55 protein-coding genes and 2 tRNA genes (2 of these 57 running past the window's edge) are annotated in these 56708 nt (G+C 70.9%); 46 read left to right on the top strand and 11 right to left on the bottom strand.

Annotated elements, in window-relative coordinates:
• Together K7C20_RS06490 and K7C20_RS06485 are read left to right on the top strand one after the other, a co-directional pair.
• Positions 1-183: the end of an aminotransferase class IV gene (locus tag K7C20_RS06490; protein WP_030082996.1), read on the top strand. It extends 642 nt beyond the left edge of the window; the window shows 183 of its 825 coding nt (coding positions 643-825); its start codon lies beyond the left edge, outside the window; it ends in the stop codon at positions 181-183.
• 35 nt (positions 184-218) lie between these two features.
• Complete coding sequence (locus tag K7C20_RS06485) at positions 219-1049, top strand: GNAT family N-acetyltransferase (protein WP_030082994.1); 831 nt, start codon at positions 219-221, stop codon at positions 1047-1049.
• A gap of 31 nt (positions 1050-1080) precedes the next feature.
• On the opposite strand, the gene K7C20_RS06480 is transcribed toward K7C20_RS06485, so the two are convergent.
• Positions 1081-1608, bottom strand: a complete 528-nt coding sequence (locus tag K7C20_RS06480; RefSeq protein WP_030082992.1) for a DsbA family protein — start codon at positions 1606-1608, stop codon at positions 1081-1083.
• Positions 1609-1803: 195 nt separating this feature from the next.
• Between K7C20_RS06480 and K7C20_RS06475 the strand changes: the two genes are divergently transcribed.
• Together K7C20_RS06475 and K7C20_RS06470 are read left to right on the top strand one after the other, a co-directional pair.
• A complete protein-coding gene (locus tag K7C20_RS06475; RefSeq protein ID WP_030082990.1) occupies positions 1804-2265 on the top strand; it encodes a hypothetical protein in 462 nt (153 codons plus the stop codon).
• A 68-nt stretch (positions 2266-2333) separates the two neighbouring features.
• Positions 2334-2489 carry a hypothetical protein gene (locus K7C20_RS06470; RefSeq protein WP_018087659.1) on the top strand — a complete coding sequence of 52 codons (156 nt, stop codon included), beginning with the start codon at positions 2334-2336 and terminating at the stop codon, positions 2487-2489.
• A 69-nt stretch (positions 2490-2558) separates the two neighbouring features.
• Here the strand turns inward: K7C20_RS06470 and K7C20_RS06465 are convergent, their stop codons facing one another.
• Positions 2559-3128 (bottom strand): CGNR zinc finger domain-containing protein, encoded by a 570-nt coding sequence (locus K7C20_RS06465; protein WP_030082988.1) that lies wholly within the window; start codon positions 3126-3128, stop codon positions 2559-2561.
• Between the two features lie 227 nt (positions 3129-3355).
• Positions 3356-3769: an SsgA family sporulation/cell division regulator gene (locus K7C20_RS06460; protein WP_003959770.1), complete on the bottom strand. Its 414-nt coding sequence runs from the start codon at positions 3767-3769 to the stop codon at positions 3356-3358.
• 189 nt (positions 3770-3958) lie between these two features.
• Here K7C20_RS06460 and K7C20_RS06455 point away from each other — a divergent pair, with 189 nt between their 5' ends.
• The 4 genes from K7C20_RS06455 (at position 3959) to K7C20_RS06440 (ending at position 5252) form a co-directional block, all read left to right on the top strand.
• Positions 3959-4390 carry a TIGR02611 family protein gene (locus K7C20_RS06455; RefSeq protein WP_030082986.1) on the top strand — a complete coding sequence of 144 codons (432 nt, stop codon included), beginning with the start codon at positions 3959-3961 and terminating at the stop codon, positions 4388-4390.
• Between the two features lie 54 nt (positions 4391-4444).
• Positions 4445-4516, top strand: a tRNA-Val gene (locus K7C20_RS06450).
• Positions 4517-4602: 86 nt separating this feature from the next.
• The gene (locus K7C20_RS06445) at positions 4603-5064 is read left to right on the top strand and encodes an SRPBCC family protein (RefSeq protein WP_030082984.1); all 462 of its coding nucleotides are present in this window, start codon (positions 4603-4605) and stop codon (positions 5062-5064) included.
• A gap of 116 nt (positions 5065-5180) precedes the next feature.
• Positions 5181-5252, top strand: a tRNA-Val gene (locus K7C20_RS06440).
• Between the two features lie 126 nt (positions 5253-5378).
• Here K7C20_RS06440 and K7C20_RS06435 read toward each other — a convergent pair.
• A complete protein-coding gene (locus K7C20_RS06435; RefSeq protein WP_030082982.1) occupies positions 5379-6104 on the bottom strand; it encodes an exonuclease domain-containing protein in 726 nt (241 codons plus the stop codon).
• Between the two features lie 199 nt (positions 6105-6303).
• Here K7C20_RS06435 and K7C20_RS06430 point away from each other — a divergent pair, with 199 nt between their 5' ends.
• The 3 genes from K7C20_RS06430 (at position 6304) to thrS (ending at position 10139) form a co-directional block, all read left to right on the top strand.
• On the top strand, positions 6304-6870 hold the full coding sequence (locus K7C20_RS06430) for a DUF4365 domain-containing protein (RefSeq protein WP_030082980.1): 567 nt from the start codon (positions 6304-6306) through the stop codon (positions 6868-6870).
• Positions 6870-8048 (top strand): hypothetical protein, encoded by a 1179-nt coding sequence (locus tag K7C20_RS06425; protein ID WP_053208446.1) that lies wholly within the window; start codon positions 6870-6872, stop codon positions 8046-8048. Before K7C20_RS06430 ends, K7C20_RS06425 begins: the two co-directional genes overlap by 1 nt.
• A 111-nt stretch (positions 8049-8159) precedes the next feature.
• Positions 8160-10139, top strand: coding sequence for a threonine--tRNA ligase (gene thrS, locus K7C20_RS06420; RefSeq protein WP_030082976.1), 1980 nt, complete (start codon positions 8160-8162; stop codon positions 10137-10139).
• Positions 10140-10191: 52 nt separating this feature from the next.
• Here thrS and K7C20_RS06415 read toward each other — a convergent pair whose 3' ends face one another.
• Positions 10192-10833 carry a potassium channel family protein gene (locus tag K7C20_RS06415; protein ID WP_030082974.1) on the bottom strand — a complete coding sequence of 214 codons (642 nt, stop codon included), beginning with the start codon at positions 10831-10833 and terminating at the stop codon, positions 10192-10194.
• A 67-nt stretch (positions 10834-10900) separates the two neighbouring features.
• Here K7C20_RS06415 and K7C20_RS06410 point away from each other — a divergent pair, with 67 nt between their 5' ends.
• From K7C20_RS06410 to K7C20_RS06400, 3 genes are all read left to right on the top strand, one after another.
• A complete protein-coding gene (locus K7C20_RS06410; RefSeq protein ID WP_030082972.1) occupies positions 10901-11458 on the top strand; it encodes an HIT family protein in 558 nt (185 codons plus the stop codon).
• Positions 11459-11585: 127 nt separating this feature from the next.
• Positions 11586-12362: a polysaccharide deacetylase family protein gene (locus tag K7C20_RS06405; protein ID WP_078952804.1), complete on the top strand. Its 777-nt coding sequence runs from the start codon at positions 11586-11588 to the stop codon at positions 12360-12362.
• Positions 12362-13561, top strand: a complete 1200-nt coding sequence (locus K7C20_RS06400) for a YVTN family beta-propeller repeat protein (protein ID WP_030082968.1) — start codon at positions 12362-12364, stop codon at positions 13559-13561. Before K7C20_RS06405 ends, K7C20_RS06400 begins: the two co-directional genes overlap by 1 nt.
• A 66-nt stretch (positions 13562-13627) precedes the next feature.
• On the opposite strand, the gene K7C20_RS06395 is transcribed toward K7C20_RS06400, so the two are convergent.
• The gene (locus K7C20_RS06395) at positions 13628-15283 is read right to left on the bottom strand and encodes a hypothetical protein (protein ID WP_053208444.1); all 1656 of its coding nucleotides are present in this window, start codon (positions 15281-15283) and stop codon (positions 13628-13630) included.
• A 208-nt stretch (positions 15284-15491) separates the two neighbouring features.
• On the bottom strand, positions 15492-17690 hold the full coding sequence (locus tag K7C20_RS06390) for an elongation factor G-like protein EF-G2 (RefSeq protein WP_053208443.1): 2199 nt from the start codon (positions 17688-17690) through the stop codon (positions 15492-15494).
• Between the two features lie 275 nt (positions 17691-17965).
• On the opposite strand from K7C20_RS06390, the gene pgsA reads away from it, so the two are divergent.
• The 15 genes from pgsA (at position 17966) to K7C20_RS06315 (ending at position 33927) form a co-directional block, all read left to right on the top strand.
• Complete coding sequence (gene pgsA, locus K7C20_RS06385) at positions 17966-18622, top strand: phosphatidylinositol phosphate synthase (RefSeq protein ID WP_030082961.1); 657 nt, start codon at positions 17966-17968, stop codon at positions 18620-18622.
• Positions 18619-19593: a phosphatidylinositol mannoside acyltransferase gene (locus tag K7C20_RS06380; protein ID WP_053208442.1), complete on the top strand. Its 975-nt coding sequence runs from the start codon at positions 18619-18621 to the stop codon at positions 19591-19593. Before pgsA ends, K7C20_RS06380 begins: the two co-directional genes overlap by 4 nt.
• Positions 19590-20750 (top strand): glycosyltransferase family 4 protein, encoded by a 1161-nt coding sequence (locus K7C20_RS06375; RefSeq protein WP_053208441.1) that lies wholly within the window; start codon positions 19590-19592, stop codon positions 20748-20750. The genes K7C20_RS06380 and K7C20_RS06375 overlap by 4 nt, the downstream gene beginning before the upstream one ends.
• Before the next feature lie 489 nt (positions 20751-21239).
• Positions 21240-21785 (top strand): LemA family protein, encoded by a 546-nt coding sequence (locus tag K7C20_RS06370; RefSeq protein WP_030076366.1) that lies wholly within the window; start codon positions 21240-21242, stop codon positions 21783-21785.
• 152 nt (positions 21786-21937) lie between these two features.
• A complete protein-coding gene (gene pdxS, locus K7C20_RS06365) occupies positions 21938-22849 on the top strand; it encodes a pyridoxal 5'-phosphate synthase lyase subunit PdxS (protein WP_030076368.1) in 912 nt (303 codons plus the stop codon).
• 8 nt (positions 22850-22857) lie between these two features.
• Positions 22858-23445, top strand: coding sequence for a pyridoxal 5'-phosphate synthase glutaminase subunit PdxT (gene pdxT, locus K7C20_RS06360; protein WP_030076369.1), 588 nt, complete (start codon positions 22858-22860; stop codon positions 23443-23445).
• Between the two features lie 111 nt (positions 23446-23556).
• Positions 23557-24309: a YebC/PmpR family DNA-binding transcriptional regulator gene (locus tag K7C20_RS06355; RefSeq protein WP_030076370.1), complete on the top strand. Its 753-nt coding sequence runs from the start codon at positions 23557-23559 to the stop codon at positions 24307-24309.
• A gap of 145 nt (positions 24310-24454) precedes the next feature.
• Positions 24455-25033, top strand: a complete 579-nt coding sequence (gene ruvC / locus K7C20_RS06350; protein WP_053208440.1) for a crossover junction endodeoxyribonuclease RuvC — start codon at positions 24455-24457, stop codon at positions 25031-25033.
• Positions 25030-25650 carry a Holliday junction branch migration protein RuvA gene (ruvA, locus tag K7C20_RS06345; protein WP_030076375.1) on the top strand — a complete coding sequence of 207 codons (621 nt, stop codon included), beginning with the start codon at positions 25030-25032 and terminating at the stop codon, positions 25648-25650. Before ruvC ends, ruvA begins: the two co-directional genes overlap by 4 nt.
• Before the next feature lie 82 nt (positions 25651-25732).
• On the top strand, positions 25733-26827 hold the full coding sequence (gene ruvB / locus K7C20_RS06340; RefSeq protein ID WP_030076377.1) for a Holliday junction branch migration DNA helicase RuvB: 1095 nt from the start codon (positions 25733-25735) through the stop codon (positions 26825-26827).
• 161 nt (positions 26828-26988) lie between these two features.
• On the top strand, positions 26989-27531 hold the full coding sequence (gene yajC, locus K7C20_RS06335) for a preprotein translocase subunit YajC (protein ID WP_030076379.1): 543 nt from the start codon (positions 26989-26991) through the stop codon (positions 27529-27531).
• 152 nt (positions 27532-27683) lie between these two features.
• The gene (gene secD / locus K7C20_RS06330) at positions 27684-29462 is read left to right on the top strand and encodes a protein translocase subunit SecD (protein WP_030076381.1); all 1779 of its coding nucleotides are present in this window, start codon (positions 27684-27686) and stop codon (positions 29460-29462) included.
• A 1-nt stretch (position 29463) separates the two neighbouring features.
• Positions 29464-30585: a protein translocase subunit SecF gene (secF, locus tag K7C20_RS06325; RefSeq protein WP_053208439.1), complete on the top strand. Its 1122-nt coding sequence runs from the start codon at positions 29464-29466 to the stop codon at positions 30583-30585.
• Positions 30582-31130, top strand: coding sequence for an adenine phosphoribosyltransferase (locus tag K7C20_RS06320; protein WP_030076382.1), 549 nt, complete (start codon positions 30582-30584; stop codon positions 31128-31130). The genes secF and K7C20_RS06320 overlap by 4 nt, the downstream gene beginning before the upstream one ends.
• A gap of 172 nt (positions 31131-31302) precedes the next feature.
• Positions 31303-33927, top strand: coding sequence for a RelA/SpoT family protein (locus K7C20_RS06315; RefSeq protein ID WP_053208474.1), 2625 nt, complete (start codon positions 31303-31305; stop codon positions 33925-33927).
• A 64-nt stretch (positions 33928-33991) separates the two neighbouring features.
• Here the strand turns inward: K7C20_RS06315 and K7C20_RS06310 are convergent, their stop codons facing one another.
• Entirely contained in the window at positions 33992-35221 is a 1230-nt protein-coding gene (locus K7C20_RS06310; protein WP_030076384.1) for a DUF349 domain-containing protein, read from the bottom strand.
• Positions 35222-35472: 251 nt separating this feature from the next.
• Positions 35473-36303, bottom strand: a complete 831-nt coding sequence (locus K7C20_RS06305) for a peptidylprolyl isomerase (protein ID WP_030076385.1) — start codon at positions 36301-36303, stop codon at positions 35473-35475.
• Positions 36304-36466: 163 nt separating this feature from the next.
• On the opposite strand from K7C20_RS06305, the gene K7C20_RS06300 reads away from it, so the two are divergent.
• The 4 genes from K7C20_RS06300 (at position 36467) to K7C20_RS06285 (ending at position 40888) form a co-directional block, all read left to right on the top strand.
• Entirely contained in the window at positions 36467-37180 is a 714-nt protein-coding gene (locus K7C20_RS06300) for an MBL fold metallo-hydrolase (RefSeq protein ID WP_030076387.1), read from the top strand.
• Between the two features lie 11 nt (positions 37181-37191).
• Entirely contained in the window at positions 37192-38454 is a 1263-nt protein-coding gene (hisS, locus tag K7C20_RS06295; RefSeq protein ID WP_030076390.1) for a histidine--tRNA ligase, read from the top strand.
• A 329-nt stretch (positions 38455-38783) separates the two neighbouring features.
• Positions 38784-39425: a vitamin K epoxide reductase family protein gene (locus tag K7C20_RS06290; RefSeq protein WP_030076391.1), complete on the top strand. Its 642-nt coding sequence runs from the start codon at positions 38784-38786 to the stop codon at positions 39423-39425.
• A gap of 92 nt (positions 39426-39517) precedes the next feature.
• Positions 39518-40888 carry a replication-associated recombination protein A gene (locus tag K7C20_RS06285; RefSeq protein WP_053208438.1) on the top strand — a complete coding sequence of 457 codons (1371 nt, stop codon included), beginning with the start codon at positions 39518-39520 and terminating at the stop codon, positions 40886-40888.
• 135 nt (positions 40889-41023) lie between these two features.
• Here K7C20_RS06285 and K7C20_RS06280 read toward each other — a convergent pair whose 3' ends face one another.
• Positions 41024-41776, bottom strand: a complete 753-nt coding sequence (locus K7C20_RS06280; RefSeq protein WP_053208473.1) for a DUF2470 domain-containing protein — start codon at positions 41774-41776, stop codon at positions 41024-41026.
• A 182-nt stretch (positions 41777-41958) separates the two neighbouring features.
• Between K7C20_RS06280 and rpsD the strand changes: the two genes are divergently transcribed.
• Positions 41959-42570, top strand: a complete 612-nt coding sequence (gene rpsD / locus K7C20_RS06275) for a 30S ribosomal protein S4 (protein WP_030076400.1) — start codon at positions 41959-41961, stop codon at positions 42568-42570.
• A 25-nt stretch (positions 42571-42595) separates the two neighbouring features.
• Here the strand turns inward: rpsD and K7C20_RS06270 are convergent, their stop codons facing one another.
• Positions 42596-44872 carry an ATP-binding protein gene (locus K7C20_RS06270; RefSeq protein ID WP_053208437.1) on the bottom strand — a complete coding sequence of 759 codons (2277 nt, stop codon included), beginning with the start codon at positions 44870-44872 and terminating at the stop codon, positions 42596-42598.
• A gap of 193 nt (positions 44873-45065) precedes the next feature.
• Between K7C20_RS06270 and K7C20_RS06265 the strand changes: the two genes are divergently transcribed.
• The 12 genes from K7C20_RS06265 to K7C20_RS06210 form a co-directional block, all read left to right on the top strand.
• A complete protein-coding gene (locus tag K7C20_RS06265) occupies positions 45066-45515 on the top strand; it encodes a DUF948 domain-containing protein (RefSeq protein ID WP_053208436.1) in 450 nt (149 codons plus the stop codon).
• An 8-nt stretch (positions 45516-45523) separates the two neighbouring features.
• Positions 45524-45868 (top strand): DUF6167 family protein, encoded by a 345-nt coding sequence (locus K7C20_RS06260; protein ID WP_030076408.1) that lies wholly within the window; start codon positions 45524-45526, stop codon positions 45866-45868.
• The gene (alaS, locus tag K7C20_RS06255; protein WP_030076410.1) at positions 45868-48537 is read left to right on the top strand and encodes an alanine--tRNA ligase; all 2670 of its coding nucleotides are present in this window, start codon (positions 45868-45870) and stop codon (positions 48535-48537) included. Before K7C20_RS06260 ends, alaS begins: the two co-directional genes overlap by 1 nt.
• A gap of 14 nt (positions 48538-48551) precedes the next feature.
• Positions 48552-49016: a Holliday junction resolvase RuvX gene (gene ruvX, locus K7C20_RS06250; RefSeq protein WP_030076412.1), complete on the top strand. Its 465-nt coding sequence runs from the start codon at positions 48552-48554 to the stop codon at positions 49014-49016.
• A 127-nt stretch (positions 49017-49143) separates the two neighbouring features.
• The gene (gene mltG, locus K7C20_RS06245; protein WP_053208435.1) at positions 49144-50823 is read left to right on the top strand and encodes an endolytic transglycosylase MltG; all 1680 of its coding nucleotides are present in this window, start codon (positions 49144-49146) and stop codon (positions 50821-50823) included.
• Entirely contained in the window at positions 50820-51647 is an 828-nt protein-coding gene (locus tag K7C20_RS06240) for a shikimate dehydrogenase (RefSeq protein WP_053208434.1), read from the top strand. The genes mltG and K7C20_RS06240 overlap by 4 nt, the downstream gene beginning before the upstream one ends.
• A 139-nt stretch (positions 51648-51786) precedes the next feature.
• A complete protein-coding gene (gene aroC, locus K7C20_RS06235) occupies positions 51787-52971 on the top strand; it encodes a chorismate synthase (protein WP_053208433.1) in 1185 nt (394 codons plus the stop codon).
• Complete coding sequence (locus K7C20_RS06230) at positions 52968-53525, top strand: shikimate kinase (protein ID WP_030076426.1); 558 nt, start codon at positions 52968-52970, stop codon at positions 53523-53525. The genes aroC and K7C20_RS06230 overlap by 4 nt, the downstream gene beginning before the upstream one ends.
• Positions 53522-54613 carry a 3-dehydroquinate synthase gene (gene aroB, locus K7C20_RS06225; RefSeq protein ID WP_030076428.1) on the top strand — a complete coding sequence of 364 codons (1092 nt, stop codon included), beginning with the start codon at positions 53522-53524 and terminating at the stop codon, positions 54611-54613. The genes K7C20_RS06230 and aroB overlap by 4 nt, the downstream gene beginning before the upstream one ends.
• Complete coding sequence (gene aroQ, locus K7C20_RS06220) at positions 54610-55050, top strand: type II 3-dehydroquinate dehydratase (RefSeq protein ID WP_053208432.1); 441 nt, start codon at positions 54610-54612, stop codon at positions 55048-55050. The genes aroB and aroQ overlap by 4 nt, the downstream gene beginning before the upstream one ends.
• A 269-nt stretch (positions 55051-55319) precedes the next feature.
• Positions 55320-56177 (top strand): Pro-rich N-terminal domain-containing protein, encoded by an 858-nt coding sequence (locus K7C20_RS06215; protein ID WP_053208431.1) that lies wholly within the window; start codon positions 55320-55322, stop codon positions 56175-56177.
• Positions 56178-56253: 76 nt separating this feature from the next.
• Positions 56254-56708: the start of an aminopeptidase P family protein gene (locus tag K7C20_RS06210; RefSeq protein WP_030076434.1), read on the top strand. 652 nt of this gene lie beyond the right edge of the window; 455 of the gene's 1107 nt are visible here — the first part of the coding sequence; it begins with the start codon at positions 56254-56256; the stop codon falls past the right edge of the window.

The following is a 56708-nucleotide window of genomic DNA, read 5'->3' as shown; positions in this document are numbered from 1 at the left end:
ACCGATCTGCCGCTGGACGCCCTGGAGCGGGCCGAGGAGATCTTCCTGACCTCCACCCTGCGCGACGTTCAGGCCGTGACCCGGATCGACCGCCGCCAACTCGCCGACGAGCCGGGCCCGGTGACCGCGGAAGCCCTGCGGATCTTCGAGGAGCAGTCCGCCGCCGACTTCGACCCGCGGTGATGACGGGCCCGCGCAGGGGCGAGTAGAAAGTCCTCGTGACCACAACGCTGCGCCCCGCGGGACCGGAAGAACGGCACGACGACGGGCGCCGGGCCCGTCCGTACGACATCTGTGTCAACAGCCGCCGGGTCGGCGGGATCCGGCTGACGACGGACGCCCGGTTCGGCCCGACGGCGGGCCGGATCGCGGAGCTGGTCATCGAGGCGCCGGACCGGCACCGCGGCCGCGCCACGGTCGCCGCCCTCGCCGCCGAGGAGGTGCTGCGCGGCTGGGGCTGCCGGCAGATCGAGGTGACCGTCCCGGCCGGTGCGGAGGCCGCCGGGCGGCTCGCGGCGGCGCTGGGCTACACCGAGCGCAGCCGCACGATGAGCAAAACCCTCGACGGTCCGCCGCCGCTGCCCGAGGACAGCGGCGACCGTGCGCTCAGCGAGGCGGAGTACCCGACCTGGCGGGAGGCCGCGCTCGCCGAGCACGTCCGTACGCAGCTGGGCCAGGGGATGTCCCGTGCACGCGCCGAGGAGACCTCGGCCGCGGGCCATCGCGCCCTGCTGCCGGACGGTGTGGACACGCCCGATCAGGCGCTGCGCGTCCTGACGCACCGTGGTGCGGACGTCGGCAGCATCTGGGTCGCCCTGCGGATGCCGGACGTGCCGGGCGGCTATGTCGTCGACATCCAGGTCGCGCCCGCACACCGCGGGCACGGCCACGGCCGCACCCTGATGCTGGTCGCCGAGCGCGAGAGCCTCGCCGCCGGCCACGCCACCCTGGGCCTGAACGTCTACGCGGACAACGCGCCGGCGCTAGGCCTCTACACCTCGCTGGGCTACCGGCCCACCGGGTACCTGCTGTGGAAGCCGATCCTGTGAGGGGCCCCGGACACTGCCCGTGAGGCCCGGCTCAGCCCTGCCCGGCCAGCAGCCGGTCGGCGATCTCCTCGATACGGGCGCGCAGCCCCTCCTGGCTCTTGCCGCCGTCCAGCCGCTCGCCGCCGATCACATACGTCGGCGTCCCGGTCACCCCGATCGCCTTGCCCTCGGCCTGGTCCGCGTCGACGATCAGCAGATGCCGCCCGTCGATCAGCGCGGTGTCCAGCTCCTCGGCGTCCAGCCCCAGCTCTCCGGCGACCTCCAGCAGCAGCTTCTCACCGCGCGCGCCGAGCGCCTCGGTACGCGCCAGCACCGCCTCGATGTACGGCCAGCCCTGCCCCTGCTCGATGGCCTCCTCGGCGGCCTGGGCGGCGACGTAGGCGTGCTTGTGCTTGGGGAGGGGGAAGTGGCGCAGGCGGACGTCCAGCCGGTCGCCGTAGCGCGCCCGCAGCGCCCGCAGGTCCTCCAGGGCGGCATGGCAGTCCGGGCACTGGAGTTCGCACCACACGTCCAGCACGGGGCGGACGGGAGGGGCGGCGGAAGTGGTGGCGTCGTTCATGGCAGCCAGTCTTCCAGCCTTCCCCCGGCTGACGCCGGGTGGCACCCCCGGCCCGGTACCGAACCGGGACCTGGGGAGGAGCGCTACCCCGAGATGTCCCTGAGCCCGCGCCGGAACATGGCCCCCGCGGGGCCGGACAAGGCAGGATGGAAGGGAGCAGAACGCCTGCTCGCCTTTCACCGGCAGGAGGACCGGATGCTGACCTCGACCGTCTGTGCCGCGGTGTCGGCAGCGGGCCTGGGCATCGCCGCGCTGACGGCATACCGCAAGCGGTTCCTGGCCGCGACCCGCATCGCCGCCTTCTCTCTGATCCCCATCGGCCTGGTGATGACGGGCGTCATCGACTGGGTCACCAACATCGTCTTCAAGCCCACGGTCTGGGCCGGATTCGGCGTGCTCGCGCTCTCCGCCGTGCTGTTCATGATCAGCAGGGGAGTGGAGCGCCGCAGGGGCGGGATCGGCAACCGCAAGGAGCGCAAGGCCGCGGCGGCCGACCGGTCCGACGCGGTGGCTCCGGCCGCCTCCGCGCCCTCCCTCGGCGCCGGCCGGGGTGCCGCGCAGCCGGCCGCCAAGGGGAAGGCCGCTCAGGGCAAGGGCGGTGCACCCAAGGATGACTTCTCGGACATCGAAGCGATCCTGAAAAAGCACGGGATCTGATGAACTACCGCTGCTGAGCCGCTTATCGGGCGCATTGGGACGATCATCTGCGTCATGATGCGCCCGAGATGAACGATGAGTGCGCCCTCGCCCAAGACGACGCCCCGTCCCCCGAACCGCGCGGTTGCCTGTTCGCGCTGTCCCAGCCGCCGCTGATGCTCTTCCTCGCCGTCATCGGCTTTCTGCTCCTTCTCGGAGCAGTGCACGACCTCTTTCTCCTGTGAGGCCGGTTCCTCCTGTGGGGCCGGTATGCGCCGGCGCCCCGGGCCCCGACGTGGTGCCACGAAAGGCACTCAGCCCGCCGCGGCCTCCCGCCGCCGTGCCCGGTAGGCCGCGACATGCAGCCGGTTTCCGCAGGTGCGGCTGTCGCAGTAGCGCCGGGAGCGGTTGCGGGAGAGATCGACGAAGGCATGCCGGCAGTCCGGTGCCTCGCAGCGCCGCAGCCGCTCGCGTTCCCCGGCGACGAGGATGAAGGCCAGTGCCATCCCGCCGTCCGCGGCCAGATGTTCGGCGACCGACGCACCCGGCGCGAAGTAGTGGACGTGCCAGTCGTACCCGTCGTGATCGGTCAGCTGCGGTGTGGTGCCCGCCGAGGCGACCAGCGAGTTCAGCTGGTCGGCCGCGGTGCGGTCGTCCTCCGCCGCGAAGATCTTCGCGAACCGTGCGCGGACGGACCGTACGGCCGCCAGGTCGCCCGCACCGAGCGCGCCCACATCGCTGACGTCGTTGCGCTGTACGAACTCCTCGAGGGCCGCGAGGTCGGTCAGGCTGTCCGGCGCTCCGGGCGCTTCGCCTTCCGGGGCGGTGTTCAGCAGATCGACGACCGCCTCCAGCGCGCACCGGGTGTCATGGCTGATCATCACGGTTCCGCTCCCTGGCAGGGTGGGGCCGGACGGGTACCGCCCCCGGTGTGGTTGCCGAATGGTCGCCGACTCTAGCGCTTGGAACAAGCTTCAGCGCCGACTCCGCGGTGGGTCCGCGGCGACGACGCCGAAGTGTGCCGTATGAACTTGTCGGTCCTGCGCCGTCTCCCCGAGTCGGACGGACGCAAGTGTGAGCGGGTGGGTGCTTTCGGTAACCGTGCTGCGTCTCAGCTCTCCGCAAGGATGTGGGAGAGCTCGGTGTCGAGATCGAAATGCCGGTGCTCCGTACCGGGTGGCACGGCGGCATCGGTCCTTTTGAGGAACGACTCGAGGGCCCGTGCGGGCGCCTCGAGCAGGGCTTCGCCTTCCGGCGAGCTCAGGGCGATGCAGACAACGCCCTGTCCGTGGCTCCGGGACGGCCATACGCGGACGTCTCCGGTGCCCGTGGGCCGGTGCAGGCCCTCGGCGAGGAGGTCGCGGGCAAAAACCCACTCGACGGTCTCCTCGGCTCCGGTGTGGAAGGTGGCATGCACGGCATAAGGATCGGCCGTGTCATACCGCAGGCCCGCGGGTACAGGCAGTGAGGACTCGCTCGACACAACGAGGCGCAGGTGCAGCTCGCAGCTGACCGTGGTGTTCATAAGCGCCAGGGCCTTTCGCTCAGTGTGCGCTCGGGGATTCGCACGTCGGCGAAATCGACATGCCACCTACGGTGCCGTTGTAAACCCCTCTGACGGTTTTGTGTGGCTTCAGGTACCTCTTCCGGCGGATTGCGAGATCGTCCTCGGTGGTAATTCCGCGGACCCATCCCGTCCGGTAAGTTTGTGAGTATGAATACGCAGAGTAACGGGGGGCCGGGAACGGTGGAGGAGGACGCCGCTCCGGCCGAGCAGCCGCTCGGTTCGAGAGCGCCGCACTTCATCAAGCGCTCCCGGCCGCTCCACGTGAGCTGGCAGGTCGGAGTCTTCGTCGTCGGTCTCGCGGTCGTGGTGGCCGGCGTGATCATGCTGCCGCTGCCGGGACCGGGCTGGCTGGTGATCTTCGGCGGTATGGCGATCTGGGCGACGGAATTCGTCTGGGCCCAGCTGGTGCTGCGCTGGACCAAGCGGAAGGTCACGGAAGCGGCCCAGAAGGCGCTCGACCCCAAGGTGCGGCGGCGCAACATCATTCTCACCACCATCGGACTGGTGATCATCGCCGCGGCGCTCGCGGTCTATGTCTGGAAGTTCGGTTTCGCGATGCCGTGGAACGTCTCCGAGTGACACCGTCATGGTCAGAAGTGCCCGCCGACGTGGGGTAATGTTGGCGGTGCGCCCGGGCGATTAGCTCAGTGGGAGAGCGCTTCGTTCACACCGAAGAGGTCACTGGTTCGAACCCAGTATCGCCCACCCCGGACGACGGCCCGGAGACTTCAAGTCTCCGGGCCGTCGCTGTTGTTGGGTGTCCGCATCACCGTGGGGCGCACACTGGGATCATGCCCGACTGGTCACGCAGACTGCACCGCTACCGCTTCCGCAGCGTCTGGCTGCTCAACGCCCCGCCGACCGTCGTCTACGCCGTCCTCGAACGCGCCGAGGCATACCCCCGGTGGTGGCCGCAGGTTCGCGAGGTCAACCCGCTCGACGACCGCAGTGGCACCGCCCGTTTCCGTTCGCTGCTGCCGTACGACCTGACCGTGGTGGCGACCGAGCGTCTGCGGGACCCGGGCGCGGGGGTGCTGGAGATCGGGATGCGCGGAGATCTGGCCGGCTGGGCGCGCTGGACCGTGGTGCCCGGTGCCGGCGGCACCCGTGCCGTCTTCGAGCAGGACGTGGAGGTCTGCAAGCCGCTGCTGCGGCGGTTCGCGCTGCTGGGGCGGCCGGTGTTCCTCGCCAATCACGCGCTGATGATGCGGTCCGGGCGCCGCGGTCTGGCCGCCTGGCTGGCCCGCGGATGAGTACCCGGGCCGCCCCTGCGCGGGCGCCCGGGACCACGGCGGAACAGGAATTTGATGGAAGGCCCGGCCTGCCTGTATTGTTCAGGTCGTTCGCGAGGGAAACCTCGCCGACACCCGGGCGATTAGCTCAGTGGGAGAGCGCTTCGTTCACACCGAAGAGGTCACTGGTTCGAACCCAGTATCGCCCACCGGGATCAAGAACCGGGCCGCCAAAAAGCGGCCCGGTTCTTTTTGTTGGAGGAACTGGGAAGAACGCGGCACCGGGAATTCCGGCCGGTGCCTTTGCCGCTCGGACCGGAATTGCTGATGGGGGATCAGGCCGCGGCGGGGAGTCCGGGACGCAGCGGCCAATGCGGATCGACGACCTCCGGATTGCCGCTGCGGGCGAACCACGCCTGGAGCCCGCGGGCCTGGGCCGCGTACCAGACCGCCTGGCGGGTGTGCAGCTCCGGCGGATGCAGCCCCTCCAGGCGGTCGGCGAAGCGCTGCCCCAGGGCCCGGACGACGTGCAGCGCGGCGAGCGCGTCGGCGGCCGCCTCATGGGCATCGTCCAGCTCGACCTCGTAATGGGCACACAGGTCGGTGAGCGTGCGGCGGCCCTTGCGGTAGCGGTCCAGGTGCTTGTCGAGGACGCGGGGATCGAGGACGTGCAGCGGATGGCCGCCCAGATAGGTGTCGAGCGAGCTGGCGCGATGCCGCTTCAACTCGCGCTCCAGGAGCGTCAGGTCGAACGGGGCATTCATCACGACCAGCGGCCGGCCGGCCACCGACTGGGCGGCCAGGGCGCGCGCGACCTCCTCCAGCACCGGCGCGGGCCAGCGGCCGTGCAGTGCGAGATGGTCGGCCGTCAGGCCGTGCACCGCCGTCGCGGCCTCGGGTATCTCGACGCCGGGGTTGATCAGCCAACGGGTGACCCGGGGCGCGGAGCGCGGCGTCTCCTGGACCACCAGGGCGGCGGAGACGATGCGGTCACGCTCGACGTCGACGCCCGTGGTCTCGGTGTCGAAGGCGGCAAGCGGTCCGTCATACCAGCACGGCATCATCCCAACTCCTCGCGCTCGTACGGGGGATGACGTGCACGCCACCCGAGCTGGTGATACCCGACTCGCCCGGTGCTCGAACCGTCTTTGTTTGCGGACCACTTGACGCGGAGACAACCAGAGGGACGGGCCGGCACGCTCCGCCTTCTCCCCGTCGTCCACACGCATCGATCGGCACAGCCCGGAAGGCATCCCCGCGATGACGCTCGCGCAGCCCGAACCGGGCGGGCTGCTGCCCCAGCTGACAACACCGCAGCGCGGCGGACTCGCCACCACTGCTTGCATGGAGACCCTCCAGGTGGGCTATCTGCACGCGGTCGCCGCCGCCTCCGGATGTTCGCTGGCGCAGCCCTTCCCGGACAACGGAATCGACTGGCACGTCAGCCATGGCGCGCCCGGTCACACCGTCGACGACGAAGTGACCATCAAGGTGCAGCTCAAGTGCACCTACCAGACCGCCCCCCGCCCGCCGGGGCCGACCTTCGCCTTCATGCTCGACAACGACCATCTGGTGAAGCTGGCCCGTACGCCCGTATCGGTACACAAGATCCTGGTCGTGATGCTGGTCCCGCGGACCCAGGACGACTGGCTGCGGGCCTCCCACGACCGTCTCGCACTGCGGCACTGCTGCTACTGGATCAATCTGGCCGGCCATCCGGTGACCGGCCGGCGCAGGACCACCGTGCGGATCCCGACCGCGCGGATCTTCGACGACCGAGCGCTCTGCGAGATCATGACGCGGGTCGGGGCGGGAGGGAGACCCTGATGTACCGGCCGACCGACGATTACGACGCGCGGCTCCTGGATCCCGCGCGGCTCGATCCGGCGGTGCTCAGCGCGCTGCTGGCCCGGCACGGCTGGCGGCGCCGGGGCGGGGCCGCGGGTCACTATGCCCGGTGGACACCGCCCGGCGGTGCCGGCGGCACCAGCCTGCTGGTGCCGCACGACCGCCGCTTCCCCGACAGCGGGGAGTTGCTCGTGGAGGCGCTGGCGGCGCTGGCGCAGAGCTCCTCGCCCTCCGCCCGCGAGGTGCTGGTGGGGCTGGCGGTGCCCAGCGACGAGGTGCGCTGGGAGCGCGAGGTCCCCGACGGCGGCTCGGGGGCCGCGTACTGGGTCGCACAGGAGCAGCTGCGCGGCGCGGCCCGCTCGATGCTGATCGCCGGGGCGCTGGGGACGTACGGCCGGGCCGGCTACTACGGCGCCCGGCACAAACGGCAGGCCGAGGGGTTCATGGCCGAGGTGCTGGTCGGCCCGGCGGCGGCCGGGCGCCGGCTGACCGCGTTCGTCCCGGTGCGCGGCGGGCGCGGTACGGTCGCCGGGCTCCAACGGGCACTGCACGCGGCCCGCGACGCCACCGACTACCAGCGGGCCACCGGCGGGATGGAGGCCTTCGATGCGGCCGTCGAGCTGGGGGTCTGCCATGAGCTGGTCCAGGCACTGATCGCGCTGGTGCGGGACGCGGAGGGGGTGCGGATCGCGGTCGAGTGGTCGCCCGGGTCCGGCGCCCCGGCCGGCTGCCCGGCCCGGCCCGAACCGGTGGAGTTCTCGGCCGGCGATCTGCCCGCGTTGCAGCAGGCCGCCCAGCGCTATGTCCGCGACGAGCCCTCGCTGCCGGTACGGGTGACCGGGGCGGTGATACGGCTGCGCAGGGAGCGGCCTGACGGGCCCGGCACGGTGCGGCTGCGGGTGATCACCGGCGCGGACGTGGTGCAGGTACGGGTCGCGCTGGGGGAGGAGGACTACCGCATCGCCGCGCATGCGCACCTGGTGGGGCTGCCGGTCCGGGTGAGCGGGCGGCTGGAGAGCAGGGGCGGGTTCCGCCGGATCACCGGCGGCCGCGGTGTCACGCCCGTACAGGTCGACGAGGCGGAGCGGGACCGGCTGCTGAAGTCGCTCCAGGAGAATCTCGACTTCTTCGAGGAGGCCTGCGGGGCGGAGGAATAGCGGCTGCGAGCCGGGGGTGGTGAAACCGTTTCGCGGTCAGGTCGGGTGGCTCGGTACGATTCGGCTGCGCAGCAATCGCTGACGTGAAGAGACATGAGTCAGGAGAGACCGGTGTCAGACGTCCGTGTGACCGTCCAACGCGATTCCGAGCGGGAAGAACGCGTGGTGACCACGGGGACTACGGCCGCCGACCTCTTCCAGGGCGAGCGCAGTGTCGTGGCCGCGCGGGTGGCCGGGGAGCTGAAGGACCTGGCGTACGAGGTCGCGGACGGTGACGCGGTCGAGCCCGTCGAGATCACCTCCGAGGACGGCCTGAACATCCTCCGGCACTCCACCGCGCATGTGATGGCGCAGGCCGTGCAGGAGCTGTTCCCGGAGGCCAAGCTCGGTATCGGCCCGCCGATCAAGGACGGCTTCTACTACGACTTCGACGTCGAGACCCCGTTCCACCCCGACGATCTCAAGCGCATCGAGAAGAAGATGCAGGAGATCCAGAAGCGGGGCCAGAAGTTCGCGCGCCGTGCGGTGGCCGACGACGCCGCCCGCGAGGAGCTGGCCGACGAGCCGTACAAGCTCGAGCTGATCGGGCTCAAGGGCTCCGCCGCGGACGCCGCCGAGGGTGCGTCCGCCGAGGTCGGCGCCGGTGAGCTGACCATCTACGACAACCTCGACGCCAAGACCGGCGAGCTGTGCTGGAAGGACCTGTGCCGCGGTCCGCACCTCCCCAGCACCCGCGCCATCCCCGCGTTCAAGCTGATGCGCTCGGCCGCCGCGTACTGGCGCGGCAGCGAGAAGAACAAGCAGCTCCAGCGGATCTACGGCACCGCCTGGCCCACCAAGGACGAGCTCAAGGCGCATCTGGAGTTCCTCGCCGAGGCCGAGAAGCGCGACCACCGCAAGCTCGGTGCCGAGCTGGACCTGTTCTCCGTTCCCGAGGACATCGGCTCGGGGCTGGCGGTCTTCCACCCCAAGGGCGGCATCATCCGCCGGGTCATGGAGGACTACTCCCGCCGGCGCCACGAGGAGTCGGGCTACGAGTTCGTCTACACCCCCCACGCCACCAAGGGGAAGCTGTTCGAGAAGTCGGGCCACCTGGACTGGTACGCCGACGGCATGTACCCGCCCATGCAGCTCGACGAGGGCGTGGACTACTACCTCAAGCCCATGAACTGCCCGATGCACAACCTGATCTTCGACGCGCGCGGCCGCTCGTACCGTGAACTGCCGCTGCGCCTCTTCGAGTTCGGGACCGTGTACCGGTACGAGAAGTCCGGTGTCGTGCACGGCCTGACCCGCGCCCGCGGCTTCACCCAGGACGACGCGCACATCTACTGCACCAAGGAGCAGATGGCGGACGAGCTGGACGCCACGCTCACCTTCGTGCTCGACCTGCTGCGCGACTACGGTCTGACCGACTTCTACCTGGAGCTGTCGACCAAGGACCCGGAGAAGTTCGTCGGCTCGGACGAGGCCTGGGAGGAGGCCACCGAGACGCTGCGGAAGGTCGCCGAGAAGCAGGGGCTGCCGCTGGTCCCGGACCCGGGCGGCGCCGCGTTCTACGGGCCGAAGATCTCCGTGCAGACCAAGGACGCCATCGGCCGTACCTGGCAGATGTCGACCGTCCAGCTGGACTTCAACCTGCCGGAGCGGTTCGACCTGGAATACACCTCGGCGGACGGTTCCAAGCAGCGTCCGGTCATGATCCACCGCGCGCTGTTCGGCTCGATCGAGCGGTTCTTCGCGGTGCTGCTGGAGCACTACGCGGGGGCGTTCCCGGCGTGGCTGGCGCCGGTCCAGGCGACCGGGATCCCGATCGGCGACGCGCATGTCCCGTACCTCCAGGAGTTCGCGGCCGAGGCGAAGGCCAAGGGACTGCGGATCGAGGTGGACTCCTCCTCGGACCGGATGCAGAAGAAGATCAGGAACGCCCAGAAGGCCAAGGTCCCGTTCATGATCATCGCCGGTGACGAGGACGTGGCCAACGGCGCGGTCTCCTTCCGTTACCGCGACGGGTCGCAGAAGAACGGCATCCCGCGCGATGAGGCGATCGCCGAGATCCTCGACGTCGTGGAGCGCCGCGTCCAGGTGTGACGCCCGGCTGAGCACGAGGCCCCGGAGAGCGACCTGCTCTCCGGGGCCCTAGTCATTTCTCGCCCTCCTGCCGGAAGCGGCGCAGCAGGTAGGAGGAGAAAGAGCCCACCACCGCTCCCACCAGGGCCACCCCGGCGAACATCAGCCCCACCGCGATGACCCGGCCGCGCGGCGTGACGGGGGTGGCGTCGCCGTACCCCGTCGTCGTCAGGGTCGAACTGGCCCACCACACCGCGTCACCGAAGGTGTGGATGTTGGCGCCCGGGGCGGACCGCTCGTCGTGGTAGACCGCCAGGCTGGCGGCGAAGCCCAGCAGCAGCGAGGTGAGCCCGGTGTACGCCATCACCCGCGCTTCGAGGACGAGCCGGGGATGGTCCCTGCGCCGCTGCATCCGCTCGTGCATGTCGATGAGCCGCAGCGGCCGCAGCAGGGGCAGTACGGTCACGACCAGATCCAGCCAGCGGGTGCGCAGGAAGTGCCGCCGGTCGTTGCTGAACGCCAGCCGCGCCAGATATTCGACGACGAAGAAGCTCCAGCTGACGATGGTGACCAGCTCCCACCAGACCTGCCAGCCGGGGGAGAGGCCGGGGACCAGGACCCGGACCGCGTAGGAGGTGAGGAAGAGGAGCGAGGCGCCGAGGAGATACGGCTGGGCGGTTTCCTCCCAGTCCCACAGCCGCTGTTCCCTGTCCACCGGCTCAGCATCGCGGAGCGGGTCGCGGTATACGCCCCAACGACACGGCGCCAACGGGCGAAGCCATATGCTGGCCCGTATGACAAGCGAGCCGGAGCAGCAGATCGGAGTCGGGACGCAGGACGCCTTCCAGCGCCTGTGGACGCCCCACCGGATGGCTTACATCCAGGGGGAGAACAAGCCGACCGGCCCGGGGGCCGGCGACGGCTGTCCGTTCTGCGCGATCCCCGCGAAGTCGGACGAGGACGGCCTCGTGATCGCGCGCGGCGAGTATGTCTACGCGGTGCTCAATCTGTACCCGTACAACGGCGGTCACCTCATGATCGTCCCGTTCCGCCATGTCGCCGACTACACGGAGCTGGACGGGCCGGAGACCGCGGAGCTGGCCGAGCTGACGAAGCATGCGATGACCGCGCTGCGCACCGCGTCCGGGGCGCACGGCTTCAACATCGGGATGAACCAGGGCACCGTCGCCGGCGCCGGGATCGCGGCCCATCTCCACCAGCATGTCGTCCCGCGCTGGGGCGGTGACACCAACTTCATGCCGGTGGTCGGCCACACCAAGGTGCTGCCCCAACTCCTCGCCGACACGCGGGCGATGCTCGCCGACGCCTGGCCCGTGTAGGGCGCCTGCGGCCCTCGCCCGGGACCGGATTCCGAGGCGACACGCACCAGGGTGAATCAGGCGGATCACCCTAATTGGGATTAGTTGCCTCTCTAATGGGGTCGTGACTTCCCTAGATCGTCGCTCCGTGCTGCGTGCGGCCGCCTCGGCCGCGGCCGCCGGGGCGCTGGTGTCGGGCTGCGACCCGCACCGGGATGTGGACTCCGGCGCCGTACGGTCCGCCGGCGGGCCGAGCCCCTCCCGGGCGGGCCATGCCCCGCCCGCCCGGGCCCGCGCCGCCCGTCCGCCGACCAGGGTGCCCGGCCTGCCCGTACAGATCGCACACGGGCCGCGGAACGGCCGGGCAGTCGCGCTGACCTTCCACGGCAGGGGCGACCCCAAGATGGCGACCGCCCTGCTCGGCGAGGCCGAGCGGGCCGGAGCCAAGGTCACCGTGCTCGCCATCGGCGACTGGCTCGACGAGCAGCCCGCGATGGCCCGCCGAATCCTCGACGGCGGCCATGAGCTGGGCAATCACACCATGCACCACCGCAATATCTGCGCCCTGCCGGCTGCCGAGGCATACGCCGAGATCAGCCGGTGCGCCGACCGGCTGCGCGCTCTCACCGGCACCATCGGTAGCTGGTTCCGTCCCTCGCAGGCCCGGCGGGCCACGGACCTGGTGGCCGGGCTGGCCCGCAAGGCCGGCTATCCGCATGTCCTGTCCTACGACGTGGACTCCCTCGACGCGAACGACCCCGGCGCCCCGGCCGTCCAGCGCACGGTCCTGGACGCCGTCGAACCGGGCTCGGTCGTGAGCCTCCACCTCGGGCACGCCGGCACGGTGGCCGCGCTGCCCCCGATCCTCGACGGCCTCCGCCGACGCGGTCTGCGCGCGGTGACGACAACGGAGCTAGTGACCTGATGGCTGACCGGAACCGTACCCACGACCGTCCAAGCCTGCGCCGCCACCGGGCCGCCCTGCTCGCCGTGGCCTGCGCGCTGGTGGCGGCGGGCTGTGGCAGCGGCGAGAGCAAACCGGCCGCGCACAGCCCGCGGCCGGTCGAACGCGCGCCGGTCGAGGCCGCAAAGCCGGGCCTGCCGGGGATGCCGCCGCTGCTGGACGAGCATGACCTCTACGCGGCGGACCGGCCGGGCAAGCTGGCGCCGCAGGTCAAGGACTTCCCCTCGCGGATCTATGTCCCCAACACCGGCTCCGACACGGTCACTGTCATCGACCCGAAGACCTACAAGGTCATCGAGACCATTCCGGTGGGGGTGCAGCCGCAGCACGTCGTGCCGTCCTGGGATCTGAAGACGCTCTGGGTCAACAACAACCGGGGGCACGACCTCACCCCCATCGACCCCGCGACCGGCAAGGCCGGCAAGCCCGTCAAGGTCCACGACCCGTACAACCTCTACTTCACGCCCAACGGGAAGTACGCCATCGTGATGGCCTCGATGGACCGTCGGCTGGTCTTCCGCGACCCGCACACCATGGAGGTCCGCAAGACGCTGCCGGTCGGCTGCGCGGGCGTCAACCACGCCGACTTCTCGCCGGACGGGCGGTACTTCATCGTCTCCTGCGAGTTCTCCGGTGAGCTGCTCAAGGTCGACACCGAGAAGATGAAGGTCATCGGTCAGGAGAAGCTGCCGTTCGAGGGGGCGATGCCGCAGGACGTGAAGATCTCCCCGGACGGCAGGACCTGGTACGTCGCCGACATGATGGCCGACGGCATCTGGGTCCTCAACGGCGACACCTTCTCCCGGCCCAGGCTCATGCCGACCGGCAAGGGGGCCCACGGCCTCTACGTCAGCCGCGACTCGCGCTATATGTACGTCTCCAACCGCGGCGAGGGCTCCGTCTCCCGGCTCGACTTCAAGACCGGCTCGCTCGTGGGCAAGTGGCGCATCCGCGGCGGCGGCAGCCCCGACATGGGCGGACTGTCCACCGACGGCAAGGTCCTGTGGCTGTCCGGCCGCTACAACTCCGAGGTCTATGCGCTGGACACCCGTACCGGCAAGACCCTGGCCAAGATCCCCGTCGGCCAGGGCCCGCACGGACTGGCGGTCTACCCGCAGCCGGGGCGGTACTCCCTGGGGCACACGGGCATCTTCCGCTAGGGCCTGACCCCAAGGGGGCCTCCACACGAGAGGCCCTGGCCCACGCGCCCCAGGGGCAGGCGATTCCTAGGCGTTGTACTCGTCGGCCTTCTGCGGCTCCACGCCCTGGATCATGCCGCTGAGCACCAGGGAGCGGTTGGTGAAGCGCTCGGTGTCCACGCCGTTCTCCTTGAGGACGCTCATCGCGGCGGCGTGGACCGTGCGCAGCACCGGGGGCGCGGCGCGCAGCGCGTCATCGGCCATGAAGCGGTGGCGCCAGGGCTTGTCGGCCCAGACGTGCCGCAGGCCGAACGGCTCGGGGAGGGTCAGCTTGCCGCCGAGGAAGTCCAGCACCGGCGGGAACCAGGTCAGCGGGGCGCGCGCGGCGAGCCGGACCACCTCTTGCGGCTCGATGAGCGGGAGGTGCTGGGTCTTGGTCTCCCAGAACTTGACGACCTTGGAGACTTCCTTGGTCTTGGGCTCCGGCTTGGTCGTGAACAGTCCGTTGACCGGGCCGAGGGCATGGCCGGTCACCTCGATGCGCAGGGTCTCGTGCAGCACCGTGACGGTGATCATCAGAGTGATCACCAACTGGCCGTCCCACAGGACGAACTGGACGCCGAGGTAGTGGCGGTTCCCGCTGCCGAACTGCTGCTCGTTGCAGATCCGCTCTATCTCGTGCCCACGGATCTGGAACGTCTCCACATGGGTGCCCTCGGGGCGGGTGACGGCGGCGGCCTTCTCGCCGACCGGCGAGACGATCCAGTGGCGGACGGAGGGAGTGGGGAATCCGCCGGTGTGCAGCGGGCTGCGCTCCAGCAGCCGCAGCTTGTCGTGGATCGCCCGGATGACGTCCCAGCTGCGGAACGGGTGGATCTCGCTGCCTTCGTGCGCCGGCGTGAGCTCCTCGGCGAGCTGCCAGCTGCCCCAGCGCGTACCCATGCCGAGTATGCCCTTGGGGCCGGCGTAGAAGACGACGTTGCTGCTCTGCTCCGCGGAGATTTTGGCGAGATTCTGCCGGAGGGTCTCGGCGGCGATCTGGTTCGGGTCCTGGGGCACCGCCTCGGGGATCTTCGCGGCCACGCCGCCGCCCTCGAGCAGCCCCTTCCAGGACTCCCGCATGGCCACCGCGGTCTTCTCGCAGATCTGCTTGGCCAGCCACCAGCCGACCACCGGGACGACGACCGCGGCGCGGGCGTACATCGGCCAGAAGCCGTTGAGCGGCAGCTTGATCATGAAGAACAGGCCGACGCCCGCCAGCAGCGTCAGCAGCACCCCGCCGATCAGCGAGAGACCGCTGCCCACACCGTCCTTGGAGAGCATCTTGCGCAGCTGGAAGACGCCCAGCCACACCAGCACGCCGGGCAGGAACAGCACCCCGAACAGCACCATCAGCAGCGTCAGCTTGGCATCCCGCTGCTTGCGGACGCGGGTGGCGGACAGACAGTGCTCGACGATGGTCTGCGGCTCGGTCCCGAAGGACTGGATGAGCGCGGCGCGGCCGCCGCCGAGCATCCGCACCTGCACGGCGCGTGAGAAAGCCTCGCCGAGATTGGGCGCGAACAGCGACAGCTTGGGCTTCTTGATGGCGGACTTGCCGGAGTCGGAGTCCGCCTTGGAGATGTCGGCGAGCGGGCTGTCGCGGTAGGCGGCCGAGGCCAGTGCCTGGGTCGCCGCCGTCTGCCCGGCACTCCCCGAAAGCGGGACCTGCGCCCCGGGACTGAAGTCAAAGCCGTCTGCCACTACCGCCCCCACACCCAACGCATCCGATGATGCGGCTCTTCCCTGCTTCTGCTGACGGCACACCTGCTGAGAGCTGTGTTCGAGCCCGTGACCTCGTGTCCTGGCGCCGGGCCCCCGGGCCGACGGCAGGCTCTCAGCGTACAGCCGCCGCCCGGCCCGAGGGAGTTGAGCGGGACAGCGGCTGCGCCAACGGCTGATCCGCCGTTAACTATGCGCCGTTCTCGGCTTGTTCCCGCCACTTGTCGGCGAGCTGCTGCGGCATCGGCTCATGCCGCAGGTGGGCGCGGGAGAACCGCCCGGCGCCGTGCGAGAGGGAGCGCAGATCGATGGCGTACCGGTCGATCTCGATCTCGGGCACCTCGGCGCGCACCACCGTGCGGCCCGAGCCTGACTGTTCGGTGCCCACGACCCGGCCACGGCGCCCCGAGAGGTCGCTCATCACCTGGCCGACGAAATCGTCCGGAACCATCACGCTCACCTCGGACACCGGTTCGAGGAGCTCGATCCGGACCTCGCCGGCGGCTTCGCGCAGTGCCAGTGCGCCCGCCATCTGGAAGGCGGCGTCCGAGGAGTCGACCGAGTGCGCTTTGCCGTCGAGCAGTGTGACGCGGATGTCGACGAGCGGATGCCCGGCGGCGACCCCGCGCGCGGCCTGGGCGCGTACGCCCTTCTCCACGGACGGGATGAACTGCCGGGGCACCGCGCCGCCCACGACCTTGTCCACGAACTCGATGCCGGAGCCGCCCGGCAGCGGTTCGACCTGGATCTCGCAGATCGCGAACTGGCCGTGGCCGCCGGACTGTTTCACATGGCGCCCGCGGCCCGCGGCGGGCGCACCGAAGGTCTCCCGGAGCGACACCTTGTGCGCGACCGCGTCCACCTGGACGCCGTAGCGGGCCCGCAGCCGCTCCAGCGCGACATCGACATGCGCCTCGCCGAGGCACCACAGGACCACCTGATGGGTGTCCTGGTTGTGCTCCAGGCGCATCGTCGGGTCCTCCGCGACGAGGCGGGCCAGGCCCTGCGACAGCTTGTCCTCGTCGGCCTTGCTGTGTGCCTGGATGGCGACCGGCAGCAGTGGGTCCGGCATCGTCCAGGGCTCCATCAGCAGCGGGCTGCCCTTGCCGGACAGGGTGTCCCCGGTCTCGGCGCGGGTCAGCTTCGCCACACAGGCCAGATCGCCGGCGATCGCCTTGGACAGCGGGCGCTGCTGTTTGCCGAACGGGGTGGACAGCGCGCCGACCCGCTCGTCGACGTCATGGTCCTCGTGGCCCCGGTCCTCCAGCCCGTGGCCGGAGACATGCACCGTCTCGTCCGGGCGCAGGGTGCCGGAGAAGACGCGGATCAGGGAGATCCGGCCGACGTACGGGTCGGAGGAGGTCTTGACCACCTCGGCCGCGAGCGGACCGTCGGGGTCACAGCTCAGTGCCGGGCGCGGGTCGCCGTCCGGGCTGGTCACGGTGGGTGTCTCGCGCTCCGCGGGGGTCGGGAAGCCGCCGCTGATCAGCTCCAGCAGTTCGACGGTGCCCAGCCCCTGTTTGGAGCCCTCGGCGGCCGGGGCCGCGGCCAGCACGGGGTGGAACGTGCCGCGGGCGACCGCCGTCTCCAGGTCCCCGATGAGGGTCTTGACGTCGATCTCCTCGCCGCCGAGGTAGCGGTCCATCAAGGACTCGTCCTCGCTCTCGGCGATGATCGCCTCGATGAGGCGGTTGCGGGCCGCCTCGATCTGCGGCAGCTCGTCCTCCTTGGGGGCGCGTTCGGTGCGCTCGCCGGAGGAGTAGTCGAAGACCCGTTGTGTGAGCAGGCCGATCAGGCCGTGGACGGGGGCGTGGCCGTCGGCGCCCGGCGTTCCGTACAGCGGAAGGTAGAGGGGGACGACGGCGTCCGGGTCCTCGCCGCCGAACGACGCCCGGCAGCGCTCGGTCATCTCGTCGAAGTCGGAGCGGGACGCCTCGAGGTGGGTGATGACCAGCGCGCGCGGCATGCCGACGGCCGCGCACTCGTCCCAGACCATCCGGGTCGCGCCGGCCACGCCGTCGGCCGCCGAGACAACGAAAAGGGCCGCGTCCGCAGCGCGCAGACCGGCCCTGAGTTCCCCGACGAAATCGGCGTATCCGGGGGTGTCCAAGATATTGATCTTGACTCCGCCCCAGTCGACCGGGACCAGGGAGAGCTGTACGGAGCGTTGCTGGCGGTGCTCGATCTCGTCGTAATCGGACAGACAGCCGCCGTCCTCGACCCGGCCCGCCCGGTTGACCGCGCCGGATGCCAGCGCGAGGGCCTCGACCAGGGTGGTTTTTCCCGATCCGGAGTGGCCGACCAGCACCACATTCCGCAGGGCCGTGGGCTGGCCGGCCGTTGATGCCCTGCCGGCGGCTCCCGGGTGTGTACTCGATTTCTCGCTCATGTGTCTCGCCTCCAGGTCGACACTTTGCGGTGATTCGAGCTTTCCACCGAGGTCATGCTGCGTCCATACGTGGCACACGGGAGCCGGTGCTCCCAAGGGTCCTGTGCACCGCCCGCGGGGCCCGCGGGCGCGCCCGACGGCGCGCGGCGGCGGCCCCGAGCCGTGGGATGCGCTCTGCGCCGCGATGCGTTCGTGGAGGCCCCAGACCTCCTGGCTACGATGGGCGCGCCGGTGGCCCATCGACCGCGCGGCCCGTATCGACCTCCGGGAAGGCCATGCTGAACAAGTACGCGCGTGCTTTCTTCACGCGTGTTCTCACGCCGTTCGCCGCCCTGCTCATCCGTATCGGCGTCAGCCCGGACGCGGTCACCCTCGTCGGGACCGGAGGCGTGGTCGCCGGTGCCCTGGTCTTCTACCCGCTGGGCGAATTCTTCTGGGGCACGGTCGTCATCACCCTGTTCGTCTTCTCCGACCTGGTCGACGGCAACATGGCACGGCAGCTGGGCCGCTCCAGCCGCTGGGGGGCCTTTCTCGACTCCACCCTCGACCGGGTCGCCGACTCGGCGATCTTCGGCGGGCTCGCCCTCTGGTACGCGGGGCGCGGCGACAGCCTGATGCTCTGCGCGATGGCGATCTTCTGCCTCGCCAGCGGCCAGGTGGTCTCGTACACCAAGGCGCGCGGCGAGGCCATCGGGCTGCCGGTGGATGTCAACGGCCTGGTGGAGCGCGCCGAGCGGCTGGTCATCACGCTGGTCGCCTGCGGCTTGTCGGGTCTGCACGTCTTCGGGGTGCCCGGCGTCGAGATTCTGCTGCCGATCGCCCTGTGGGTCGTCGGTATCGGCAGCGCCGTCACCCTCGGCCAGCGTGTGGTGACGGTACGACGGGAGTCGGCCGAGGCCGATGCCATGGCACAAGGGGGAAACAGCGCATGAGTCCACGCGAGACCCGCCGTCCGCGGTTCGACACCGACAAACTGGCGGACGCGCTCTACGCGCTGGGCTGGAGCACCGTCAAGAAACTGCCCGAGGGCGTGGCCGTACGGCTCGGCCGCCGGATCGCCGACACGGCCTGGAAGCGCCGGGGCAAGGGCGTCCTGCGCCTGGAGGCGAACCTCGCCCGCGTCGTCCCGGACGCCGCACCGCAGCGGCTCGCCGAGCTCTCCCGGGCCGGAATGCGCTCGTACATGCGCTACTGGATGGAGTCCTTCCGGCTGCCGGCCTGGAGCAAGGACCGGATAAGGACCGGCTTCATGCCGGAGGACGTGTACCACCTGGAGGACGGCCTCAAGAGCGACCGCGGCGTCGTCCTCGCCCTGCCGCACATGGGCAACTACGACCTCGCCGGTGCCTGGGTCACCACCAAACTCGGTGTCCCCTTCACCACCGTCGCCCAGCGCCTCAAGCCGGAATCCCTCTACGACCGCTTCGTCGCCTACCGCGAGGGCCTGGGCATGGAGGTGCTGCCGCACACCGGCGGCTCGGCCTTCGGCACGCTCGCCCGCCGGTTGCGGGCCGGTGGCCTGGTCTGCCTGGTCGCCGACCGTGACCTGTCCGCCTCCGGGATAGAGGTCAAGTTCTTCGGCGAGGCGACGAAGATGCCGGCCGGGCCCGCGGTGCTCGCCCTCCAGACCGGTGCGATGCTGCTGCCCGTCACCCTCTGGTACGACGACACCCCCGTGATGCGCGGCCGCGTCCACCCGGAGATCGAGGTACCGGAGACCGGCACCCGCGCCGAGAAGGCCGCCCATATGACCCAGGCGCTCGCCGACGCCTTCGCCTCCGGCATCGCCGACCACCCCGAGGACTGGCACATGCTTCAGCGGCTCTGGCTCGCCGACCTGGAGCCGCGCGAGGAGTCCGGCGCACCGGGCGGCCCCGAGGCGCCCGGAACGGAGACCGCGTGAAGATCGGCATCGTCTGCCCGTACGCCTGGGACGTCCCCGGCGGCGTGCAGTTCCACATCCGGGACCTGGCCGACCACCTGATCCGCCTCGGCCACGAGGTATCGGTGCTGGCCCCCGCCGACGACGAGACCCCGCTCCCGCCGTACGTCGTCTCCGCAGGCCGAGCCGTTCCCGTCCCGTACAACGGCTCGGTCGCCCGCCTCAACTTCGGCTTCCTCTCCGCCGCCCGGGTACGCCGCTGGCTTCAGCACGGCGCCTTCGACGTCATCCACATCCACGAACCGGCCTCGCCCTCGCTCGGCCTGCTCGCCTGCTGGGCCGCCCAGGGCCCGATCGTGGCGACCTTCCACACCTCCAACCCGCGCTCGCGGGCGATGATCGCCGCGTACCCGATACTCCAGCCCGCCCTGGAGAAGATCAGCGCACGCATCGCGGTGAGCGAGTACGCCCGCCGCACGCTCGTCGAACACCTCGGCGGCGACGCGGTGGTGATCCCCAACGGCGTGGACGTCGACTTCTTCGCCTCCGCCGAGCCCAAGGCCGAGTGGCAGGGCAAAACGATCGGCTTCATCGGCCGTATCGACGAACCGCGCAAGGGCCTGCCGGTCCTGGTGAAGGCGCTGCCCGCGATCCTCGCCGAGGTACCGGACGCCCGGCTGCTCGTCGCCGGACGGGGTGACGAGGAGGAGGCGGTCGCGGCGCTGCCTGCCGAGATGCGCTCCCGGGTCGAATTCCTCGGCATGGTCAGCGACGAGGACAAGGCCCGGCTGCTGCGCAGCGTCGATGTCTATGTCGCGCCCAACACGGGCGGCGAGTCCTTCGGCATCATCCTCGTCGAGGCGATGTCGGCCGGGGCGCCCGTACTGGCCAGCGACCTCGACGCCTTCGCCCAGGTCCTCGACCAGGGCGAGGCGGGCGAACTGTTCACCAACGAGGACGCCGATGCGCTTGCCGCTGCGGCGGTACGACTCCTCGGCGACCCGGCGCGCCTCGCCGAGCTGCGTGAGCGCGGCGCCCGCCATGTGCGTCGCTTCGACTGGACCACCGTCGGCGCCGACATCCTCGCCGTCTACGAGACGGTCACCACGGGCGCAGCCTCCGTGGCCGCCGACGAACGAATGGGCCTACGGGCGCGGCGGTGGCTGGCGAAGGATTGACGTTCCGCTGCGCTTTGCCTTGCTTCCCACGTTTTTGGCTGTCCCGCCGTAGGGGTTGTCCGCCGTTGCGCCTGCGGCGGGCCTCTCCGCTGCGCTTTGCTTGTGGCCCACGTTTTTGGCTTTCCCGCCGTGGTGGTTGTCCGCCGTTGCGCCTGCGGCGGGCGGGTGGGTGTCGGGTGCGGTGACGGCCCTACGGACTTCGTCCTTCGGTCCGTCCCCTCCCGTGGAGGGAGAAAGTGAATGTGGGTGGGGGCGGGCCACTCGGTCGTCTGTCTGATCCACGAGGGGCGCCGGGCCGGCTACGTGCACCCCCACCGGCCTTCTCCCACCCCCCAACCGCAGGACGAAGTCCGGAGGAGCGGCACCGCACCCGGCAGCCCCGCGCAGCGACCCCGGCCCGCCGCAGGCGCAACGGTGAACAACCCCCACGGCGGGAAAGCCAAAAACGTGGGGAAAAGCCGAGCGCGCAAGCGCGTATGGTGACTCGCCGTGACCACGTTCATCTGGATCGCCGCCGCGATCGTCCTCATCGGTATCTATCTGAGCTGGACGGCCGGCCGCCTCGACCGCCTGCACGCCCGCATCGACGCGGCCAGGGCGGCCCTCGACGCCCAGCTGCTCCGGCGGGCGTCCGTCGCGCAGGAGGTGGGCACCTCGGGGATCCTCGATCCGGCCGCCTCGATCGTCCTCTACCAGGCCGCGCACGAGGCCCGGCAGGCCGAGGAGGACCACCGGGAGGTCGCGGAGAGTGAGCTGAGCCAGGCCCTGCGGGCCATCTTCGACGAGGAGGCGCAGCTGGAGGCCGTACGGGAGGCGCCCGGCGGGGAGCAGACGGTCACCGAACTCACCGCCGCGGTGCGCCGCGTCCCGATGGCGCGCCGCTTCCACAACGACGCCGTACGGGCGGCCCGCGCGGTCCGCCGCCACCGGGTGGTGCGCTACCTCCGGCTCGCCGGCCATGCGCCCTTCCCGCTGGCCTTCGAGATGGACGACGAGCCGCCGGCCGTCCTGGACGACCGCTCGGCCGGGAACTGAGCCGGGAGGCGGGGCCCGGCGTACGAGCGCCGGAGGCTGCGACTCCCAGCGGTGACGAGCCACTGACCTCTAATTGGCCCTTTCCCCGGGCCACTGACTAACGGTTGTGTGGGCGCAGCAGTACAGCCACCCGCATTGAGTGAGGTCAAACCGTGTCCAGCACGCCCACCACGCCCCAGAACCCCGAGACCGGAACCGCGCGCGTCAAGCGCGGAATGGCCGAGCAGCTCAAGGGCGGCGTGATCATGGACGTCGTCACGCCGGAAGAGGCGAAGATCGCCGAGGACGCGGGCGCCGTCGCCGTCATGGCCCTGGAGCGGGTCCCCGCCGACATCCGCAAGGACGGCGGCGTGGCCCGGATGTCGGACCCCGACATGATCGACGGCATCATCAGCGCCGTCTCCATCCCGGTCATGGCCAAGTCCCGAATCGGCCACTTCGTCGAGGCGCAGGTCCTCCAGTCGCTGGGTGTCGACTACATCGACGAGTCCGAGGTCCTCACCCCGGCCGACGAGGTCAACCACTCCGACAAGTGGGCGTTCACCACCCCCTTCGTGTGTGGTGCCACCAACCTGGGCGAGGCCCTGCGCCGGATCACCGAGGGCGCGGCCATGATCCGCTCGAAGGGCGAGGCCGGCACCGGCAACGTCGTCGAGGCGGTGCGCCACATGCGCCAGATCAAGGGCGAGATCGCCCGGCTGCGCGGCTACGACCACAACGAGCTGTTCGCCGCCGCCAAGGAGCTGCGCGCCCCGTACGAGCTGGTCAAGGAGGTCGCCGAGCTCGGCAAGCTGCCGGTCGTGCTGTTCTCCGCCGGTGGTGTCGCCACCCCGGCCGATGCCGCGCTGATGCGTCAGCTCGGCGCCGAGGGCGTGTTCGTCGGCTCCGGCATCTTCAAGTCCGGCGACCCCGCCAAGCGCGCCGCCGCGATCGTGAAGGCCACCACCTTCTACGACGACCCGAAGGTCATCGCGGAGGTCTCCCGCAACCTGGGTGAGGCCATGGTCGGCATCAACTGCGACACCCTCCCCGAGGCCGAGCGCTACGCCAACCGCGGCTGGTAGGAACGTAGATGAGCACCCCCACCATCGGTGTGCTGGCCCTCCAGGGTGACGTCCGCGAGCATGTCAAGGCGCTCGCGGACGCCGGTGCCCTGGCCCGGCCGGTGCGCCGCCCCGAGGAGCTGGACGAGGTCGACGGCCTGGTCATACCGGGCGGCGAGTCCACCACGATGTCCAAACTGGCGATCGTCTTCGGCATGCTGGAGCCGCTGCGCGCCTTCGTCGCCGCGGGCAAGCCGGTCTACGGCACCTGCGCCGGCATGATCATGGTCGCGGACAAGCTGCTGGACGCCCGTGAGGACCAGGAGACGTTCGGCGGCATCGACATGATCGTGCGCCGTAACGCCTTCGGGCGGCAGAACGAGTCGTTCGAGGCGGCCATCGACGTCACCGGGATCCCCGGCGGACCGGTCGAAGGCGTCTTCATCCGGGCGCCCTGGGTCGAGTCGGTCGGTGGCGCGGTCGAGGTCCTGGCGACGTACGACGGGCACACCGTGGCCGTGCGGCAGGGTAACGTCCTCGCCACGTCCTTCCACCCGGAGCTCACCGGCGACCACCGGGTCCACGCCCTGTTCGTGGACATGGTGCGGCGCGCTTAGGGCTCCGCCCCGTGGTGGCCGGGCGACGGGTGGGAGTGACACCGTGTGACCTGTCCCCGGTAGGATCTAGGCGTTCGTTTCAGACGTTGGTTACGCGAAGGAGACAGGCGGATGTCCGGCCACTCTAAATGGGCTACGACGAAGCACAAGAAGGCCGTGATCGATGCCAAGCGCGGCAAGCTCTTCGCGAAGCTGATCAAGAACATCGAGGTCGCGGCGCGTACCGGCGGTGCCGACCCGGACGGAAACCCGACCCTCTTCGACGCCATCCAGAAGGCCAAGAAGAGCTCGGTGCCCAACAAGAACATCGACTCCGCGGTCAAGCGCGGTGCGGGTCTCGAAGCCGGCGGCGCCGACTACGAAACCATCATGTACGAGGGGTACGGCCCCAACGGTGTCGCGGTGCTCATCGAGTGCCTCACCGACAACCGCAACCGTGCCGCCTCGGACGTCCGCGTCGCCATGACCCGCAACGGCGGTTCGATGGCCGACCCGGGTTCGGTGTCGTACCTGTTCAACCGCAAGGGCGTGGTGATCGTCCCCAAGGGTGAACTGACCGAGGACGACGTCCTGGGCGCGGTCCTGGACGCCGGCGCCGAGGAGGTCAACGACCTCGGCGAGTCCTTCGAGGTGCTCAGCGAGGCCACCGACCTGGTCGCGGTCCGCAGCGCCCTCCAGGAGTCCGGTATCGACTACGACTCCGCCGACGCCAACTTCGTCCCGACCATGCAGGTCGAGCTGGAGGAAGAGGGCGCGCGCAAGATCTTCAAGCTGATCGACGCGCTGGAGGACAGCGACGACGTGCAGAACGTCTTCGCCAACTTCGACGTCTCGGACGATGTGATGGCCAAGGTCGACGCCTGAGGGGCGTGGCACGCTCGGTCGACTGACGGGCCGACGGGGACACACCCCGTCGGCCCGTCGGTTTGTCAGTGGCAGCCACTACTGTGCTGATCAGGGGGCATCCGCTCTCTGATCACGAACAGGACAGTGCGAGGGGCGGGGACCGATGAAGGTGCTGGGGGTGGACCCGGGGCTGACGCGCTGCGGGGTCGGCGTGGTCGACGGGGTCGCGGGGCGCCCGCTGACGATGGTCGGCGTGGGCGTCGTCCGCACTCCCGCGGACGCCGATATCGCCCTCCGTCTCGTCGAGATCGAGCGCGGGATAGACGCCTGGCTCGACGAGCACCGCCCGGAGTACGTCGCCGTGGAGCGCGTCTTCAGCCAGCACAACGTCCGTACGGTCATGGGCACCGCCCAGGCCAGCGCGGTCGCCATGCTGTGCGCGGCGCGCCGCGGGCTGCCGGTCGCGCTGCACACCCCCAGCGAGGTCAAGGCCGCCGTCACCGGGTCGGGACGGGCCGACAAGGCCCAGGTCGGCGCGATGGTCACGCGCCTGCTGCGGCTCGACGCGCCGCCGAAGCCGGCCGACGCCGCCGATGCCCTGGCCCTCGCCATCTGTCACATCTGGCGCGCCCCCGCGGTCAACCGCCTCCAGCAGGCGCATGCCGCGGCCCGCCGCGCCGCTCCCGCCACCATCCCGTCCTCCGGCCCGCGCCGGGCGACTCCCCAGAAGGGCACCCGATGATCGCCTTCGTCTCCGGCCCGGTCGCGGCCCTCGCCCCGGACACCGCCGTCGTCGAGGTCGGCGGTATCGGCATGGCCGTCCAGTGCGCACCGAACACCCTGTCCACCCTCCGGATCGGACAGCAGGCCAAGCTCGCCACCTCCCTCGTCGTCCGCGAGGACTCACTCACGCTCTACGGCTTCGCCGACGACGACGAGCGGCAGACCTTCGAGTTGCTCCAGACCGCCAGCGGCGTCGGCCCCCGGCTCGCCCAGGCGATGCTGGCCGTGCACTCCCCGGACACCCTGCGCCTCGCCGTCTCGACCGGCGACGAGAAGACCCTGACCGCCGTTCCGGGCATCGGCAAGAAGGGCGCACAGAAGCTGCTCCTGGAGCTCAAGGACCGGCTCGGGGAGCCGGTGGGCACCGGCCGCGCGGGCGTCGGCAGCGCCGTCACGGCCGGCTGGCGCGACCAGCTGCACGCCGCCCTGATCGGCCTCGGCTATGCCACCCGCGAGGCGGACGAAGCGGTCACCGCGGTCGCCCCGCAGGCCGAGGCGGCCGTGGCCGAGGGCGGCACGCCCCAGGTGCCGCAGCTGCTCAAGGCCGCCCTGCAGACCCTCAACCGGGCGCGATGACCGCCGCCGGCCGGGCTCCGCGCCCCCGACCGTACGACCACGCAGGCGGCCCGGCCGCCCCGACCCCGCGAGGCAATCCGCAGTGAACTGGGACGACACCGCACCGCACAGCACCGCCGAGGAGACCGCCACGGGCGCCCCCGACCGGTTGGTGGGGGCCGACGCGGACGGCGAGGACACCGCCGTCGAGGCCGCGCTGCGGCCCAAGGACCTCGAGGAATTCGTCGGCCAGGAGCGGGTGCGCGAACAGCTCGACCTGGTGCTGCGGGCCGCCCGCGCCCGCGGCGCCACCGCCGATCATGTCCTGCTGTCCGGGGCGCCTGGCCTCGGCAAGACGACCCTCTCGATGATCATCGCCGCCGAGATGGGCGCCCCGATCCGGATCACCTCCGGCCCCGCCATCCAGCACGCCGGAGACCTCGCCGCGATCCTCTCCTCCCTCCAGGAGGGCGAGGTCCTCTTTCTCGACGAGATCCACCGGATGTCCCGGCCCGCCGAGGAAATGCTCTACATGGCCATGGAGGACTTCCGCGTCGACGTGATCGTCGGCAAGGGCCCGGGAGCCACCGCCATCCCCCTCGAACTCCCCCCGTTCACCCTGGTCGGCGCCACGACCCGGGCCGGTCTGCTGCCGCCCCCGCTGCGCGACCGCTTCGGCTTCACGGCCCATATGGAGTTCTACGCCCCCGCCGAGCTGGAGCGGGTCATCCACCGCTCGGCCGGGCTGCTGGACCTGGACATAGAACCCGAGGGCGCCGCCGAGATCGCCGGCCGCTCCCGCGGCACGCCCCGTATCGCCAACCGCCTGCTGCGCCGCGTCCGCGACTACGCCCAGGTGAAGGCCGACGGCTTGATCACCCGCGAGATCGCCTCCCAGGCCCTCGGGGTCTACGAGGTCGACGCCCGCGGCCTGGACCGTCTCGACCGCGCCGTGCTCACGGCCCTGCTCAAGCTGTTCGGCGGCGGTCCGGTGGGCCTGTCCACCCTCGCGGTCGCGGTGGGGGAGGAGCGCGAGACCGTCGAGGAGGTCGCCGAGCCCTTCCTCGTACGGGAAGGGCTGCTGGCCAGGACCCCCAGAGGCCGGATCGCGACCCCAGCGGCGTGGGCCCATCTGGGACTCGTGCCGCCGCAGCAGCAAGCGGGCGGAAGCGGGCAGCAGGGCTTGTTCGGGGCCTGACGGCGCGGGGACTCGCCCGGTCAGGAACTGCGGTGCGATGCTGGGCGTTGTTCCACTGGTGGGGACTCGCTTAGACTCCGCCGATGCCATCCGTATGGACGGCATACCCACCCCCGTATATGAGACCGCGCATCCGCGGTCGTGCGAAGGATTTCCGTCCCGTGAGTATCGTGACTCTCCTCCCCTTCATCGTCCTCATCGGGGCCATGTTCCTGATGACCCGGTCTGCCAAGAAGAAGCAGCAGGCGGCCGCGCAGATGCGCAATGAAATGCAGGCCGGCACCGGCGTCCGGACCATCGGCGGCATGTACGCCACCGTCAAGGAAATCCACGAGGAAACCGTCCTCCTGGAGGTCGCCCCCGGCGTGCACGCGATCTACGCCAAGAACGCCATCGGCGCCGTGCTCGCGGACGAGGAGTACAACCGCATCCTGGACGGTGCCGACCCGATCCACGCCGACGAGCCGGTCGTCCCGGACGACGCGTCCTCGCTGACCGCCGCCTCCGCCGACGAGGCCGCCGACAAGGGCGACAAGATCGACCTGGGCAAGACCGAGGCCACGGCCGCCGAGCCCGCCGTGGACGAGCCCGCCGCCGACAAGGCGAAGGACACCAAGGCAGCCGAGGACAGCGAGAACACCGTCAAGGCGGACGCGGACACCGTCAAGGACGAGAAGAAGTCCGGCGACGACGAAGCCAAGTAGTCCGCCCCATCGGAACCGCGGAGCACGCGTGGTGTGTCGTGCACCGCGGTTCCGGGACGGTTTAGGCTCCGGCGGGGGCACGTCCCCACAAGACTTCGTGGCCGCTCGGCCGGCATCCCGGGCCGAGGGGTTGGACAGGGAGATACGAGAAGGTGGCAGCACCGAAGAAGGGCCGCAGGGCGCCCGCGAGCCAGGGGCATCCGGGCCGCACCCTGATCCTGGTCCTGATCGCCATGGTGGGGCTGGTCGGAGGCATGTTCTACTCCGACACGCTGACGCCGCGGCTGGGCATCGACCTGGCCGGCGGCACCAGCTTCACGCTGGCGGCCCAGAACCAGCCGGGCAAGCCCAACGCGATCAACGAGACCAACATGAAAACCGCCGCCGGCATCATGGAGCGGCGGGTCAACGGTCTCGGTGTGACCGAGTCAGAGGTCCAGACGCAGGGCAGCAACCACATCATCGTGAACATCCCCAAGGGGACGGACGCGAAGCAGGCCCGCCAGCAGGTCGGCACCACCGCCCAGCTCGGATTCCGGCCGGTGCTGACCACCACCGCGGGGACGAAGACCCCCGAGCCCAAGCCCAGCCCCTCCCAGAGCGGTGCGAACGGCAAGGGCAAGGGCGACAAGGCCTCGGGTGACAAGACCAAGGTCCAGCCGGGAACCCAGCAGAACGCGTCCTCGCAGTCGCCGAGCTCGAAGCCGACGACGCAGGGCCGCGCGGTGACGGACTCGCTGAAGAAGGCGCCCTCCGCCAAGCCCACCCCGTCCGGCAAGCCCTCCACACCCCCGGCGCCGCCGGCGCCTCCGGGCGCAGCGGACATCCCGCCGGCTCTCCAGAAGCAGCTCAACGCGCTGGACTGCTCCACGAAGAAGGGCCGCTCCGCCGCGGGCGAGAAGGCCGCCAACACCAAGCCGTCCGACCCGATCGTGGCGTGCAAGCAGGACGGCGCCCAGAAGTACGCGCTCGGCCCGGTCGGCGTCGAGGGCACGGACGTCAGCGGCGCCAAGGCCGTCTTCGACAGCCAGCAGGGCCAGGGCTGGATCGTCCAGATGGACTTCACGTCCGAGGGCGGCAAGAAGTTCGGGGACATCACCGGCAAGCTCGCCGCCAAGGCGCCGCCGCAGAACCAGTTCGGCATCGTCCTGGACGGTGCGGTCGTGTCCTCCCCCTCGGTCGACAAGGCCATCATGGGCGGCGGGGCCACCATCTCCGGCGGCTTCACCCAGCAGACCGCCGAGGACCTCGGCAACATGCTGTCCTACGGTGCCCTGCCGCTCTCCTTCAAGATCGACGACGAGACCACGGTCACTGCGGCGCTCGGTGGCGAGCAGCTGCACGCCGGTCTGATCGCCGGCGCCATCGGCCTCGGACTGGTCGTCATCTACCTCGTCGCCTACTACCGGGGACTGGCGCTGGTCGCGCTGGCGAGCCTGGGCGTCTCGGCGGTCCTGACGTACACGATCATGACCTTGCTCGGCCCGGCCATCGGGTTCGCGCTGAACCTCCCGGCGGTCTGTGGCGCCATCGTCGCCATCGGTATCACCGCCGACTCGTTCATCGTCTACTTCGAGCGCATCCGGGACGAGATCCGCGAGGGACGCACCCTGCGCCCGGCCGTCGAGCGCGGCTGGCCGCGGGCCCGCCGCACGATCCTGGTCTCCGACTTCGTGTCGTTCCTGGCCGCCGCGGTGCTGTTCGCCGTCACCGTCGGCAAGGTGCAGGGCTTCGCCTTCACGCTCGGCCTGACCACCGTCCTCGACGTCGTCGTGGTCTTCTTCTTCACCAAGCCCCTGATGACGCTGCTGGCCCGGCGGAAGTTCTTCTCCGACGGCCATCCCTGGTCCGGCCTCGACCCCAAGCGCCTGGGTGCCAAGCCGCCGCTGCGCCGCCGTCGCGGCGCCGCCCCCACCACGAAGGAGGCGTGAGATGTCCAAGCTCGGAAACATCGGCGCCCGGCTGTACCGCGGCGAGGTCGGCTACGACTTCATCGGCAAGCGGAAGATCTGGTACGGCCTCTCGATCCTCATCACGATCGTGGCCATCGTCGGTCTGGGGGTGCGCGGCCTGAACATGGGCATCGAGTTCTCCGGCGGCGCGGTCTTCACGACCCCGAAGACCTCCGTGTCCGCCTCGGAGGCGCAGCACAAGGCCGAGTCGGCGGCCGGCGGCCACCAGGCCATGGCGCAGAAGCTCGGCGACGGCGCACTGCGCATCCAGATCAGCGGTCTGGACACCAAGGCAGCGGTGCCGGTCCAGGAAGGGCTCGCCAAGGACCTGAACGTCCCCGTCAAGGACGTCAACACCCAGCTGGTCGGCCCGAGTTGGGGTGAGCAGATCGCCAACAAGGCCTGGCTGGGCCTGGGGATCTTCATGGTCCTCGTGGTGCTCTACCTGGCCATCGCCTTCGAGTGGCGGATGGCGGTCGCCGCCCTGGTCGCGCTGATCCACGACCTCACGATCACGGTCGGCATCTACGCCCTGGTCGGCTTCGAGGTCACCCCCGGCACGGTCATCGGTCTGCTGACGATCCTCGGTTACTCCCTCTACGACACGGTCGTCGTCTTCGACAGTCTCAAGGAAGCCTCCAAGGACATCACCAAGCAGACCCGCTTCACCTACAGCGAGATCGCCAACCGCAGCATCAACGGCACCCTGGTGCGCTCCATCAACACCACTGTCGTGGCGCTGCTCCCGGTCGCCGGTCTGCTGTTCGTCGGCGGCGGTGTCCTGGGCGCGGGCATGCTCAACGACATCTCGCTGGCCCTGTTCGTCGGTCTCGCCGCCGGTGCGTACTCCTCGATCTTCATCGCGACGCCGCTGGTCGCCGATCTGAAGGACCGCGAGCCGGAGATGAAGGCGCTGGCCAAGCGGGTGAAGGCGAAGCGCGCCGCGGCCGCGGCCAAGGGCGCGAGCCAGGAGGACGCGCAGGATGCGGCGTCCGCCCCGGCGGACGCCGAGGACGGTGACGACGGCACGGTCGTCGGCCCCCGCCGGCAGCCCGCCTCCCGCAACCGCGGCCGCGGCCGCCCGTCGGGCAAGCGCCGATGAGCGCCCCGGCAGGCCTGCGTGAGCTGCTGCTGAGCCGGATCGCGGACGTCCCGGACCACCCGCAGCCGGGTGTGGTGTTCAAGGACATCACCCCGCTGCTGGACGACCCGGCGGCCTTCGGCGCGGTGACCGAGGCGTTCGTCGAGCTGTGCGAGCGCCATCGGGTGGACAAGGTCGTGGGCCTGGAGGCGCGCGGCTTCATCCTCGCCGCCCCGGTCGCGATCCGGGCCGGCGTCGGTTTCGTCCCCGTACGCAAGGCCGGAAAGCTGCCCCGCGCGACGCTCCGGCAGGCGTACGAGCTGGAGTACGGCACCGCCGAGATCGAGATCCACGCCGATGCGCTGGCCCCGGGAGAACGGGTGCTGGTGATCGACGACGTCCTCGCCACCGGCGGCACGGCAGACGCCTCGCTTCAGCTCATCCGCCGTGCGGGCGCCGAGGTCGCGGGCGTGGCGGTGCTGCTCGAGCTGGACTTCCTGGCCGGGCGGCAGCGCCTGGAGGCGGGCCTGAAGGGGGCTCCGCTGGAGGTCCTGATCACGGTCTGAGCCACCGCGCACAGCACCTTCGCACGCAGGGGCACCCGGAAGAATCCGGGTGCCCCTGCTGCTGTGTCATGTACGGAACCCCGGCCGCGGGGGAGTAGTGGCCCCGGGGTCGATACGATGGCACCCCGGCCCGTTCGAGGTCCTGGGGTCCGGAACCGCTTGAGGAGTGCTCTTGCCAGACGAGGCCCAGCCGCTCTCCCCCGGACTGCGTCCGGCGGGATCCGACGCCGCGCGCCCGGACGAGCCCAAGCTGTCGGACGCGGCTTCCTCGGACGCGCCCCAGCCCGAGCGGCAGGGTGCGTCCGACGGCACCGCCACGCCCCGGCCGCCGGCCGGCGGCTCCGCCGCGCCCCAGGCTCCCGCCGAGCGGCCCCGTACGGCGCCCAAGCCGGGGCCCGCCGCCTCCTCGCCCCAGCCTGCGTCGCCGTCCCGCGCGGCCAAGCCGCCGGCCAAGGCCGACCAGCCCCCGGCGCCCAAGCCGCCGACGCCCGCCCCCGCCGGCCGCTCCGGCTCGCCCAACCGGGTACGGGCCCGCCTCGCCCGGCTGGGCGTCCAGCGCTCCAGCCCGTACAACCCGGTCCTGGAGCCGCTGCTGCGGGCCGTCCGCGGCAACGACCCCAAGATCGAGACCGGCACGCTGCGCCAGATCGAGCGTGCCTATCAGGTCGCCGAGCGCTGGCACCGCGGCCAGAAGCGCAAGAGCGGCGACCCGTACATCACCCACCCGCTCGCGGTGACCACGATCCTCGCCGAGCTGGGCATGGACCCGGCGACCCTGATGGCCGGCCTGCTGCACGACACCGTCGAGGACACCGAATACGGCCTGGACACCCTGCGGAGCGACTTCGGCGACCAGGTCGCGCTGCTGGTCGACGGCGTCACCAAGCTCGACCGCGTCAAGTTCGGCGAGGCCGCGCAGGCCGAGACGGTGCGCAAGATGGTCGTCGCGATGGCCAAGGACCCGCGGGTCCTGGTGATCAAGCTCGCCGACCGGCTGCACAACATGCGCACCATGCGCTACCTCAAGCGGGAGAAGCAGGAGAAGAAGGCCCGCGAGACGCTGGAGATCTACGCTCCGCTCGCCCACCGCCTGGGCATGAACACCATCAAGTGGGAGCTGGAGGACCTCGCCTTCGCGATCCTCTACCCCAAGATGTACGACGAGATCGTGCGGCTGGTCGCCGAGCGGGCGCCCAAGCGCGACGAGTATCTGGCCATAGTGACCGACGAGGTCCAGGCCGATCTGCGCGCCGCCCGCATCAAGGCCACCGTCACGGGCCGCCCGAAGCACTACTACAGCGTCTACCAGAAGATGATCGTGCGCGGCCGCGACTTCGCCGAGATCTACGACCTGGTGGGCATCCGCGTCCTCGTCGACACCGTCCGCGACTGCTACGCGGCCCTCGGCACCATCCACGCGCGATGGAACCCGGTCCCCGGCCGGTTCAAGGACTACATCGCGATGCCCAAGTTCAACATGTACCAGTCGCTGCACACGACGGTGATCGGCCCCAGCGGCAAGCCCGTTGAGCTCCAGATCCGTACGTTCGACATGCACCGCCGCGCCGAGTACGGCATCGCCGCGCACTGGAAGTACAAGCAGGAGGCGGTCGCCGGCACGTCCAAGGTGCGCACGGACGCGCCCAAGGGCGTCGGCAAGGGCGACACCGTCAACGACATGGCCTGGCTGCGGCAGTTGCTGGACTGGCAGAAGGAGACCGAGGACCCGGGCGAGTTCCTGGAGTCGCTGCGCTTCGACCTGTCCCGCAACGAGGTCTTCGTCTTCACGCCGAAGGGCGATGTGATAGCGCTGCCGGCCGGCGCCACCCCCGTCGACTTCGCGTACGCGGTGCACACCGAGGTCGGCCACCGCACGATAGGAGCGCGGGTCAACGGGCGCCTCGTACCGCTCGAATCGACCCTGGACAACGGCGACCTGGTCGAGGTCTTCACCTCCAAGGCGGCGGGCGCCGGGCCCTCCCGCGACTGGCTCGGCTTCGTCAAGTCCCCGCGCGCCCGCAACAAGATCCGTGGCTGGTTCTCCAAGGAGCGCCGCGACGAGGCCATCGAGCAGGGCAAGGACGCCATCGCGCGCGCCATGCGCAAGCAGAACCTGCCGATCCAGCGGATCCTGACCGGCGACTCCCTGGTCACCCTCGCGCACGAGATGCGCTACCCGGACATCTCCTCGCTCTACGCCGCCATCGGCGAGGGCCATGTCGCCGCCCAGGGCGTCGTCCAGAAGCTGGTGCAGGCGCTCGGCGGCCAGGACGAGGCCACCGAGGACATCGCCGAGTCCACCCCGATCCGGCCGCGCTCCAAGCGCCGCTCCAGCGCCGACCCCGGTGTGGTCGTCAAGGGCGTCGACGACGTGTGGGTCAAGCTCGCCCGCTGTTGTACGCCGGTACCGGGCGACCCCATCATCGGCTTCGTCACCCGCGGCAACGGCGTCTCGGTGCACCGCGCCGACTGCGTCAACGTCGACTCGCTGTCCCGGCAGCCGGAGCGGATCCTGGACGTCGAGTGGGCGCCCACCCAGTCCTCGGTCTTCCTGGTCGCCATCCAGGTCGAGGCGCTGGACCGTTCACGGCTCCTCTCGGACGTCACCCGGATCCTGTCCGACCAGCACGTCAACATCCTCTCGGCCGCCGTCCAGACCTCCCGCGACCGCGTCGCCACCTCCCGCTTCACCTTCGAGATGGGCGACCCGAAGCATCTGGGGCACGTCCTCAAGGCCGTACGGAGCGTGGAGGGCGTCTACGACGTCTACCGCGTGACCTCGGCCCGCAGGCCGTAACGCACACGAGGCGGCCCCGGTACGGAAGATCCGTACCGGGGCCGCCTCGCGTCCACCGGGATTGTCACCCGCCGAACTCCTCCAGGCCCTTGAGCGCCTGGTCCAGCAGCGCCTTGCGGCCCTCCAGCTCCCGGCCGAGCTTGTCGGCCTTGGCGTTGTTGCCCGCCGTCCGGGCCGTGTCGATCTGCTTCTCCAGCTTGTCGACCGCGTCCTGGAGCTGGCCGGTCAGCCCCGCGGCGCGCGCCCGCGCCTCAGGGTTCGTACGGCGCCACTCGGTCTCCTCGGCCTCCTGGATGGCCCGCTCGACGGCGTGCATCCGGCCCTCGATCTTGGGTCGGGCGTCCCGCGGGACATGGCCGATGGCCTCCCACCGCTCGTTGATCGAGCGGAACGCCGCCCGCGCGCCCTTCAGGTCCGAGACCGGAAGCAGCTTCTCGGCCTCGACGGCCAGCTCCTCCTTGCGGGTCAGGTTCTCCCGCTGCTCGGCGTCGCGCTCCGCGAAGACCTCACCGCGGGCCTGGAAGAAGATGTCCTGGGCGCCGCGGAAGCGGTTCCACAGGTCGTCCTCGTGCTCGCGCTGGGCGCGGCCCGCGGCCTTCCAGTCCGCCATCAGCTCGCGGTAGCGGGCCGCGGTGGCCCCCCAGTCCGTCGAGTTCGACAGCGACTCGGCCTCGGCGACCAGCTTCTCCTTCGCCTTACGGGACTCCTCGCGCTGCGCGTCCAGCGACGCGAAGTGCGCCTTGCGCCGCTTGGAGAACGCCGAGCGGGCGTGCGAGAAGCGGTGCCACAGTTCGTCATCCGCCTTGCGGTCGAGCCGCGGCAGGCCCTTCCAGGTGTCGACCAGCGCACGCAGCCGCTCGCCGGCCACCCGCCACTGCTCGCTGGCCGCCAGTTCCTCCGCCTCGGCGACCAGTTTCTCCTTGGCGTGCCGGGCCTCGTCGCTCTGCCGGGCCTTGAGCGCCTTGCGCTCTTCGCGGCGCGACTCGACGGTCTCGACGAGCTTGTCCAGCCGCTTGCGCAGCGCGTCCAGATCGCCCACCGCGTGATGTTCGTCGACCTGGGTGCGCAGATGGTCGATCGCGGTCGTCGCGTCCTTCGCCGACAGGTCGGTGGTCTTGACCCGGCGCTCGAGGAGGCCGATCTCGACGACCAGGCCCTCATACTTGCGCTCGAAGTAGGCGAGGGCCTCCTCGGGAGTTCCCGCCTGCCACGATCCGACGACCTGCTCGCCATCGGCGGTACGCACGTACACGGTCCCCGTCTCGTCGACGCGGCCCCATGGGTCGCTGCTCACAGCGCCTCCTCCACATGATGCCGACGGGGGCATGCGGCCCCCCGGCATCGTCCACAGTTTCTGTCCGGCAGAGCCGCGCCCTGGCCGGTCCGACGGGCTGACTTGCGGGTGAGGGTGGCAGCCGTCGGAGCAGGCACCCTACACAACGCCAATCTAGGCGACCGGCGGTCAGCTGTCCGCATCCAGCACGACGAAATTCCGCGGTTCGCCGGGGGCGGCGCAGCGGCGCCGCCCCCGGGTCGCCCGGCTGGTCAGGACTTCTTCACGGACGCCTTGTCGATCACGACGGTGGCGTTGGGCGCCGTGTTGCGGGTCTGCGGGTCCGGCGTCGAACCGGCCTTGGCGATCTTCCGCAGGACGTCCATACCGCCCGTGATGGTGCCGAACGGTGTGTAGTTCGCGGGCAGCTTGCTGTCCTGGTAGACGAGGAAGAACTGGCTGCCACCGGAGTTGCGGCTCTTGTCGCTCGCTCCGTCGTAGCGGTTGGCCATCGCGACCGTGCCCGCCGGATAGACGCCGCCCTTGAGCCGCGGGTCCTCGAGGTTCTCGTCCGGGATGGTGTAGCCGGGGGTGCCGCGGCCGGTGCCCTTCGGGTCGCCGCACTGGAGGATATGGATGTCCGCGTCGACCAGGCGGTGGCACTTGCTGTGGTCGAAGTAGCCCTGGCCGGCCAGGAAGGCGAAGGAGTTGACCGTGTGCGGCGCCTTGCCCGCGTCCAGCTTCAGACCGATCGTGCCGCAGGTCGTCGCCAGCTTCACGGCGTACGAGGCCGACGTGTCGACCGACATCGCCGGCTCCTTCGGCCAGGTCTTCTCCGACGGTGCGCCCTTCGCGGGCCTGTCGCACGGGTCCGGTGCCTTGGACGGCGTCGGGGCCGCGGCCCGGTCGGACACCTCGTCGCTGCCGCCCGCGAGTCCGGTGGAGGCGTAGACCGCGGCTCCGGCGGCCAGCGCGACGGCCACGACGGAGGCGATGATCACGTTGCGGTGTTTGGTCTTCCGCTGGGCCGCGGACCGCCGTTGCTGCTGACGCTCGTACTTCTCGCGGGCGAGCTGCCGCCGCCGCTGATCTTTGCTGACCACCGGTCGTCTCCTTGTCCGATCATCGATCGCGCTCGTGCGCCGTGGCCGTACGGTATACGGGTTCGCCCTGCCGGGAGTCCCGCCGGTAGGCTCTGGAGCTGCCGAGATGTCCGGGAGAAGCGGTCTGGCGGACCGACCTCCACACCGACCTTTAAGGACGAACGTGCTGATTGCCGGGTTCCCCGCCGGGGCCTGGGGCACCAACTGCTACTTGGTCGCCCCCGCAGCAGGCGAGGAGTGCGTCATCATCGACCCGGGCCACCAGGCGGCCCAAGGAGTCGAGGACGCGGTCAAAAAGCATCGGCTCAAGCCCGTCGCGGTCGTCCTCACCCATGGCCACATCGACCATGTCGCCTCCGTCGTACCGGTGTGCGGCGCGCACGATGCCCCGGCCTGGATCCACCCCTCGGACCGCTACATGATGAGCGACCCGGAGAAGGCCATCGGCCGCTCCATCGGTCAGCAGCTCATGGGCGAACTCACCGTGGGGGAGCCGGACGACGTCAAGGAGCTGAGCGACGGTGCAGCCCTGGAACTCGCCGGGATGGAATTCTCCGTCGCGCACGCCCCGGGCCATACCAAGGGGTCGGTGACGTTCAGGATGCCCGAGCAGGCCGACATTCCGCCGGTCTTCTTCTCGGGCGACCTGCTGTTCGCCGGCTCCATCGGACGCACCGACCTGCCGGGCGGCGACCACGCCGAGATCCTGCAGTCGCTGGCGCGTGTGTGCCTGCCGCTGGAGGACTCGACCGTCGTCCTGTCCGGCCACGGCCCCCAGACCACCATCGGCCGCGAGCGCGCCACCAACCCCTTCCTGCGGGAAGTGGCCGCCGGCCTCGGAGACGGCTTCAGCGCCGCTCCACGACGAGGAATGTGACGAGAGCTTCCGTGAGCACCTTCAAGGCCCCCAAGGGCACGTACGACCTGATTCCGCCGCAGTCCGCCACCTATCTCGCGGTGCGCGAGGCGATCGCCGCGCCGCTGAAGAACTCCGGGTACGGCTACATCGAGACGCCCGGTTTTGAGAACGTCGAGCTGTTCGCGCGCGGCGTCGGTGAGTCCACCGACATCGTGACCAAGGAGATGTACGCCTTCGAGACCAAGGGTGGCGACCAGCTGGCGCTGCGCCCCGAGGGCACCGCGTCCGTGCTGCGCGCCGCGCTGGAGGCCAACCTCCACAAGGCCGGCAACCTCCCGGTCAAGCTCTGGTACTCCGGCTCGTACTACCGCTACGAGCGTCCGCAGAAGGGCCGTTACCGCCACTTCTCGCAGGTCGGTGCGGAGGCGATCGGCACCGAAGACCCGGCGCTGGACGCCGAGTTGATCATCCTGGCCGACCAGGCCTACCGCGCGCTGGGACTGCGGAGCTTCCGCATCCTGCTGAACTCCCTGGGCGACAAGGAGTGCCGGCCCGTCTACCGCGCCGCGCTCCAGGACTTCCTGGGCGGGCTCGACCTGGACGAGGACACCCGCCGCCGGGTCGACATCAACCCGCTGCGTGTCCTGGACGACAAGCGCGAGTCCGTACAGAAGCAGCTCGACGGGGCGCCCAAGCTCCGCGACTACCTCTGCGAGGCCTGCAAGGCGTACCACGAGCAGGTGCGCGAGCTGCTGACCGCGGCGGGCGTGGCCTTCGAGGATGACGAGAAGCTGGTCCGCGGCCTGGACTACTACACCCGCACCACCTTCGAGTTCGTCCACGACGGCCTCGGTTCGCAGTCCGCGGTGGGCGGCGGCGGACGATACGACGGCCTCTCCGAGATGATCGGCGGCCCCGCGCTGCCGTCCGTCGGCTGGGCGCTGGGCGTCGACCGTACGGTGCTGGCCCTGGAGGCGGAGGGCGTCACGCTCGACATCCCCGCCGCCACCGCCGTGTACGCGGTACCGCTCGGCGAGGAGGCCCGCCGGGTGCTGTTCGGGGTGGTCACCGAGCTGCGCCGGTCCGGTGTCGCCACCGACTTCGCGTTCGGCGGCAAGGGCCTGAAGAACGCCATGAAGTCCGCCAACCGCTCCGGTGCGCGGCTGGCGCTCGTCGCGGGCGAGCGGGACCTCGCCGAGGGCGTCGTCCAGCTCAAGGACCTGGAGAGCGGCGAGCAGAGCGCGGTCGCGCTGGACGGTGTCGCCGAGGAGATCCGGCGTCTGCTGGGCTGAGACCGCACCGTAGGCAGACCCCGAGGGGCCCGGACGGCGACCGGCCGTCCGGGCCCCTCGTGCTGCCGGGTGTCCCGTGTCAATGCCGGCGGCGCATTCATCCCGGCGGAGGGAATCCGGGACTGCCGCACCGGCGGCGGCGCACCCCCGGACGGGCGGCCGGGCGGGCCGGAGCGGGGCGAAGGCTGAGAGAACGCTGTGTGCGGCCGCCTCGTCTTTATGTTCATCGCACAGTGGGTCATGGTGGAGTTGGGGCAGAATGAACGGCGGTGCCGCGACCGGGGCCCGCTTGCTCAGACCATCTCCCTAGGGATCGACGGAACGGCGATATGACGACGACAGCGCTTGACGACGTGTCCACCGACGACGACCGCGCGAGCGGCGCGGGCACCATCGGCTCGGGTCGCGGTTTCGCCCTGCTCCTGGTGATCACCGGCGCGCTGGGCACCTTCGCGGCCTGGATCATCACCCTGGACAAGTTCGAGCTGCTGAAGGACCCGAGCTTCAAGCCGGCCTGCAGTCTCAACCCGATCATCTCCTGCACCAACATCATGCAGAGCAAGCAGGCGGACGTCTTCGGCTTCCCGAACCCGATGGCCGGGCTGGTCGGCTTCGGCGTGGTCGTCGCGGTCGGCATGGCCCTGCTGGCCGGCGCCCGCTTCCGCCGCTGGTACTGGATCGGGCTGAACATCGGCACGGGCCTCGGCGCGGTCTTCTGCATGTGGCTGATGAGCCAGTCCCTGTACAGCATCAACTCGCTGTGCCTGTGGTGCACGCTGACCTGGTGCGTGACCATCCTGATGTTCTGGTACACCACTGCGCACAACCTCAAGCACGGCATCATCCCGGCTCCCGCGGGGCTGCGCCGGACGGTGGTGGAGTTCCACTGGGTCGTACCGGTGCTCTGGTACGGCGTGATCGCCCTGCTGATCCTCACCAAGTGGTGGTCGTACTGGAGCACCCTGCTCTAGGACCCCTGAGCCTGCTTGAACGGCTCTGACGCCCCGGCCCGTCCACGACGGCGGCCGGGGCGTTGTCAGTGGGGTGGCTTAGGCTCATGAGCGTGGAGCCCGACCTGTTCACCGCCGCTGCCGAAGACCGCCAGGAGAAGGACCCCGCGGGGTCCCCGCTCGCCGTGCGGATGCGTCCGCGCACCCTCGACGAAGTCGTGGGTCAGCAGCATCTGCTCAAGCCGGGCTCGCCGTTGCGCCGGCTGGTGGGCGAGGGCAGCGGGGGGCCGGCCGGGCCGTCCTCGGTGTTCCTGTGGGGGCCGCCGGGGATCGGCAAGACGACCCTCGCGTATGTCGTCAGCCAGGCGACGAACAAGCGCTTCGTGGAGCTCTCGGCGATCACGGCGGGCGTCAAGGAGGTCCGCGCGGTCATCGACGGCGCCCGGCGCGCCTCGGGCGGCTTCGGCAAGGAGACCGTCCTCTTCCTCGACGAGATCCACCGCTTCAGCAAGGCCCAGCAGGATTCCCTGCTGCCCGCCGTGGAGAACCGCTGGGTCACCCTGATCGCCGCGACGACCGAGAACCCGTACTTCTCGGTGATCTCGCCGCTGCTGTCCCGTTCACTGCTGCTGACCCTCGAACCCCTCACGGACGACGATCTGCGGGGCCTGCTGCAGCGTGCGCTGACCGATGCGCGCGGGCTGGCGGGCTCGGTCACCCTCCCCGAGGACACCGAGGGGCATCTGCTGCGTATCGCGGGCGGCGATGCCCGGCGGGCGCTGACGGCCCTGGAGGCCGGGGCCGGCTCCGCGCTGGCCAAGGGGGAGAAGGAGATCACCCTCCGGACGCTGGAGGAGTCCGTCAACCGGGCGGCGGTGAAGTACGACCGCGACGGGGACCAGCATTACGACGTCGCCAGCGCGCTGATCAAGTCCATCCGGGGATCGGACGTCGATGCCGCGCTGCATTATCTGGCGCGCATGATCGAGGCGGGGGAGGACCCGCGGTTCATCGCCCGCCGGCTGATGATCTCCGCGAGCGAGGACATCGGCCTGGCCGATCCGACGGCTCTCCAGACCGCGGTCGCCGCCGCCCAGGCCGTGGCGATGATCGGCTTCCCGGAGGCGCGGATCACGCTGAGCCAGGCCACCATCGCGCTCGCCCTGGCCCCGAAGTCGAACGCCGCCTATATGGCCATCGACGCGGCCCTGGCGGACGTGCGGGCAGGTCAGGCGGGTGCAGTGCCGCCGCATCTGCGCGACAGCCATTACAAGGGCGCTCAGAAGCTCGGCCACGGCCAGGGCTATCAGTACCCGCACGACCTGCCGGGCGGCATCGCGGCGCAGCAGTACGCGCCGGACGAGGTGCACGGCAAGCGCTACTACGAACCCACCCGCCATGGTGCCGAGGCGCGCTATGCCGATGTGGTCGAGCGCGTCCGCGTCCGCCTGCGCTCGGCCTCCGGCGAGGCCGGCGCCGAATAGCCGCATAGCCGGGCAGTCCCTGCAGGATCTGCCGGGGCGCAGGCCCCACCGGGCCCCGGGGGCGGCCGACCGGCCGGGTGGCCTCGGGTTCGGCGGCGGCCTCGCAGCGCACCCTGGCTGACGGGCGGCTCCCGGCTACTCGGCCGCCGCCTCGAAGAGGAGGTGCATCGCCCGCCGCAGCTCCGCCACGTCCCGTACGGGCTCGGGGAAGTCGAACCGCGCGTCGAAGGACCGCTGCTCGGCATCCGTGAAGCGGACCCGCAGCCCGAAGCGGTCCAGACCCACCGGCACGGCCCGGTCGCGCAGTCCGCAGAGCTCCCGGCGGTCTCCCAGCAGGGCGCACAGCCCGCGCACCTGCTCGTGGTGTGCCGCGTGCAGATGCTGGAGCAGCTCCGCCTCATGGGCGGCCAGCGGATCGGGTGCCGCGGTGGCGAACTCGTCGGGCTCGACGGGTTCGGCGCCCCACAGGTCGTCCACCGCGCCCTCGCCGACCTCCAGGCGCAGCATCATCCAGGCGGTCCGCCCGTAGAGGCCCGGTGCCGGGTCCGGCTGGAGCGCCTCACCGATACCGAGCAGCTCGCCCACCGGGTGCCGCTCCGCGAGCAGCGTCGCCGCCTCGGCGCGCTGCTCATTGCGTACGGGGGTCAGCCAGCCGGCCACCCAGGCCCGGCCGCGGATGCGATGGGGCACCGAAACCGGTGCGACGTCCGTGATCTCCATCACGGCTGTCAGGTCGTCGTCCTGGGCGTGTGCGGCCGCCCGAGCCGCCGCAGAATCGCCTGGAACCAGCAACAGCACGTCTCCGTCGGGTGTCACCGTGCGGCAGACAGGAGCCGAGAGACCCGTCTCGTCGGGGTCCTCGACACCGGGGATGCTCAAAGACGCCATACCATTGGACTCGACGAGGGTCCGTACGCGCTCGGCGGCAGTGGGCTGCTGGGCGTCTTCCACGGGACGCGGCTGACCCGCCTCGGTGCGGTGTGCACTGGGCAGGGGGATCCCAGGTCGAAACATACGTCCTCCTCGCGCTAAGGTAAGCCTCACCTAACTTACACGGAGGTCCGTTCCACGTGAACCAGTCGCGTCCCAAGGTCAAGAAGTCCCGCGCGCTCGGCATCGCGCTGACGCCGAAGGCCGTCAAGTACTTCGAGGCCCGTCCCTACCCGCCCGGCGAGCACGGCCGTGGCCGCAAGCAGAGCAGTGACTACAAGGTCCGTCTGCTCGAGAAGCAGCGTCTGCGTGCGCAGTACGACATCAGCGAGCGCCAGATGGCGCGTGCCTACGACCGCGCTCGGAAGGTCGATGGCAAGACCGGCGAAGCGCTGATCATCGAGCTTGAGCGCCGTCTGGACGCGCTCGTCCTGCGGTCGGGCATCGCCCGCACCATCTACCAGGCTCGTCAGATGGTCGTCCACGGCCACATCTCGGTGAACGACCGCAAGGTCGACAAGCCGTCCTTCCGCGTCCGCCCCGGCGACGTCGTGATGGTCCGCGAGCGCAGCCGCGAGAAGCACCCCTTCCAGGTCGCCCGCGAGGGTGGCTACGACACCGACGGTGAGACCCCGCGCTACCTCGAGGTCAACCTGCCGGCTCTGGCGTTCCGTCTCGACCGGGACCCGAACCGCAAGGAGATCCCGGTGATCTGCGACGAGCAGCTCGTCGTCGAGTACTACGCCCGCTAAGCACCACCGCAGGCGCAGCACTACCTCAGCCCGCCGTCTCCCCGCCGCTCGCGGAGGGGGAGGCGGCGGGCTCGTGCGTGTCCGGCGCCGTGATCCGCACCGTACGGAGCTGCGCGGGCAGCAGGCCGGCGGGCCGCAGGATCCGGGCCACCGCCGTGTCCAGGTCGAGCCGCTCGCCCACCCGCCGGCAGTGCTCGTAGCGCTCGGCTCCCAGCCGCTCGCGGGCCTGCTCCTCGCAGAGCGCATGCGGCTGGTTGAAGTGGCGCGAGCCGAACAGCGGCAGCCCCACCGACGGCCAGATCCGTCCGGCGGCGCCCTGGAGCACCGCCGCCTCCTCCGCGTCGCCCTCGCCGAGCGTCACCAGGGCCAGCAGCTCGATCGCCAGCACCGCGCCCAGCAGATCGTGGAAGGTGTGATCGATGGCCAGGCATTCCTCCAGCAGCGCACGGGCCCGCCCGCCGTCCCCACGGGACCATGCCGCGAAGGCCAGCACGTACTGGGCGTACGCCAGCGTCCAACGCTCTCCGTGCTCCTCGCACACCTCCAGGACGTCCTCACACATGCGCACCGCGTCCGCCAGCTCGCCCTGGAAGGCCACCGCCATCGCAAGCTCGACCTGCCCCAGCAGCACATTGCTGTTGAGCTCGCCGATCTCCCGGTAGCGGTCCAGCGCCGCGCGCAGCAGCTTCTCGGCGCGCGGCATGTCGTCGCAGACCAGTGCCAGACAGCCGGTGCGGTGCAGCGCATACGCGGCCGCGGTGGCGTTGCCGGTCCGCTCGGCCTCGTCACGGCACTCCTGGAGGGCCCCCAGCGCGCCGACGGTGTCCCCCTGGAGCACCGCGACATAGCCGGCCACCCACAGCGCCTTCATCCGCGCCTCGTCGTGGGTGCTCTCCAGCTCCAGGGCCCGGTCCAGCCAGTGCCGGCCCTCCGAGAGCCGGCCGCAGCCCACCCAGTAGAACCACAGCGTGCCCGCCAGGTACTGGCCCAGGTGGATATCGGCGGGGGTCTCCAGGCTCTGTTCCAGCGCCACCCGCAGATTGGGCAGCTCGGCCTCGATCCGGGCCGCGATCTCGGCCTGCCGGGAGCTGAACCAGTCCAGTTCGCACCAGGTGGCGAGCCCCAGATACCAGTCGCGGTGCCGGCGCCGCAGCCGCTCGCCGTCGGGCGTCGCCGCCAGCCAGCCCGCCCCGTAGGCCCGTACGGTGTCCAGCATCCGGTAGCGGACCCCGGCCGCGGTCTCCTCGCGTACGAGCACCGACTGGGTGACCAACTCCGTGAGGATGTCGAGGAGTTCGTCGGCCGGCAGCTCCGGCCCCGAGCAGACGTATTCGGCCGCCTCCAGATCGAAGTGTCCGGCGAAGACCGTCAGCCGTGCCCACAGCAGCCGTTCCTCGGACGTGCACAGCTCGTGACTCCAGCCGATCGCGGTACGCAGCGTCTGGTGGCGGGGCGGGGGCGCGCCCTGCTGGAGCGGGGCCGGGACCTTGGACGGTGCTCCCCCCTGCTCGAGCGCGGTCGAGAGCTCGGGGGAGCACCGCGGGCGGGTGCCGGTCAGCAGCCGGAAACGGTCGTCGAGCCGGTGCAGCACCTGGTCCACGGACAGTGCCCGCAGCCGTCCGGCGGCCAGCTCCAACGCGAGCGGAATGCCGTCGAGCCGGTCGCAGAGCTCGGTGACCGCCGCCTCGTTGGACGGTCCGACGGCGAACCCGGGGACGACGGCAGCGGCGCGGTCGGCGAAGAGGGCGGTCGCGTCGGCGGTGCTCATCGGCGCCAGCGGCACGGTCCGCTCGCCGTCGAGCCCGAGCGGCCGCCGGCCCGCGGCCAGCACCTGGAGCCCGGGGGCGCGGCGCAGCAGCTGCCCGGTCAGTTCGGCACAGGCGTCGACCAGGTGCTCGTAGCCGTCCAGGACGAGCAGCAGGTCCCGGTGGGCGAGGAGGTCGCCCAGTACGGAGCGCACCGGGCGGCCGCTGTGGCCGGTGGCTCCCAGCGCCTCGGCGACGGTGTGGTCCAGGAGGTGCGGTTCGCGCAGGGAGGCCAGTTCGACCAGCCACACCCCATCGCAGAAGCGATCCTGCAAGATCCCTGCGGCATGGCGGGCAAGCCGCGACTTGCCGACGCCGCCGAGGCCGGTGAGCGTCACCAGCCGGGCGGATTCCAGCTGCCGTGCCAGCGCGGCCAGTTCGTCGTGGCGGCCGATGAAGCCGTTGAGCTCCGCGGGAAGATTCCCCGGCCGGTCCGGCTCCCGCAGAGGCGCGGGGGAGGGACGGGGAGCAGGGCCGGAGCGCGTGAGGCGTCGCATGGCACACGGAGCGTACTCGGCAGGATGCGGACCGTACAATCACGCCTCGGGAATCCCGGGCCGGCGCTCCGCGTTCCAGGGGGAACGGGGTACGGACGGACAGTCACGGCGCGATAAGGTCAAGGTTGCCGTTCGAGCGGGATTGCTGAGCGGGAATGAGCCCAGACCAAATCAGTCGGAGTGTGGTGCCAACGTGTCCGGTGGAGAGGTGGCCGGGATCCTCGTGGCCGTCTTCTGGGCGATCCTCGTGTCGTTCCTCGCCCTCGTGCTGGTGAGGCTCGCGCAGACGCTCAAGGCGACCACCAAGATGGTGGCCGAGGTGTCCGAGCAGGCCGTTCCGCTCCTGGCCGACGCCTCCGCGACCGTCCGCTCCGCGCACACCCAGCTGGCCCGCGTCGATGCCATTGCCGCCGACGTCCAAGAGGTCACCGCCAACGCCTCCGCGCTCTCCACGACCGTCTCCTCCGCCTTCGGCGGCCCGCTGGTCAAGATGGCGGCGTTCGGCTACGGCGTGCGCCGCGCGATCGGCAAGAAGGGCGAGGACGCCCCTGCCGCCGGGCGCGCAGAGCGCACCGTCATCCTCGGCCGTACCCTGCCCGGCGCCCGCCGCGGCGGGCGCCGCAACCGTCGCTCCAAGGACTGATCACAGCGATGTTCCGCCGCGCATTCTGGTTCACCACCGGCGCCGCCGCCGGGGTCTGGGCCACCAACAAGGTCCACCGCAAGCTGCGCAAGCTGCAGCCCGACAGCCTCGCCGCCCAGGCCGCGGACAAGGCCGTCGAGACCGGGCACCGGCTGCGCCAATTTGCATTGGACGTACGGACCGGAATGGCGGACCGTGAAGAGCAGCTGCACGAGGCCCTGGGCCTCGGCGGGACGGGCGAGGTGCGTGAGCTGCCCGCGCCTCGCCGCGCGGTGCTCGAATCGCAGTACCGCACCACGAGAACAACCGGATCTACCGGTCTGACCGGACCGACTGGAAAAGAGGACCACTGATGGAGTCGGCTGAAATCCGCCGCCGCTGGCTGCGCTTCTTCGAGGAGCGCGGGCACACCGTCGTGCCGTCGGCGTCGCTCATCGCGGACGACCCGACGCTGCTGCTCGTCAACGCGGGCATGGTCCCCTTCAAGCCGTACTTCCTCGGTGAGGTCAAGCCGCCCGCCCCGCGCGCCACCAGCGTCCAGAAGTGCGTCCGTACGCCGGACATCGAAGAGGTCGGCAAGACCACCCGGCACGGCACGTTCTTCCAGATGTGCGGCAACTTCTCCTTCGGCGACTACTTCAAGGAAGACGCCATCAAGTACGCCTGGGAGCTGCTGACCGGCTCACAGGCCGACGGTGGCTACGGCCTCGACCCGGAGAAGCTCTGGATCACCGTCTACCTCGAGGACGACGAGGCCGAGCGCATCTGGCACGAGGTCATCGGGGTGCCCAAGGAGCGCATCCAGCGCCTGGGCAAGAAGGAGAACTACTGGTCCATGGGCGTCCCGGGCCCCTGCGGGCCGTGCTCCGAGATCAACTACGACCGCGGCCCGGAATTCGGCGTCGAGGGCGGCCCGGCCGTCAACGACGAGCGGTACGTGGAGATCTGGAACCTGGTCTTCATGCAGTACGAGCGGGGCCAGGGCACCGGCAAGGAGGACTTCGAGATCCTCGGCGAGCTGCCCAGCAAGAACATCGACACCGGCCTCGGCCTCGAGCGCCTGGCGATGATCCTCCAGGACGTCCCGAACATGTACGAGACGGACACCCTGCGTGTCGTCATCGACAAGGCCACCGAGCTGACCGGGGTCCGCTACGGCACCGCGCACGACAGCGATGTCTCGCTGCGCGTGGTCGCCGACCACATCCGTACGTCCACGATGCTCATCGGCGACGGCGTCACCCCCGGCAACGAGGGCCGCGGCTACGTCCTGCGCCGCATCATGCGCCGCGCCATCCGCAACATGCGGCTGCTCGGGGCCTCCGGCCTGGTCGTCGGGGAGCTGCTGGACGTGGTCATCAAGACCATGGGCCAGCAGTACCCGGAGCTGCTGGAGGACCGCCGCCGCATCGAGACGGTCGCCCTCGCCGAGGAGGCCGCCTTCGTCAAGACGCTGAAGGCCGGCACGAACATCCTCGACACCGCCGTCACGGAGACCAAGGCCTCCGGCGGCAAGGTCCTGGCCGGCGACAAGGCCTTCCTGCTCCACGACACCTGGGGCTTCCCGATCGACCTCACCCTCGAAATGGCCGCCGAACAGGGCCTGTCGGTGGACGAGGACGGCTTCCGCCGCCTGATGAAGGAGCAGCGGGAGCGCGCCAAGGCCGACGCCCAGTCCAAGAAGAGCGGCCACGCCGACCTGTCCGCCTACCGCGAGGTCGCCGACAAGTCCGGTGCCACGGAATTCACCGGCTACAGCGCCACCGAGGGCGAGTCCGCCATCGTCGGCCTGCTGGTCAACGGCGTCCCGGCCCCCGCCGCCCATGAGGGCGACGAGGTCGAGGTCGTCCTGGACCGCACCCCCTTCTACGCCGAGGGCGGCGGCCAGCTCGCCGACACCGGCCGGATCAAGCTGGACTCCGGCGCCGTCGTCGAGGTCCGCGACGTCCAGCAGCCGGTGCCCGGCGTCACGGTCCACAAGGGCGCCGTCCAGGTCGGCGAGGTGGTGCTCGGCTCCGCCGCGTACGCCACCATCGACGTCAGCCGCCGGCGTGCCATCGCCCGCGCCCACAGCGCCACCCACCTCACCCACCAGGCGCTGCGCGACGCTCTCGGCCCGACGGCCGCGCAGGCCGGCTCGGAGAACTCCCCGGGCCGCTTCCGCTTCGACTTCGGTTCGCCGGCCGCCGTGCCCGGCGGAGTCCTCACGGACGTCGAGCAGAAGATCAACGAGGTGCTCTCCCGCGAGCTCGACGTGCACGCCGAGGTCATGAGCATGGAGGACGCCAAGAAGCAGGGCGCCATCGCCGAATTCGGTGAGAAGTACGGCGACCGCGTCCGCGTGGTCACCATCGGTGACTTCTCCAAGGAGCTGTGCGGCGGCACGCACGTCCACAACACCGCTCAGCTGGGTCTGGTGAAGCTGCTCGGCGAGTCGTCCATCGGCTCCGGCGTACGCCGCGTCGAGGCGCTCGTCGGTGTGGACGCCTACAAGTTCCTGGCCCGTGAGCACACCGTCGTCTCCCAGCTCACCGAGCTGGTCAAGGGGCGCCCGGAGGAGCTGCCCGAGAAGATCTCCGGCGTCCTGGCCAAGTTGAAGGACGCCGAGAAGGAGATCGAGAAGTTCCGCGCCGAGAAGGTGCTCCAGGCCGCCGCCGGGCTGGCCTCGGGCGCCAAGGACGTCCGCGGTGTGGCGCTCGCCGCCGGCCAGGTCCCGGACGGCACCTCCGCCGACGATCTGCGCAAGCTGGTGCTCGACGTGCGCGGCCGGATCCACGGCGACCGGGCCGCCGTGGTGGCGCTCTTCACGGTGGCAGGCGGCCGCCCGGTGACGGTCATCGCCACCAACGAGGCCGCCCGCGAGCGCGGCATCAAGGCCGGTGACCTGGTCCGTACGGCCGCCAAGACGCTCGGCGGCGGTGGCGGCGGCAAGCCGGACGTCGCCCAGGGCGGCGGCCAGAACGCCGCCGCGGTGCCCGAGGCCATCGAGGCCGTCGAGCGCCTCGTCGCCGAGGCGGCCTGACGCGCGTGAGTGAGATGCGACGCGGCCGACGCCTCGCGGTGGATGTCGGGGACGCCCGTATCGGGGTCGCCTCGTGCGACCCCGACGGGGTCCTCGCCACTCCCGTCGAGACCGTGCCGGGACGGGACGTTCCGTCAGCACATCGCCGTCTCAAGGCGATCGTCGACGAGTACGAGCCCCTCGAAGTCGTGGTCGGCCTGCCCCGCTCCCTCAATGGGGGAGAGGGGCCGGCCGCGGCCAAGGTCCGGGCCTTCGCCCAGGAGATGGCCCGGAACATCGCACCCGTAGGGGTCCGGCTGGTCGACGAGCGGATGTCGACGGTCACCGCGACCCAGGGACTGCGGGCCTCTGGCGTGCGGAGCAAGAAGGGCCGCTCGGTCGTCGACCAGGCGGCCGCGGTGGTCATCCTCCAGAGCGCGCTGGAGACCGAACGTGTCTCCGGGGAACCTCCGGGCGAGTGCGTCGAAGTGGTCATCTGATCGCGGTACGGTAACGTTCCGCGCGATGTGCGGCGTTCGAACAGCCGCGCGTGCAAGTAGAGGCGGGTCGGGTACAGCAAGCGCGCTGCCAGGCCGGAGCGCACCGCCTCTCGGCTCTAGGGGATCGATGACCGAGTATGGCCGGGGCTACGGCTCCGAACCGTGGCACCCCGAGGACCCGCTCTACGGAGACCAGGGTTCCTCCGGAGGCCAGGCGCAGCAGCCTCAGTGGGACGGACAGCCGGCCCCCCGGTATCCCCAGCAGCAGGCCGACCCGTATGCCCAGCAGCACTACGACGGCGGCTGGGACACCTCGCAGGGCGGACAGCTGCCGTACGAGCCGTACGACCCCTACGGGCAGCAGCAGCCGCCGGTCGACCCGTACAGCGGGACGAGCCCCGACTACTACGCCACCCCCGACGCCTATCCGCCGCCGCAGCCTCAGCATCTGCGGCAGCAACAACAGCAACAACAACAGCAGCAACAGCAGCAACAACAGCAGTACCAGCAGCAGCCGCACCCGCAGCAGCAGAACCCGCAGTATCCGCAGCAGGCGGAGCCGCACTACGGCGAGGGCGACGGCGCCGGTGACGACTGGCGGGCCGAACCGGAACCGCGCGAGCCGGAGCCTGAGCACGCGTTCTTCGCGGGCGGCGGCGAGGACGACGACCACGACGACAACGACCCGCGCGAACAGCGCCGGGCCGGCCGCGAGCGCCGTGGCAAGAAGAACAAACGGCGCAGTGGCACCGCCTGCCTGGTCGTCGCGCTGGTCTTCGCCGGAGCCGTGGGCGCGGTCGGCTACTTCGGCTACGACTTCTTCATGGCGCACTTCGGATCGGCCCCCGACTACGAGGGCGAGGGGTCCGGCGATGTCCAGGTCGACATCCCGGACGGTTCGACGCTCTCGGACATGGGCCAGATCCTCCAGCGCGAGGGCGTCATCAAGAGCGTCGGCGCCTTCACCGAGGCGGCCGGCGACAAGAGCCTTCAGGCCGGTACGTACTCGCTGCGCAAACAGATGTCGGCGGCCTCGGCCATCGAGCTGATGCTGGATCCCAAGAGCCGTAACGGCCTGACGATCCGTGAGGGTCTGCGCTCCGCCGATGTCTACAAACTCATCGACACAAAGCTCCACCTCAAGAAGGGCGCGACCAAGGGCGTCGCCAAGAGCGAGGCCAAGAACCTCGGGCTGCCGTCGTGGGCGAACAACTCCTCGAAGCTGAAGGACCCGCTGGAAGGATTCCTCTACCCCTCCACGTACAGCGTGGGCGGCAAGACGAAACCGGCCGCGGTCCTGAAGCAGATGGTGGCGCGGGCGAACCAGGTCTATACGAAATACGACCTGGAAGGGAATGCGCGCAAGCTCAAGCTCGACTCGCCGATGCAGCTGCTCACCGTCGCCAGCCTCACGCAGGCCGAAGGCAAGTACAAGCATGACTTCGTCAAGGTCGCGCGCGTCGTCTACAACCGCCTCAAGCCGGACAACACCGAGACGTACGGCCTGCTGGACTTCGACTCGACGGTGAATTACGCCAAGTCGCAGAGCACCCTGGACACCGGATCCGTCGACAATCTGCGGAATTTCAACGATCCGTACAACACCTACAAGTTCAAGGGACTGCCGCCGGGGCCGATCGGCAACCCGGGTGAGGTGGCGCTCAAGTCTGCCATCGCCCCGGAAAAGGGCAACTGGTACTACTTCGTCTCGATCAACCCGGAAAAGACGCTCTTCGCGGTGACGAATGAAGAGCACGAGCGGAACCGGCGCATCTACGAAAAGGAACAAGAGAAAAACAAGCAATGAGCGCCACACGTCGAGCCGCGGTCCTCGGCTCCCCGATTGCCCACTCCCTCTCGCCGGTGCTGCACCGCGCCGCCTACCGGGAACTGGGGCTGAGCGAGTGGACGTACGACCGGCACGAGGTCGGTGAAGCGGCGCTGCCCGCCTTCATGGAGCACCTCGACGCCACCTGGGCGGGCCTCTCGCTCACCATGCCGCTCAAGCGCGCGGTGATCCCGCTGCTCGACGAGATCAGTGCCACCGCGGCGTCGGTCGAGGCGGTGAACACCGTCGTCCTCACCGCCGACGGGCGCCGCCTCGGCGACAACACCGATATCCCGGGCATGCTCGCCGCGCTGCGCGAACGCGGGGTGCGGCAGGTCGAGCGGGCATCGGTCCTGGGCGCCGGCGCCACCGCCTCCTCGGCGCTCGCCGCGCTCTCCCGGATCTGCACCGGCGAGGTCACCGCGTACGTCCGCAGCCGGGCGCGGGCCGACGAGATGCGCGGCTGGGGCGAGCGGCTGGGCGTCACGGTCCGCACGGCCGCCTGGGAGGACGCCGCCGCGGCCTTCGAGGCGCCGCTGACCATCGCCACGACCCCGGCGGGCACCACCGACGCGCTCGCCGCCGCCGTTCCCGAGCGGCCCGGCACGCTCTTCGACGTCCTCTACGAGCCCTGGCCGACGACGCTGGCCACCGCCTGGGCCGCCCGCGGCGGCGCCGTGGTCGGCGGCCTGGACCTGCTGGTCCACCAGGCCGTACTCCAGGTGGAGCAGATGACGGGGCGGTCCCCGGCGCCGCTGGCCGCGATGCGCACGGCCGGCGAGGCGGCGCTCGCCGCCCGCTGACCCGTCCGGTCCGTCCCGCCCCGTCCCTTCCGTCCTCGCGCGCCCGGTCCGCCCCCTGGACTGGACGCCGCCCGTCGCGCGCGACGTGGGAGGATCGGGGGAAGACCGTATGCGGATGAGCAGTACATGAGGAGCACCGTTGAGCAGGTTGCGCTGGCTGACGGCGGGGGAGTCGCACGGCCCCGCACTCGTGGCGACGCTGGAGGGCCTTCCGGCCGGAGTCCCGATCACCACGGAGATGGTGGCGGACGCCCTGGCCCGGCGCCGGCTCGGCTACGGCCGCGGTGCCCGGATGAAGTTCGAGCAGGACCAGGTCACGTTCCTGGGCGGAGTGCGGCACGGCCTGTCGCTGGGCTCGCCGGTGGCGGTGATGGTCGGCAACACCGAGTGGCCCAAGTGGGAGCAGGTGATGGCGGCCGACCCGGTGGACGCGGAGGAGCTGGCCGCGCTGGCCCGTAACGCGCCGCTGACCCGTCCCCGCCCCGGCCACGCCGACCTCGCCGGGATGCAGAAGTACGGCTTCGACGAGGCCCGCCCGATCCTGGAGCGCGCCTCCGCCCGCGAGACCGCCGCCCGGGTCGCCCTGGGGTCCGTCGCCCGTTCCTTCCTCAAGGAGACGGCCGGCATCGAGATCGTCTCGCACGTCGTCGAGCTGGCCGCGGCCAAGGCCCCGTACGGGGTCTACCCGAAGCCCTCCGACGTGGAGAAGCTGGACGCCGACCCGGTGCGCTGCCTGGACGCGGACGCGAGCAAGGCGATGGTGGCCGAGATCGACCAGGCCCACAAGGACGGCGACACCCTCGGCGGCGTGGTCGAGGTGCTGGCGTACGGCGTGCCCGTGGGCCTCGGCTCGCACGTCCACTGGGACCGGCGTCTGGACGCCCGGCTGGCCGCCGCCCTCATGGGCATCCAGGCGATCAAGGGCGTCGAGGTCGGTGACGGCTTCGACCTGGCGCGGGTGCCGGGCTCGAAGGCCCACGACGAGATCCTCTCGACCGACGCCGGGATCAAGCGCAGCTCGGGCCGCTCCGGCGGCACCGAGGGCGGGCTGACGACCGGCGAGCTGCTGCGGGTGCGCGCCGCGATGAAGCCGATCGCGACGGTGCCGAAGGCGCTGGCGACCATCGACGTGACCACTGGTGAGGCGGCCAAGGCGCACCACCAGCGCTCGGACGTCTGCGCGGTGCCCGCCGCGGGCATCGTCGCCGAGGCGATGGTGGCCCTCGTGCTGGCGGACGCGGTGCTGGAGAAGTTCGGCGGCGACAGCGTGCCCGAGACCCGCCGCAATGTGCGCAGCTTCCTCGACAACCTGGCGATCAAATGACGTCCCCGCTCGTCGTGCTCGTCGGCCCGCCCGGGGCCGGCAAGTCGACGGTGGGCGCGCTGCTGGCCGACCGGCTGGGCGTCGGCTACCGGGACACCGACGCCGATATCGTCGCCACGGCCGGCCGGCCGATCGCCGAGATCTTCATCGACGAGGGCGAGCCGTACTTCCGCGAGCTGGAGCGGACGGCGGTACGTGACGCGCTGGAGAGCCACCCGGGCGTGCTCTCGCTCGGCGGCGGCGCGATCCTGGACGACGGCACCCGCAAGCTGCTGGCCGGCCTGCCGGTGGTCTTCCTGGACGTCCAACTCGCCGATGCCGTCAAGCGGGTGGGCCTCGACGCGCCCCGCCCGCTGCTGGCCGTCAACCCGCGGAAGCAGTGGCGTGAGCTGATGGAACGCCGCCGCCCGCTGTACACCGAGGTCGCGCGCGCCGTGATCACCACGGCGGAGCGCACCCCCGCGCAGGTCGCCGAGGCGATCCTGGACGCTTTGGAGCTACGGCAGGCCGCGGGGCAGACCCCGCAGGCCGCCCACAGGGAGGAACAGGCATGACGGAGCAGGCCACCCGTATCCAGGTCGGCGGCACGGCGGGCACCGACCCGTACGAGGTGCTCGTCGGGCGGCAGCTGCTCGGCGAACTCCCGGGCCTGATCGGTGACAGCGCGAAGCGGGTCGCGGTGCTGCACCCGGAGGCGCTGGCCGCCACCGGCGAGGCGCTGCGCGAGGACCTGGCCTCGCAGGGCTACGAGGCGATCGCCATCCAGCTGCCGAACGCCGAGGAGTCCAAGACCGCCGAGGTCGCGGCGTACTGCTGGAAGGCGCTCGGGCAGTCCGGCTTCACCCGCAGCGATGTGCTCGTCGGTGTCGGCGGCGGCGCCACCACCGACCTGGCCGGCTTCGTCGCCGCGACCTGGCTGCGCGGAGTGCGCTGGATCGCGGTGCCGACGACGGTCCTGGGCATGGTGGACGCGGCGGTCGGCGGCAAGACCGGCATCAACACCGCCGAGGGCAAGAACCTCGTCGGTGCCTTCCACCCGCCGGCCGGAGTCCTCTGCGACCTGGCCGCGCTCGACTCGCTGCCGGTGCACGACTACGTCTCCGGTCTGGCCGAGGTCATCAAGGCCGGCTTCATCGCCGACCCGGCGATCCTCGACCTGATCGAGTCGGACCCGGAAGCCGCCAAGCGCCCGGACGGTGCGCACACCGCCGAGCTGATCGAGCGGGCGATCCGGGTCAAGGCCGAGGTGGTCTCCGCGGACCTCAAGGAGTCCGGTCTGCGCGAGATCCTCAACTACGGCCACACCCTCGCGCACGCCATCGAGAAGAACGAGCGCTACAACTGGCGGCACGGCGCGGCCGTCTCCGTCGGCATGGTCTTCGCGGCCGAACTCGGCCGGATCGCCGGCCGCCTGGACGACGCCACCGCCGACCGGCACCGCTCCGTCCTGGAGTCCGTCGGGCTGCCGCTGACCTACCGGGGCGACCAGTGGCCCAAGCTGCTGGAGACGATGAAGGTCGACAAGAAGTCCCGCGGCGACCGGCTGCGCTTCATCGTCCTGGACGGCCTCGCCAAGCCGACCGTCCTGGAGGGCCCGGACCCGGCCATGCTGCTCGCCGCTCACGCGGAGATCGCGGCATGACCCGGCGGGTGCTGGTCCTCAACGGCCCCAACCTCGGCCGGCTGGGCTCCCGTGAACCCGATGTCTACGGCGCCACGTCCTACGCCGGGCTGGTCGAGGAGTGCACCCGGCTGGGCAAGGAGCTCGGGTTCGAGGCCGAGGTCCGGGAGACCAACGACGAGGGGGAGATGATCCGCTGGCTGCACGAAGCCGCCGATGGACGCATCCCGGTCGTCATCAACCCCGGTGCCTTCACGCACTATTCGTACGGGCTGCGGGACGCGGCCGCCCAGCGCACCGCCCCGCTGATCGAGGTGCACATCTCGAACCCGTACGCGCGCGAGGCGTTCCGCCACAATTCGGTCATCGCGGCCGTCGCCAGCGGTACGGTCGCCGGCTTCGGCATCGGCTCGTACCGTCTCGCGCTCCGTGCGCTGGCCGAAGAACTGGACGGCTGAGCCTCCCCACGGAACGTCACTCCACCCCCGGCCGTCCAGGTGCTGAGCGCCGGGGGCAGGAGACCCTCTGCGGCCGCGGCCGGGAGGGTACCGTTCGCACAGCAGCAACGCCCACGCCGACGGGCGTGGGGCACAACGGCCCCTCCGGGCCGGTGGGTTACCGCAGGACGCACCGGGCAGCCGAGGCCCGGCGTCCGGGGGCACCCCCGGCCGGCGTCGGCCGGCGGAGCACCGCACCACATCGACCGCACGAGACGGAGAGCCACCGGATGCAGTACGCAGTGGGGGCTCCGCTGCCACCGCCCCGCGGGCAGGCATCACCCGGTGCCGCCATGAACTGGACGCCCAACCCGGGGCAGCACACCCCGCCCACCTCGCCGCCGGCCCCCGCGGCCCCGCCTCCGCCCGCGCAGCAGCCCGCCCCCGGTCAGGGCTGGCACGGGCCCGCGCCCCAGCAGGCCCCGCCCACCCCGCACAGCACGGACATCACCGGCCATGTGCAGCTTCCCCCGGCCGCCCCGGTGCCGCTGCCCAGCCCGCCCACCGACACCGCCGCGCCGGACGCCGCGCTGGCGGCCGTCGCGGTGCTGCTCATCGGCCCGGCCGGGGCCGGCAAGACCAGCGTGGCGCGCCACTGGGCCGACACCCGGCGGGTGCCGACCGCGCACATCAGCCTCGACGACGTCCGCGAATGGGTCCGGTCCGGTTTCGCCGACCCCCAGGCGGGCTGGAACGACCACTCCGAGGCCCAGTACCGTCTCGCCCGCCGCACCTGCGGCTTCGCGGCCCGCAACTTCCTCGCCAACGGCATCTCCTGCATCCTCGACGACGCCGTCTTCCCCGACCGCCCGGTCGTCGGCCTCGGCGGCTGGAAGCGCCATGTGGGCCCCGGTCTGCTGCCGATCGTGCTGCTGCCCGGCCTGGAGATCGTCCTGGAGCGCAACGCCCGGCGCAGCGGCAACCGCCGGCTGTCCGACGAAGAGGTGGCCAGGATCCACGGGCGGATGGCCGGCTGGTACGGCTCGGGCCTGCCGATCATCGACAACTCCCAGCACGATGTCGCCACGACGGTGCGGGTGCTGGACGACGTCGTCGCCCGCAGCATCGCCAGCCCGCCGAGTTGGTAGCGGGCGGCACCGGCCCGGTCCCCCGGGCGGCCCTGCTCGACCGGCCGCCTCGGGGGAGCAGCCGTACGCTCGTGATATGTCCGAGTTGTACGCGGCCCGACGCACGCGGCTGCGCGACCGCTGCGCCGCAACCGGAAGTGCCGCCGCACTGATCTCGCGCCCCGCGAACGTCCGCTACCTCACGGGCTGCGCACCGCCCGGCGCCGCGCTGCTGCTCGGTCCGGCCGACGATGTGCTGCTGTGCGGCAGACCGCTGAGCGGTGATCCCGCCGAGGGCCGGCCGGCCGAGGACGTCCGGGTGTCGGTGCTGCCCAGCCGCGGCGGCGACCCGGTCGTGGCCGGCGCCGATCTGGCCGCGACGGCCGGTGCGGACACCCTGGCCGTCGAGGAGCACCACCTCACCGTCACCCGGCACCGTGCGCTCTCCCAGGTCGCGCCCCGGCTGCGGCTGACCGACCTGGCCTGCGCGGTCGAGGGGCAGCGGCTGGTGAAGGACGACGAGGAGATCGCCTGTCTGCGGATCGCCGCCGA

Source organism: Streptomyces decoyicus, from assembly GCF_019880305.1.
Classification (GTDB): Bacteria; Actinomycetota; Actinomycetes; order Streptomycetales; family Streptomycetaceae; genus Streptomyces; species Streptomyces decoyicus.
This window is presented reverse-complemented; position numbering and strand designations above follow the sequence as displayed.

What these genes read in the sequence shown, in the direction of transcription:
- K7C20_RS06430 (WP_030082980.1), top strand. Translation starts at nt 6,304, where the DNA reads ATGACGCTCGCGCAGCCCGAACCGGGCGGGCTGCTGCCCCAGCTGACA.
- K7C20_RS06260 (WP_030076408.1), top strand. Translation starts at nt 45,524, where the DNA reads ATGTTCCGCCGCGCATTCTGGTTCACCACCGGCGCCGCCGCCGGGGTC.
- mltG (WP_053208435.1), top strand. Translation starts at nt 49,144, where the DNA reads ATGACCGAGTATGGCCGGGGCTACGGCTCCGAACCGTGGCACCCCGAG.
- K7C20_RS06290 (WP_030076391.1), top strand. Translation starts at nt 38,784, where the DNA reads ATGACGACGACAGCGCTTGACGACGTGTCCACCGACGACGACCGCGCG.
- ruvA (WP_030076375.1), top strand. Translation starts at nt 25,030, where the DNA reads ATGATCGCCTTCGTCTCCGGCCCGGTCGCGGCCCTCGCCCCGGACACC.
- K7C20_RS06435 (WP_030082982.1), bottom strand. Translation starts at nt 6,104, where the DNA reads ATGCCGTGCTGGTATGACGGACCGCTTGCCGCCTTCGACACCGAGACC.
- K7C20_RS06390 (WP_053208443.1), bottom strand. Translation starts at nt 17,690, where the DNA reads ATGAGCGAGAAATCGAGTACACACCCGGGAGCCGCCGGCAGGGCATCA.
- K7C20_RS06480 (WP_030082992.1), bottom strand. Translation starts at nt 1,608, where the DNA reads ATGAACGACGCCACCACTTCCGCCGCCCCTCCCGTCCGCCCCGTGCTG.
- K7C20_RS06455 (WP_030082986.1), top strand. Translation starts at nt 3,959, where the DNA reads ATGAATACGCAGAGTAACGGGGGGCCGGGAACGGTGGAGGAGGACGCC.
- K7C20_RS06410 (WP_030082972.1), top strand. Translation starts at nt 10,901, where the DNA reads ATGCTGGCCCGTATGACAAGCGAGCCGGAGCAGCAGATCGGAGTCGGG.
- K7C20_RS06470 (WP_018087659.1), top strand. Translation starts at nt 2,334, where the DNA reads ATGAACGATGAGTGCGCCCTCGCCCAAGACGACGCCCCGTCCCCCGAA.
- pdxT (WP_030076369.1), top strand. Translation starts at nt 22,858, where the DNA reads ATGAGCACCCCCACCATCGGTGTGCTGGCCCTCCAGGGTGACGTCCGC.
- aroQ (WP_053208432.1), top strand. Translation starts at nt 54,610, where the DNA reads ATGACCCGGCGGGTGCTGGTCCTCAACGGCCCCAACCTCGGCCGGCTG.
- pgsA (WP_030082961.1), top strand. Translation starts at nt 17,966, where the DNA reads ATGCTGAACAAGTACGCGCGTGCTTTCTTCACGCGTGTTCTCACGCCG.
- K7C20_RS06400 (WP_030082968.1), top strand. Translation starts at nt 12,362, where the DNA reads ATGGCTGACCGGAACCGTACCCACGACCGTCCAAGCCTGCGCCGCCAC.
- K7C20_RS06425 (WP_053208446.1), top strand. Translation starts at nt 6,870, where the DNA reads ATGTACCGGCCGACCGACGATTACGACGCGCGGCTCCTGGATCCCGCG.
- K7C20_RS06355 (WP_030076370.1), top strand. Translation starts at nt 23,557, where the DNA reads ATGTCCGGCCACTCTAAATGGGCTACGACGAAGCACAAGAAGGCCGTG.
- K7C20_RS06230 (WP_030076426.1), top strand. Translation starts at nt 52,968, where the DNA reads ATGACGTCCCCGCTCGTCGTGCTCGTCGGCCCGCCCGGGGCCGGCAAG.
- K7C20_RS06215 (WP_053208431.1), top strand. Translation starts at nt 55,320, where the DNA reads ATGCAGTACGCAGTGGGGGCTCCGCTGCCACCGCCCCGCGGGCAGGCA.
- K7C20_RS06380 (WP_053208442.1), top strand. Translation starts at nt 18,619, where the DNA reads ATGAGTCCACGCGAGACCCGCCGTCCGCGGTTCGACACCGACAAACTG.
- secF (WP_053208439.1), top strand. Translation starts at nt 29,464, where the DNA reads ATGTCCAAGCTCGGAAACATCGGCGCCCGGCTGTACCGCGGCGAGGTC.
- K7C20_RS06280 (WP_053208473.1), bottom strand. Translation starts at nt 41,776, where the DNA reads ATGGCGTCTTTGAGCATCCCCGGTGTCGAGGACCCCGACGAGACGGGT.
- alaS (WP_030076410.1), top strand. Translation starts at nt 45,868, where the DNA reads ATGGAGTCGGCTGAAATCCGCCGCCGCTGGCTGCGCTTCTTCGAGGAG.
- K7C20_RS06270 (WP_053208437.1), bottom strand. Translation starts at nt 44,872, where the DNA reads ATGCGACGCCTCACGCGCTCCGGCCCTGCTCCCCGTCCCTCCCCCGCG.
- K7C20_RS06240 (WP_053208434.1), top strand. Translation starts at nt 50,820, where the DNA reads ATGAGCGCCACACGTCGAGCCGCGGTCCTCGGCTCCCCGATTGCCCAC.
- K7C20_RS06475 (WP_030082990.1), top strand. Translation starts at nt 1,804, where the DNA reads ATGCTGACCTCGACCGTCTGTGCCGCGGTGTCGGCAGCGGGCCTGGGC.
- aroB (WP_030076428.1), top strand. Translation starts at nt 53,522, where the DNA reads ATGACGGAGCAGGCCACCCGTATCCAGGTCGGCGGCACGGCGGGCACC.
- K7C20_RS06320 (WP_030076382.1), top strand. Translation starts at nt 30,582, where the DNA reads ATGAGCGCCCCGGCAGGCCTGCGTGAGCTGCTGCTGAGCCGGATCGCG.
- K7C20_RS06445 (WP_030082984.1), top strand. Translation starts at nt 4,603, where the DNA reads ATGCCCGACTGGTCACGCAGACTGCACCGCTACCGCTTCCGCAGCGTC.
- ruvX (WP_030076412.1), top strand. Translation starts at nt 48,552, where the DNA reads ATGCGACGCGGCCGACGCCTCGCGGTGGATGTCGGGGACGCCCGTATC.
- K7C20_RS06460 (WP_003959770.1), bottom strand. Translation starts at nt 3,769, where the DNA reads ATGAACACCACGGTCAGCTGCGAGCTGCACCTGCGCCTCGTTGTGTCG.
- ruvC (WP_053208440.1), top strand. Translation starts at nt 24,455, where the DNA reads ATGAAGGTGCTGGGGGTGGACCCGGGGCTGACGCGCTGCGGGGTCGGC.